This window comes from Marinoscillum sp., from assembly GCF_965229915.1.
GTDB lineage: Bacteria > Bacteroidota > Bacteroidia > Cytophagales > Cyclobacteriaceae > Marinoscillum.
Genome location: NZ_CBDDJZ010000002.1, coordinates 1 through 57,264 on the forward strand (window position 1 = coordinate 1; position 57,264 = coordinate 57,264).

The 57,264-nt window shown below is 42.9% G+C and carries 60 protein-coding genes, 1 tRNA gene and 1 pseudogene; 40 read left to right on the top strand and 22 right to left on the bottom strand.

From position 1 onward, the window contains the following. The 16 genes from ACO067_RS21995 to rplT all read left to right on the top strand — a co-directional run. Nucleotides 1-376, top strand: a 376-nt coding sequence (locus ACO067_RS21995) for a DUF1501 domain-containing protein (RefSeq protein WP_421878358.1), incomplete at its 5' end; no start/stop codon positions are given. Between the two features lie 45 nt (nt 377-421). Beyond that, nucleotides 422-1,498 carry a 6-bladed beta-propeller gene (locus ACO067_RS22000; RefSeq protein WP_421878360.1) on the top strand — a complete coding sequence of 359 codons (1,077 nt, stop codon included), beginning with the start codon at nt 422-424 and terminating at the stop codon, nt 1,496-1,498. A 37-nt stretch (nt 1,499-1,535) separates the two neighbouring features. After that, nucleotides 1,536-2,285 carry an SGNH/GDSL hydrolase family protein gene (locus ACO067_RS22005; protein ID WP_421878362.1) on the top strand — a complete coding sequence of 250 codons (750 nt, stop codon included), beginning with the start codon at nt 1,536-1,538 and terminating at the stop codon, nt 2,283-2,285. A 126-nt stretch (nt 2,286-2,411) separates the two neighbouring features. Beyond that, nucleotides 2,412-2,906: a methylated-DNA--[protein]-cysteine S-methyltransferase gene (locus tag ACO067_RS22010; protein ID WP_421879940.1), complete on the top strand. Its 495-nt coding sequence runs from the start codon at nt 2,412-2,414 to the stop codon at nt 2,904-2,906. A 418-nt stretch (nt 2,907-3,324) separates the two neighbouring features. After that, a complete protein-coding gene (locus ACO067_RS22015) occupies nt 3,325-5,088 on the top strand; it encodes a M14 family metallopeptidase (RefSeq protein WP_421878364.1) in 1,764 nt (587 codons plus the stop codon). Further along, nucleotides 5,088-6,494 (top strand): DUF5687 family protein, encoded by a 1,407-nt coding sequence (locus ACO067_RS22020; RefSeq protein WP_421878366.1) that lies wholly within the window; start codon nt 5,088-5,090, stop codon nt 6,492-6,494. Before ACO067_RS22015 ends, ACO067_RS22020 begins: the two co-directional genes overlap by 1 nt. Further along, nucleotides 6,495-7,196 (top strand): ABC transporter ATP-binding protein, encoded by a 702-nt coding sequence (locus ACO067_RS22025; RefSeq protein WP_421878368.1) that lies wholly within the window; start codon nt 6,495-6,497, stop codon nt 7,194-7,196. Further along, nucleotides 7,193-7,948, top strand: a complete 756-nt coding sequence (locus ACO067_RS22030) for a sulfotransferase family protein (RefSeq protein WP_421878370.1) — start codon at nt 7,193-7,195, stop codon at nt 7,946-7,948. The genes ACO067_RS22025 and ACO067_RS22030 overlap by 4 nt, the downstream gene beginning before the upstream one ends. An 88-nt stretch (nt 7,949-8,036) precedes the next feature. Continuing rightward, nucleotides 8,037-8,366 carry a hypothetical protein gene (locus ACO067_RS22035; RefSeq protein ID WP_421878373.1) on the top strand — a complete coding sequence of 110 codons (330 nt, stop codon included), beginning with the start codon at nt 8,037-8,039 and terminating at the stop codon, nt 8,364-8,366. Nucleotides 8,367-8,383: 17 nt separating this feature from the next. Next, entirely contained in the window at nt 8,384-9,160 is a 777-nt protein-coding gene (locus tag ACO067_RS22040; RefSeq protein ID WP_421878376.1) for an XRE family transcriptional regulator, read from the top strand. Nucleotides 9,161-9,281: 121 nt separating this feature from the next. Continuing rightward, nucleotides 9,282-11,723 carry a DUF5686 family protein gene (locus tag ACO067_RS22045; protein ID WP_421878379.1) on the top strand — a complete coding sequence of 814 codons (2,442 nt, stop codon included), beginning with the start codon at nt 9,282-9,284 and terminating at the stop codon, nt 11,721-11,723. Then, complete coding sequence (locus ACO067_RS22050) at nt 11,723-12,805, top strand: tetratricopeptide repeat protein (protein ID WP_421878381.1); 1,083 nt, start codon at nt 11,723-11,725, stop codon at nt 12,803-12,805. The genes ACO067_RS22045 and ACO067_RS22050 overlap by 1 nt, the downstream gene beginning before the upstream one ends. After that, nucleotides 12,798-14,747: a threonine--tRNA ligase gene (thrS, locus tag ACO067_RS22055; RefSeq protein ID WP_421878383.1), complete on the top strand. Its 1,950-nt coding sequence runs from the start codon at nt 12,798-12,800 to the stop codon at nt 14,745-14,747. The genes ACO067_RS22050 and thrS overlap by 8 nt, the downstream gene beginning before the upstream one ends. 71 nt (nt 14,748-14,818) lie before the next feature. Then, nucleotides 14,819-15,373, top strand: coding sequence for a translation initiation factor IF-3 (infC, locus tag ACO067_RS22060; protein ID WP_421879943.1), 555 nt, complete (start codon nt 14,819-14,821; stop codon nt 15,371-15,373). 11 nt (nt 15,374-15,384) lie between these two features. Then, nucleotides 15,385-15,579 (top strand): 50S ribosomal protein L35, encoded by a 195-nt coding sequence (gene rpmI, locus ACO067_RS22065; RefSeq protein ID WP_421878387.1) that lies wholly within the window; start codon nt 15,385-15,387, stop codon nt 15,577-15,579. 93 nt (nt 15,580-15,672) lie between these two features. Next, nucleotides 15,673-16,017, top strand: a complete 345-nt coding sequence (gene rplT, locus ACO067_RS22070; protein WP_421878390.1) for a 50S ribosomal protein L20 — start codon at nt 15,673-15,675, stop codon at nt 16,015-16,017. Between the two features lie 80 nt (nt 16,018-16,097). On the opposite strand, the gene ACO067_RS22075 is transcribed toward rplT, so the two are convergent. The 3 genes and pseudogenes from ACO067_RS22075 to ACO067_RS22085 form a co-directional block, all read right to left on the bottom strand. Then, nucleotides 16,098-16,844, bottom strand: coding sequence for an HD domain-containing protein (locus ACO067_RS22075; protein ID WP_421878393.1), 747 nt, complete (start codon nt 16,842-16,844; stop codon nt 16,098-16,100). Between the two features lie 39 nt (nt 16,845-16,883). Beyond that, nucleotides 16,884-17,114: pseudogene (locus ACO067_RS22080) on the bottom strand (GIY-YIG nuclease family protein); the annotation flags it as partial. 84 nt (nt 17,115-17,198) lie between these two features. Beyond that, nucleotides 17,199-17,272: transfer RNA gene (locus ACO067_RS22085), tRNA-Asp, on the bottom strand. Nucleotides 17,273-17,459: 187 nt separating this feature from the next. Here ACO067_RS22085 and ACO067_RS22090 point away from each other — a divergent pair. Genes ACO067_RS22090 through ACO067_RS22100 form a run of 3 tightly spaced genes read left to right on the top strand, consistent with a single transcriptional unit; the run spans nt 17,460 to nt 19,718 of the window. Then, a complete protein-coding gene (locus ACO067_RS22090) occupies nt 17,460-18,404 on the top strand; it encodes an acetyl-CoA carboxylase carboxyltransferase subunit alpha (protein ID WP_421878397.1) in 945 nt (314 codons plus the stop codon). Between the two features lie 4 nt (nt 18,405-18,408). Then, nucleotides 18,409-19,173, top strand: a complete 765-nt coding sequence (locus ACO067_RS22095) for a patatin-like phospholipase family protein (RefSeq protein ID WP_421878401.1) — start codon at nt 18,409-18,411, stop codon at nt 19,171-19,173. Further along, nucleotides 19,173-19,718 (top strand): lysophospholipid acyltransferase family protein, encoded by a 546-nt coding sequence (locus tag ACO067_RS22100; RefSeq protein WP_421878405.1) that lies wholly within the window; start codon nt 19,173-19,175, stop codon nt 19,716-19,718. The genes ACO067_RS22095 and ACO067_RS22100 overlap by 1 nt, the downstream gene beginning before the upstream one ends. Here the strand turns inward: ACO067_RS22100 and ACO067_RS22105 are convergent, their stop codons facing one another. From ACO067_RS22105 to ACO067_RS22115, 3 genes are read right to left on the bottom strand one after another with little or no spacing between them, the layout of a single operon-like run. Then, entirely contained in the window at nt 19,719-20,588 is an 870-nt protein-coding gene (locus tag ACO067_RS22105) for a cation diffusion facilitator family transporter (RefSeq protein WP_421878409.1), read from the bottom strand. A 47-nt stretch (nt 20,589-20,635) separates the two neighbouring features. Further along, nucleotides 20,636-21,412: a zinc ribbon domain-containing protein gene (locus tag ACO067_RS22110; protein ID WP_421878413.1), complete on the bottom strand. Its 777-nt coding sequence runs from the start codon at nt 21,410-21,412 to the stop codon at nt 20,636-20,638. Nucleotides 21,413-21,418: 6 nt separating this feature from the next. Then, nucleotides 21,419-22,513, bottom strand: coding sequence for a Nif3-like dinuclear metal center hexameric protein (locus ACO067_RS22115; RefSeq protein ID WP_421878417.1), 1,095 nt, complete (start codon nt 22,511-22,513; stop codon nt 21,419-21,421). Here ACO067_RS22115 and lpxK point away from each other — a divergent pair. From lpxK to ACO067_RS22135, 4 genes are read left to right on the top strand one after another with little or no spacing between them, the layout of a single operon-like run. Continuing rightward, the gene (lpxK, locus tag ACO067_RS22120; RefSeq protein ID WP_421878420.1) at nt 22,512-23,549 is read left to right on the top strand and encodes a tetraacyldisaccharide 4'-kinase; all 1,038 of its coding nucleotides are present in this window, start codon (nt 22,512-22,514) and stop codon (nt 23,547-23,549) included. The two genes, ACO067_RS22115 and lpxK, sit on opposite strands and share 2 nt — an antisense overlap. Before the next feature lie 24 nt (nt 23,550-23,573). After that, entirely contained in the window at nt 23,574-25,442 is a 1,869-nt protein-coding gene (locus ACO067_RS22125; protein WP_421878422.1) for a putative porin, read from the top strand. Between the two features lie 2 nt (nt 25,443-25,444). Further along, on the top strand, nt 25,445-26,044 hold the full coding sequence (locus ACO067_RS22130; protein ID WP_421878426.1) for a tRNA-(ms[2]io[6]A)-hydroxylase: 600 nt from the start codon (nt 25,445-25,447) through the stop codon (nt 26,042-26,044). Between the two features lie 52 nt (nt 26,045-26,096). Beyond that, complete coding sequence (locus tag ACO067_RS22135) at nt 26,097-26,306, top strand: hypothetical protein (RefSeq protein ID WP_421878429.1); 210 nt, start codon at nt 26,097-26,099, stop codon at nt 26,304-26,306. 74 nt (nt 26,307-26,380) lie between these two features. Here the strand turns inward: ACO067_RS22135 and ACO067_RS22140 are convergent, their stop codons facing one another. After that, a complete protein-coding gene (locus ACO067_RS22140; RefSeq protein WP_421878433.1) occupies nt 26,381-27,637 on the bottom strand; it encodes an asparagine synthetase B in 1,257 nt (418 codons plus the stop codon). A gap of 83 nt (nt 27,638-27,720) precedes the next feature. Between ACO067_RS22140 and ACO067_RS22145 the strand changes: the two genes are divergently transcribed. Continuing rightward, entirely contained in the window at nt 27,721-28,956 is a 1,236-nt protein-coding gene (locus ACO067_RS22145; RefSeq protein WP_421878436.1) for an ABC transporter permease, read from the top strand. Then, complete coding sequence (locus ACO067_RS22150; RefSeq protein WP_421878439.1) at nt 28,957-29,481, top strand: adenine phosphoribosyltransferase; 525 nt, start codon at nt 28,957-28,959, stop codon at nt 29,479-29,481. 186 nt (nt 29,482-29,667) lie between these two features. Here the strand turns inward: ACO067_RS22150 and ACO067_RS22155 are convergent, their stop codons facing one another. The 6 genes from ACO067_RS22155 to ACO067_RS22180 form a co-directional block, all read right to left on the bottom strand. Next, a complete protein-coding gene (locus tag ACO067_RS22155) occupies nt 29,668-29,970 on the bottom strand; it encodes a GIY-YIG nuclease family protein (protein WP_421878442.1) in 303 nt (100 codons plus the stop codon). 266 nt (nt 29,971-30,236) lie between these two features. Continuing rightward, on the bottom strand, nt 30,237-30,359 hold the full coding sequence (locus ACO067_RS22160) for a hypothetical protein (protein ID WP_421878445.1): 123 nt from the start codon (nt 30,357-30,359) through the stop codon (nt 30,237-30,239). A gap of 287 nt (nt 30,360-30,646) precedes the next feature. After that, entirely contained in the window at nt 30,647-31,009 is a 363-nt protein-coding gene (locus ACO067_RS22165; RefSeq protein WP_421878448.1) for a hypothetical protein, read from the bottom strand. Between the two features lie 18 nt (nt 31,010-31,027). After that, complete coding sequence (locus ACO067_RS22170) at nt 31,028-32,254, bottom strand: sterol desaturase family protein (RefSeq protein WP_421878452.1); 1,227 nt, start codon at nt 32,252-32,254, stop codon at nt 31,028-31,030. Nucleotides 32,255-32,313: 59 nt separating this feature from the next. Beyond that, nucleotides 32,314-32,922: a hypothetical protein gene (locus ACO067_RS22175; RefSeq protein ID WP_421878455.1), complete on the bottom strand. Its 609-nt coding sequence runs from the start codon at nt 32,920-32,922 to the stop codon at nt 32,314-32,316. Then, nucleotides 32,915-33,397 (bottom strand): RNA polymerase sigma factor, encoded by a 483-nt coding sequence (locus ACO067_RS22180; protein WP_421878458.1) that lies wholly within the window; start codon nt 33,395-33,397, stop codon nt 32,915-32,917. Before ACO067_RS22180 ends, ACO067_RS22175 begins: the two co-directional genes overlap by 8 nt. Nucleotides 33,398-33,806: 409 nt before the next feature. Here ACO067_RS22180 and ACO067_RS22185 point away from each other — a divergent pair, with 409 nt between their 5' ends. The 7 genes from ACO067_RS22185 (at nt 33,807) to ACO067_RS22215 (ending at nt 42,277) form a co-directional block, all read left to right on the top strand. Beyond that, on the top strand, nt 33,807-34,229 hold the full coding sequence (locus ACO067_RS22185; protein ID WP_421878461.1) for a hypothetical protein: 423 nt from the start codon (nt 33,807-33,809) through the stop codon (nt 34,227-34,229). 151 nt (nt 34,230-34,380) lie between these two features. Next, nucleotides 34,381-36,261: a DNA topoisomerase IV subunit B gene (locus tag ACO067_RS22190; protein ID WP_421878464.1), complete on the top strand. Its 1,881-nt coding sequence runs from the start codon at nt 34,381-34,383 to the stop codon at nt 36,259-36,261. A 17-nt stretch (nt 36,262-36,278) separates the two neighbouring features. Then, complete coding sequence (locus tag ACO067_RS22195) at nt 36,279-37,496, top strand: alpha/beta hydrolase family protein (protein ID WP_421878467.1); 1,218 nt, start codon at nt 36,279-36,281, stop codon at nt 37,494-37,496. Beyond that, nucleotides 37,496-38,479, top strand: a complete 984-nt coding sequence (locus tag ACO067_RS22200) for a DUF1028 domain-containing protein (RefSeq protein ID WP_421878470.1) — start codon at nt 37,496-37,498, stop codon at nt 38,477-38,479. Before ACO067_RS22195 ends, ACO067_RS22200 begins: the two co-directional genes overlap by 1 nt. After that, nucleotides 38,476-38,973 (top strand): hypothetical protein, encoded by a 498-nt coding sequence (locus tag ACO067_RS22205; protein WP_421878473.1) that lies wholly within the window; start codon nt 38,476-38,478, stop codon nt 38,971-38,973. The genes ACO067_RS22200 and ACO067_RS22205 overlap by 4 nt, the downstream gene beginning before the upstream one ends. Before the next feature lie 7 nt (nt 38,974-38,980). Further along, nucleotides 38,981-41,620 (top strand): DNA gyrase/topoisomerase IV subunit A, encoded by a 2,640-nt coding sequence (locus ACO067_RS22210; RefSeq protein WP_421878476.1) that lies wholly within the window; start codon nt 38,981-38,983, stop codon nt 41,618-41,620. Nucleotides 41,621-41,647: 27 nt separating this feature from the next. Beyond that, complete coding sequence (locus tag ACO067_RS22215; protein ID WP_421878478.1) at nt 41,648-42,277, top strand: SanA/YdcF family protein; 630 nt, start codon at nt 41,648-41,650, stop codon at nt 42,275-42,277. Here ACO067_RS22215 and ACO067_RS22220 read toward each other — a convergent pair. Next, on the bottom strand, nt 42,274-42,588 hold the full coding sequence (locus ACO067_RS22220) for an Hpt domain-containing protein (RefSeq protein ID WP_421878481.1): 315 nt from the start codon (nt 42,586-42,588) through the stop codon (nt 42,274-42,276). The genes ACO067_RS22215 and ACO067_RS22220 overlap by 4 nt on opposite strands. 54 nt (nt 42,589-42,642) lie before the next feature. On the opposite strand from ACO067_RS22220, the gene ACO067_RS22225 reads away from it, so the two are divergent. The 4 genes from ACO067_RS22225 (at nt 42,643) to ACO067_RS22240 (ending at nt 45,871) form a co-directional block, all read left to right on the top strand. Then, a complete protein-coding gene (locus ACO067_RS22225; RefSeq protein WP_421878485.1) occupies nt 42,643-43,620 on the top strand; it encodes an endonuclease/exonuclease/phosphatase family protein in 978 nt (325 codons plus the stop codon). Between the two features lie 75 nt (nt 43,621-43,695). Continuing rightward, complete coding sequence (locus ACO067_RS22230; protein WP_421878488.1) at nt 43,696-44,160, top strand: hypothetical protein; 465 nt, start codon at nt 43,696-43,698, stop codon at nt 44,158-44,160. A 70-nt stretch (nt 44,161-44,230) separates the two neighbouring features. Then, a complete protein-coding gene (locus ACO067_RS22235) occupies nt 44,231-44,785 on the top strand; it encodes a rhomboid family intramembrane serine protease (RefSeq protein WP_421878491.1) in 555 nt (184 codons plus the stop codon). Between the two features lie 39 nt (nt 44,786-44,824). Continuing rightward, a complete protein-coding gene (locus ACO067_RS22240; protein WP_421878495.1) occupies nt 44,825-45,871 on the top strand; it encodes a PA0069 family radical SAM protein in 1,047 nt (348 codons plus the stop codon). A gap of 1 nt (nt 45,872) precedes the next feature. Here ACO067_RS22240 and ACO067_RS22245 read toward each other — a convergent pair whose 3' ends face one another. From ACO067_RS22245 to ACO067_RS22255, 3 genes are all read right to left on the bottom strand, one after another. Next, nucleotides 45,873-46,229, bottom strand: coding sequence for a DoxX family protein (locus ACO067_RS22245; protein ID WP_421878498.1), 357 nt, complete (start codon nt 46,227-46,229; stop codon nt 45,873-45,875). A gap of 75 nt (nt 46,230-46,304) precedes the next feature. Further along, complete coding sequence (locus ACO067_RS22250) at nt 46,305-47,000, bottom strand: hypothetical protein (protein ID WP_421878501.1); 696 nt, start codon at nt 46,998-47,000, stop codon at nt 46,305-46,307. Beyond that, complete coding sequence (locus ACO067_RS22255; RefSeq protein ID WP_421878504.1) at nt 46,990-48,033, bottom strand: AMP-binding protein; 1,044 nt, start codon at nt 48,031-48,033, stop codon at nt 46,990-46,992. Before ACO067_RS22255 ends, ACO067_RS22250 begins: the two co-directional genes overlap by 11 nt. 15 nt (nt 48,034-48,048) lie before the next feature. Here ACO067_RS22255 and ACO067_RS22260 point away from each other — a divergent pair, with 15 nt between their 5' ends. The 3 genes from ACO067_RS22260 to ACO067_RS22270 are packed head-to-tail and all read left to right on the top strand — an operon-like array spanning nt 48,049 to nt 51,020. After that, on the top strand, nt 48,049-48,597 hold the full coding sequence (locus ACO067_RS22260) for an RNA polymerase sigma-70 factor (RefSeq protein ID WP_421878507.1): 549 nt from the start codon (nt 48,049-48,051) through the stop codon (nt 48,595-48,597). Continuing rightward, nucleotides 48,594-50,000, top strand: a complete 1,407-nt coding sequence (locus ACO067_RS22265) for a carboxypeptidase-like regulatory domain-containing protein (protein WP_421878510.1) — start codon at nt 48,594-48,596, stop codon at nt 49,998-50,000. Before ACO067_RS22260 ends, ACO067_RS22265 begins: the two co-directional genes overlap by 4 nt. Nucleotides 50,001-50,051: 51 nt before the next feature. Beyond that, nucleotides 50,052-51,020 (top strand): FecR family protein, encoded by a 969-nt coding sequence (locus ACO067_RS22270; RefSeq protein ID WP_421878512.1) that lies wholly within the window; start codon nt 50,052-50,054, stop codon nt 51,018-51,020. Between the two features lie 52 nt (nt 51,021-51,072). Here ACO067_RS22270 and menD read toward each other — a convergent pair whose 3' ends face one another. The 3 genes from menD to ACO067_RS22285 are packed head-to-tail and all read right to left on the bottom strand — an operon-like array spanning nt 51,073 to nt 54,367. Beyond that, entirely contained in the window at nt 51,073-52,764 is a 1,692-nt protein-coding gene (gene menD / locus ACO067_RS22275; protein ID WP_421878515.1) for a 2-succinyl-5-enolpyruvyl-6-hydroxy-3-cyclohexene-1-carboxylic-acid synthase, read from the bottom strand. Then, nucleotides 52,761-53,945, bottom strand: a complete 1,185-nt coding sequence (locus ACO067_RS22280; RefSeq protein WP_421878519.1) for an isochorismate synthase — start codon at nt 53,943-53,945, stop codon at nt 52,761-52,763. The genes menD and ACO067_RS22280 overlap by 4 nt, the downstream gene beginning before the upstream one ends. A gap of 2 nt (nt 53,946-53,947) precedes the next feature. Beyond that, nucleotides 53,948-54,367, bottom strand: a complete 420-nt coding sequence (locus ACO067_RS22285) for a hotdog fold thioesterase (protein ID WP_421878522.1) — start codon at nt 54,365-54,367, stop codon at nt 53,948-53,950. Between the two features lie 302 nt (nt 54,368-54,669). On the opposite strand from ACO067_RS22285, the gene ACO067_RS22290 reads away from it, so the two are divergent. Beyond that, nucleotides 54,670-55,287: a histidine phosphatase family protein gene (locus tag ACO067_RS22290; RefSeq protein ID WP_421878525.1), complete on the top strand. Its 618-nt coding sequence runs from the start codon at nt 54,670-54,672 to the stop codon at nt 55,285-55,287. Nucleotides 55,288-55,770: 483 nt separating this feature from the next. Here the strand turns inward: ACO067_RS22290 and ACO067_RS22295 are convergent, their stop codons facing one another. After that, complete coding sequence (locus ACO067_RS22295; RefSeq protein ID WP_421879946.1) at nt 55,771-56,688, bottom strand: IS3 family transposase; 918 nt, start codon at nt 56,686-56,688, stop codon at nt 55,771-55,773. After that, nucleotides 56,688-57,095 (bottom strand): hypothetical protein, encoded by a 408-nt coding sequence (locus ACO067_RS22300; RefSeq protein WP_421878528.1) that lies wholly within the window; start codon nt 57,093-57,095, stop codon nt 56,688-56,690. The genes ACO067_RS22295 and ACO067_RS22300 overlap by 1 nt, the downstream gene beginning before the upstream one ends. Nucleotides 57,096-57,264: the final 169 nt, after the last annotated feature.

Sequence of the window (57,264 nt, forward strand, 5' to 3'; positions counted from 1 at the left end):
GGCCTCAGCTGCACTGGTGACCGACCTGAAAAGAAGAGGCCTGCTTGACGACACGCTGGTTATCTGGGGTGGCGAGTTTGGCAGAACCAACTACAGTCAGGGAAAATTAACAGCTACTAATTATGGCCGCGACCATCATCCAAGGTGCTTTACCGTATGGCTGGCGGGCGGTGGAGTCAAGCCGGGATTTACCTACGGTGAAACGGATGACTTTAGCTACAATATCATCAAGGATCCCGTACACGTACATGACTTTCAGGCAACCCTGCTGCATCAGCTGGGTGTCGACCACGAACAGCTGACATTCAAACACCAGGGAAGAAGATACCGACTTACCGACGTGCATGGGGAAGTGGTAAAATCCATCATAGCCTAAACTAAATAGCAATTCAGACTAATAAGTTAACTACAATACGATCAAATGAACACTGAAAAAAACAACTCCAGAAGAGAATTTATCAAAGCAGGTGCCATGGCAGGCGCCGCCCTGAGCATTCCTTCTCTTGGTTTTAACATTATCAACAAACCCGTACTTAACGATGAAATAATTGGTCACGGCAAATTCAGATATCGTGTACACAAAGCATGGGGAGATTTAGATCCTGCTACCACACCGGTAAAAAACTGCCATGAAATGGTGATGGACTCAAAGGGTAGGTTGATTATGGTGACGGACGAAACTAAAAATAACATTATCATTTACGATAAATCGGGCAAAATGCTAAGCACGTGGGGAAGTGAATATAAAAGCGGCCATGGTCTTAGCCTTTTTAATGAAGGTGGAGAAGACGTTTTGTTTATCTGTAATCCCGATGGTGAGAATCCGCAGGTGGTGAAAACCACGGTAGATGGCAAAAAGCTTCTGACGCTTCCGGATCCGAGAAAAATCAGTGTTTACGAAGCAAAAGACAGGTATCTGCCCACCGAGACAGCCATTGCTCCCAATGGAGACATCTATGTAGCCGATGGCTATGGATCGCAATGGATATTGCAATTTAATAAGGAGGGGGAATTCGTCAGAAAATTTGGCGGTCCCGGAAACAACGATGATCAGTTCAGCACAGCCCATGGTGTGGCCATCGACGACCGGGATCCGAATAACATTACCCTGTTGTGCACTTCCAGGGCCCACAACTCTTTTAAAAGATTTAGCCTGGATGGAAAATACCTGTCAACGATCTTTCTCCCCGGAGCCTTTGTTTGTCGCGCGGTCATTGATGATGAGAATATTTATAGTGGGGTATGCTGGTCTCGCTTAAAATATTTAAACCAAACCAGCGACTCAGGTTTTGTGACCATTTTAGATAAAGAGAATAAAGTTATCTCCAATCCAGGTGGTACGAAGCCGGTTTATAAAAAAGGAGAGCTGCAACTGATGATTCAGGAGACACCTATCTTTAACCACTGCCATGATGTTTGTATCGACGAAGACAAAAACCTTTACATCTGCCAATGGAATGCCAACAAGACCTACCCTATCAAACTTGAACGTGTCTAGAAGCTAACACTTATCACAAAAAACCTTTATTTGTTTCATGCAGAAAAACCGAAGAACCTTCATAAAGAATGGGGCACTGGCCTCCCTTGCCATGACCGCCGCCCCAGCTGCGGCAAATGGCCTGTCAATCTCAAACCTGTCGATACCTGATGGTCTTACCATCTTATTTCAGGGGGACTCCATTACCGACGCAGGCCGTGCCAGGGATCAGTATTATGCCAACTCGACAAGGGGCCTCGGCATTGGATATACCTACCTGGCGACTTCGCAATTGCTGGCCAATAACCCCAATGGTGACTTCTCCATATACAATCGCGGTGTAAGTGGTAACAAAGTTTATCAACTGGCCAACCGTTGGAAAGATGATACCCTGAACCTCAGGCCGGACGTGCTGAGCATTCTCATTGGTGTGAACGATTTTTGGCATATGGTCAATGGCCGTTACGATGGAACTGTTGAAAGGTACGAAAGCGATTACCGGGATTTGCTGAATCGAACCATAAAGGAAGTTCCCGGTGTAAAGCTGATCATCTGTGAACCTTTCGTGGTATGGGGGGGATCGGCTATTACGGAACGGTGGAAAGCGGAATTCCCGGCATATCAAAAATCAGCCGCAAAAATAGCGGAAGCATTCAAGGCGGCATTTGTACCATTTCAAAAAGTTTTCGATGAGGCATTGAAAAAGGCACCGGCCAAGGTCTGGTGCCCCGACGGGGTTCATCCCTCTCCTGCCGGGGCACATCTGATGGCTAAGGCATGGCTGGAGGCATTCAATAAATTATACTGACTTAAACCATCATTCTTCTCTGTGCGTTTATAAAAGCTTTGAGTGAACATTAACTTGAGAAAAGAAAAAGGAGATAATGGCTGATAGCGCAAATAATTTCATTCAGGTAGCATATTTCAAATCTCCATTGGTGAGCTTATTTTGGGCGCTTATGAAGAAAAACTATGCCTGTGCGACTGGCGTTATCGCAAGATGAGGGATGCCGTAGATACCAGAATAAAAACAAGGTTAAATGCCACATATGTCCCTGGCTCCTCTGCGGTTATTGAAAAGACGATAGCGCAACTGCAAGAATATTTTCAAGGTGCCCGCTGTGAATTTTCCATTCCCATCCGATTGGCAGGTTCTGATTTTCAAAAACAGGTGTGGCAGGCGCTAATACAGGTACCTTTTGGCAAAACCGAGACCTACCTGGGCCTGTCAAAAAAATTAGGCAATCAAAAAGCAATCAGAGCGGTAGCAGCGGCAAACGGCGCCAATGCCATATCAATTATTATTCCCTGCCACAGGATAATCGGTACGGATGGAAACCTGGTGGGATATGCCGGTGGCTTGCCCGCCAAGAAAAAACTACTAGGCCTGGAAAATCCGCTGCTGGAACGCCAACTGAGTATTTTCTAAGGCATATGAGGCGCTTGCCGGATTACATTTGGGAAGTGAAGTGATCCCAACGAAATTCAATCGCGTGCAAATCATCATTGCGTCCTTATCATTGCCAATACATATCATTAACTAATTCATGTAATTTAATACACAAATTGTCATAACTTTTCCGATGTACATTACCTAATTTCAATCAAGTGTAATGCAAAAATATCACTTTGGCAGATCACATTTTAGGGTAGGAACTGTACGGGAGGTTCGGAAAAATTATATGGATCGTTTTGCTATCAATCAGCTATAACTCCTCTTTCTGCATACTTAATAGTTAATAATTTCCACGTGACCTATTCCAAATCCGCGTACTCATTTCTGTGATGTTGATTTTCATGAGCAAGGTGTAAACTCGCCTTATTATTTTGCTCCGGCTGCTGAGCCTTTGCATGAGGTGATTACCGACTGGCAGGTAGACTTTCAAACACAAATTGGTAAAAATCACGCCAAGTACTTTGATGAGAATAATTGGTTTTACTTCACCAAACAACGATTCGATCTTCTTTACCCAAGTTATGGAGATACCTATCCAACCTACAATGGGAGTATTGGGATGACCTATGAGCAAGGTGGATCCGGAAGAGCCGGACTTGGAGTGATCAAACAAGAAGGAGATACACTTACTTTGAAGGATCGTATAGCGCACCATTACACAACCGGATTGTCTACAGTGGAGATTTCCAGCCAAAACACCGATAAGCTTATCCAGCAGTTTGAGGCATTCTACAGCAAACCGATTAATGCCAAATACAAGACTTATGTATTGAAAAATGATGGTAATGCGGATAAAATGAAAGACTTAATGCAATGGCTGGATGTACAGGGTATTACCTACGGTACTGCTTCATATGGCAAAAGCCTTTCTGGATACCACTATGGTTCAGGTCAGACCCGATCATTTTCTGTTGGTAGTAATGATTTGGTGGTGAATGTGAATCAACCTAAATCAGTTTTGACTACTGTATTGTTTGAACCAAAAACCAAACTGAACGACTCTCTTACCTATGATATTACGGCCTGGGCTGTGCCTTATGCGTTTGGTCTGGAGGCTTATGCCACCACTGCTGATGTGAGGCCATCTGGTTCTTTAACAATGGAGAAGTTTTCTCCAAATAAGCTGTCACCTGCGTATGGTTATATCTTCAACTGGCAGAGCCTGAAAGATGCGCAATTGCTGGCGGAGCTACTTAAAAATGAGATGAAAGTACGGTACACTACCCAGCCAGTAACCATAGGAGGTAATCAGTTTGACCGAGGAGCAGTCATCGTCACACAAAGAGATAATGGTCAGGGCTATCACGAGTTATTGGAAAAACTAGCTAATAAGCATATGCGCGAGCTGTTCGTCATAGAAACAGGGTTCGTCATGGACGGGCCAGATATTGGTTCTTCTGATATTGCTTATCTAAAAGCTCCTAAGGTGGCACTGATAGGTGGTGAAGGAACATCTTCACTGGATTTTGGAGCCACCTGGCATTTCATGGAGCAAAACCTTGGCTACCCCGTTACCACCATAGGAGCGGATTACTTCAGTTATGTTGATTTAGCGGATTATGATGTATTGATCATGCCTAATGGCTGGTATAGTGACTTCAATGACCGGACTACTGCCAAGGTAAAAGAATGGGTGCAATCAGGAGGTACGTTGATTGCAGTGCAGGGTGCCATCAGGAAACTGAAGGGAGCAGAGATTGGATCACTTGATTCATTTAACTCCGATAAAGAGAAGTCTGACTTTGAAAAGATCGACGAACAAGTGGAAGAGGAGATGAAACTAATACCCAACTCAGAGCAAGAACGCTACGAGATACGTGAGTATGTAGCTGGAGCAGTGTTTCATGTAGCTATGGACAACACGCACCCTTTGGCTTATGGGTATTCTAAAGATTACTACTCTTTAAAGACCTCACGTGACCGATATGGCTATTTGGATGGTGGCAATGTTGGTGTTATTAAGTCAGCAAATGATCATTTGAGCGGGTTTGCTGGAGAGATAGTAAAAAAGAAGGTAGGGACTTCCATGGTATTCGGTCAGGAGCGCGTAGGCAGTGGTCAGATCATTTATATGGTAGATAATCCTTTGTTCAGATCTTTTTGGTACGACGGTAAGCTTTTGTTCGCCAATGCTATTTTCTTTGCAGGTAATTAATGATTGACCTGTTTTACTTAAAGCATCGCTGGAAAGCATTCGTACGAAATCCCGGAAGCATGAATTCCCTTTGGGTGGGATTGCTGTTTGGTCTGATGGTACTATTGATCGATATAGGGGTCTCCAATAACTGGCCTCTTCTCCTCGAATCCATCAGCACTGAACTCGGGATAGCTATTGATAAAGCCCCTTATGTGATATTGTGGGGGCTTTTTCTTACCGACTTACTCACCAAAGTACTCCTGCCAAAATCCATCCCCAAAGTTTACTACTACCATACCCTGAATGTAAACCCACGTGACCTGAAGGTAGGGTATCTTATAGAGGCTCTTTGTAATCTATGGTTTTTACTGATGCTAGGAGTGGAGGCACTGGTGATTACTCTGTGTGTGGGAGATCTTGGCATTGGACTGGAGGGTGTATTAGGTATGGCATTTCTTTGGTTGCTTAATTCACTCATCAGCATTCTGATTCACTCCAGTGATCAAAGATCATTTATCTTTTCATTGTTGGGACTATTAGTGATCCTGCAGGTCATTGTTTTTAAATTTCCTGCTTATTTACCTACCATTGATGGGCTGACTTTTTTAATTCTGGTTTCAGCTTCTATCATTCCTATTGTTTGGTTGGTCTATAGAAAATTGGATTCACTTTTTGATAGAGCTCTGAAGGCAAGCGATACCTCTACAAACTATTTTGTAACTGGTTTGGACCTATTCAAGGATCCATTGATGCAGCTGGAAGTGGCCACTATCATGCGAAATAAACGTGCCAGAGGTACCGCTATTACGGGTATTCTGATGATTCCGTATTTTTTCATCATAGGTAGTAAGTCAATGGACAGCCCGATCTTTCAGATGATGATTAGTCTTCTCATTTCTGGGTTGTTTATATTCCAAATGGGCACCTACATATTCGCCTGGGAAGGTAGTTTTTTTGATTTGCTCTTGACTCGGTTTAGTACACGCCAGATTATTGAGCACAAGTATCGATTCTTTACTTACACCAGCTTGTTTTTTGCTCTGGTGATGGCGGCTAGTTTGGCCATCGTCTATCGAGGTTCTTTGTTTCTACCTTTAGCCTGCTTTCTTTACAATATTGGATGGAATGTACCTATCATTATCAACAATGGATTCCGAAACACTGAGAAGATTGATTTGACCAGGGGAATATTCATGAATTACCAGGGTTTTAATGGAATGGTGATTGTGACCATGTTTACCACACTCTTGCCACCTATTGTGATTTATGGAGTTCTCAATAATTTGGTCGGCAGCTTAGAAGCGATCATGACTTTGACCTTACTTGGAGTTATTGGTATTACTTTAAGGAGGGTATTTATCAACTCATTGAGTAAGAAATTAGAACTTAAGAAATACTATTTATCATCTTGTTACCGCAGTTAAATGAGCATCGTCAGTGTTAGAAATGTGAAGAAAAGCTACAAGAAGAAAGTAGCCCTAAACATCGATCGATTAGATATTGAACCAGGAGAACTCGTTGGGATTGTTGGTAATAATGGAGCAGGTAAGACCACATTGTTTCGATCCATTTTGGATTTGATCAAACCGGATTCAGGAGTCGTATTTATCGGTGAGGATGTAGTGGCAAACTCTAACCATTGGAAGACTCTTTTGCATGCATTTTTGGATGAGAGTTTTTTAATAGAGTTTTTAAAGCCGCAAGAGTATTTTGATTTCATCGGAAAAACCCTGGGCTTAACCAAGGCTGAGACGAAAACACAAATAAGTAAATACCCAGAGCTTCACAATGATGACATCATTACCAGTAGCAAGTTGATCAGAGAATTGTCTACCGGGTCCAAGGTCAGGGTAGGGTTACTTGCAACGCTTCTTGGGGATCCAAAGATCATTTTACTGGATGAACCGTACGCTCATCTGGATCCAAGCTCACAAGCCAAACTCAGTAAACTCATCAAACAGCTCAATGAAAAAGGCGTGACAGTCATCCTGTCGAGTCATAACTTACACAATATGGCTCAAATCTGCACCAGGATTATTCTGATAGAAAGTGGAGAAGTCATCAAAGATCAGCAGACCTCTGACAAAGTAGTTCAGGAAATAAATGCCTATTTTGAGGGTGCATGAACACATGGTGGAAAAAGTACGTCACCAGTCCTGTTATTAACACAATTGGGAAAGCCAGAGAGCGATACCTCTTTGATGATCCACCTGTATTGATAGGAGGGTGTGCACGATCCGGTACTTCACTTCTCCTTTCTATTCTTTCAGCTCATCCAAACATTCATGCTATTCCCGTAGAATCAGACGCTTTTACAGAATGGGACGAATCAGGAAAGCCCGTTCGTCTGGACCGCTTCTACAGGCAGCTGCTTTCTGGTCCGGTCAAAAAAGGAGCAGGTAGGTGGTGTGAAAAGCGACCATACAATGTCCGATACATCTCTGAAATTTTCACCTATTTCGAATCTAAGGTAAAGTTCATTCATATTATCCGTGACCCTCGGGCTGTTTGTACCTCAGTTCACCCTCAGAAGCCCAACCAATACTGGGTGTCACCAGATCGATACATTCATGATGTAACGATCGGGTTGGCTTATGAGAGTCACCCAAATCTGCTTTCCATTAAGTTTGAGGACCTTATTACCAAACAGGAAGATACCCTGCAAGCTATCTGTCATTTCCTGAAAGAGCCGTATACCGAAGAACTTAAAAACTGGCTGAATCACGCCACCATCAAGACCAACAGAGCGTGGTTTGATGGGTTAAATGATATCAAAGAGTTGAGATCATGGGACCAACCAATCCATCATGTTCGTGTACAAGAGATCCTATCAAATACAGCCATGCTCAATCTGATGGCAAAACTGGGTTATAGCTAATTATTTTAGTTTAATAAGCAATTAATTTTAGTAATTACTTGGTAAATGCTAATATAGTTGTCATATTTATCTTGAAATTCTTAGAGATATGATGACTGATACTAATAATATTAGAGTGATGGACCTTCGAGGAATGGACGCAGACGTCACATTTGATGATGACTACAGTTTGAAGCTTACCAGCAAGAAGTTACAATCAGGCAAGTGTCAGGTGAAGTTTTATGCCAATGTACATGACCGAAGAGATATGTACGGTTATGTATTAGTAGACTCTGATAAAACGTTGAAAGACGTGGTGATTAAGATCAAAGAGAAGCTTAGGACAATCCGTCAGACAAGAGAATTTCATCATTTGCATTTATATTCCATTGGAAAAATGGGGAAGGATGATATGAATTTCATCATCTTTGATAGTTAACTATAAAGTATGAAAAAGTGAGTGTCATAGCTGAAAATATCAAGTATCTGCGGAAGCAAAAAGGGCTCACCCAGGAGCAATTTGCTCAGGAAGTCGGAATCAAAAGATCAGTGGTTGGGGCTTATGAGGAAGCCAGGGCAGAGCCCAGACTACAAACGCTGATTAGTATTGCCAGTGTGCTCAATGTGGTCGCGGATGATTTAATCTCCAAGGACTTGACTAGTGGAACGGATGGTCAGCCAAGACAAAAGGTGAAAATCCTATCCATTACTGTAGATAAGGAGGATAACGAAAACGTAGAGCTAATACCGCAGAAGGCAGCAGCTGGTTATCTTAATGGTTATTCCGATCCTGAATACTTGTCTGAATTGCCGCGGTTTCATCTGCCGATGTTGCCTAAAAATGCTACCTACAGAGCTTTTGAGATTTCCGGAGATTCGATGTTGCCCATTCCTTCTGGCTCTATCGTCATTGGTAAATATCTCGATGGGTTTGATGATATCAAAAATGGGAAAACCTATGTGTTACTCACAGAGAAAGAGGGAGTAGTGTACAAGCGAGTATTCAATTATATCAGTGAGAAAGGATGCCTCTACCTTGTTTCTGATAACAAATCTTATTCTGCTTATGAGATAGCCGCCAAGGATGTATTGGAAATCTGGGAGGCTAAAGCTTATATAAGCATTGAATTTCCAGATCCTGAGTCAAAAAATGAACTAAGTCTTGATAAAATAGCCGGAATGGTGATGGATTTGCAAAATGAAGTCAAAGACATTAAGAAAAACATAAAATAGCCGAATCTTATTTTTTCGTTTATCGTACAATTAGCTTTGTTTTGTATCATACAAAATCAGCTATTCCTTGTTTGTTAAGACTGCCGCAAGATTAACGTTACTTTTTATTTCACTTACCCCGGTGCTACTATCTGCCCAGACTGTAGTCACTGGTAAGGTCACTGAGTCGGCTACAGGAACACCCATTCCTTTTGCTAATGTCATTTTTACTGGTACCCAAGATGGAGCAATCACAGACTTTGAAGGGAACTTTACTGCTAAGACTAATGCTCCGGTAGACTCCATTGAGGTGCGCTACATTGGTTTTATCAAACGAATAAAGCCAGTCATGAGAGGTAGTAGTCAGACGATTAATTTCCAACTGGATGAAGACGTTCAAACTTTGGGTGAAGTGGTCGTTTATGCCGGGGAGAACCCTGCTTGGCCAATTATGAGAAAGGTAATTGAGCATAAGAAAGCCAACGACAAAAGATCCTTGAGTGCTTATGACTATGAAAGCTACACCAAGGTAGAGTTTGATGTTGATAACATTTCGGATTTTATTCAAAAATGGAAACTGGTCAAAAAGGTGCAAGGAGTTCTGGACAGCATACAGACGATTGCTGGTGAAGATGGAAAACCCGTGTTACCGATCTTTCTTTCTGAAGCGATCTCTAGATATTACTACCGTACCGACCCAACACTTAAGAAGGAAAATATTATTAAAACCAAGGTAAGTGGAGTTGGTATCACTGATGGTACTTTAACCTCACAGGTCATAGGGTCCACCTTTCAGGAGTATAACTTTTACCAAAACTGGTTAAACATCATTACCAAAGAGTTCGTCTCTCCAATTGCCGACGGATGGAAACTTTACTACGAGGTTTATTTAGAGGATAGTCTCTACATAGGAGATGACTATTGTTATCGAATTGATTTTTACCCAAAGCGCGAGCAGGATCTAGCCTTTACAGGGACCATGTGGATCACTCAGAAGGAGCATGCCTTACGTAGAATCGATGCTACAGTGCCTAGAGAAGTAAATCTCAACTATATTGAAAAAATCAAAATACAACAAGATCTAACCCCAACTTCAGCAGGGCCGTGGCTCCCTGAGAAAACTCGTGTGGTAGTTGATGTTAGCCAGATTACGAAACAGACAGCTGGTATGTTGGCCAAATTTTATGTGTCCACAAAAGATCATCATGTAAATAATCCCATGCCAAATGATTTCTACCTGAATCCTGTGACGATGGAGGAGAGCGTGAGGGATTTTGACGAAGAGTATTGGGATGAAATGAGACATGATTCGCTATCGAGTACCGAGCAAAACGTCTTCATGATGATCGATACCCTAAAAAAAATCCCAGCGGTAAAAACCTATATGGACATGGCTAAGTTTTTAGTCACCGGATATTACAAAATAGGAGCCATCGATTTAGGGCCTTATCCGACGTTCTTTGGTAAAAATAATATTGAAGGAGTGCGGATAGGTTTTGGTGCCAGAACAAACATTGACTTCAGCCGGAAATGGACGTTTGGCGGATATCTTGGCTATGGATTTCAAGATGAGAAATACAAGTATAAGCTTTTTGTAGATCGGATAATTGACCGGCAACCCTGGACGAATATCAAGGCTGAGTATCAACAGGAACTAGAGCAGGTATGGCTCCTCAATGACCAAATAGAGCCCAATAGTTTGTTTTACTCATTGAGTAGATTCGGCACTCTTACTCAGCCTTTTCTGATCAATAAATACCGTCTGAGTGTGTTCAGGCAGTTGAGTAGAGGGCTTGGAGTTACCGGTGCCTACAAATACGAATCATTTGCCCCCCAGTTTGATTTTGACTATTATGTAGATGGATCTACCACGGAGACTGCATCTGCATATGAAGTAAGCGAAGCGTCCATTACTTTGAGGTATGCCAAAGATGAGGTTTTTGTCATCAATGATAATGAGCGTCTTTCACTTGGCACAGTGCGATGGCCGGCATTTAATCTTGACTATACCTACGGCATGTCAGGAGTACTCGGTAGTGATTTTGAATATCACAAGCTAAAATTGGGAGTGGAGAAACGGCAGAAAATGGGCATTCTGGGTGTAACTGACATCAGACTGACAGGAGGTTACATATTTGGCGAAGTTCCCTATCCATTACTCTACAACACCATTGGTAACCAGACGAATTTCTACGTTGATTTTGCTTATAATCTCATGAACTACTTTGAATTCAGCACGGACAAGTATTTGGATTTCAGGTATCGCCACCAGTTTGAAGGATTTATTCTAAATACCATTCCACTAATGAAAAAACTGAAATGGCGATTGATAGGTAGTGCAAATGTTTTGTACGGTGGGTTGGATCAAAAGAACATTGATATGGTACAGTATCCACAAGATGAGAACGGAGATGATATTTTACCATTTTATCAGCTAGACAGCAGGCCTTATGTAGAACTGGGTTATGGAGTGGAAAATATTCTGAAAATATTTTCTATTGAAGCATTTCACCGCTTAACCTACCTCGATCATCAGGATGTTAGTAAATTTGGTCTGAAGTTCAGTATCAAAGTCATACTTTAGTGATTTTTAGACCAGCAATAATTCTTTTACTTGTAGTACTATCTTTTGGCTGCTCTGACTCCAAAAAATACCCCATTGAATCTGCGCGTATTGATGTGAACTATTACTTACAGGCGCTCAGTGAAGTCAAAACTCAGATACAGGCCAATTCGAAAAACACCAACTTGCGAAAACGAAAGCTACTGGTGAGTCGTGAGCTCAAGTGGCCAGAAGATGTGAGTGAAGATATTGAGTTTTTGAAGAAAGAAGAGGGCCTTAGTTACGAGCTCATGCAGTATGCTGCTGATTTCTATCGCACCTACAATTATCATGAAAAACTTCTCGGTATTTTGGAGGAGTGGGAGTCTTTACATCAAAGGTTGCCTGAAAGCAATCGTTGGAAAATTTCCTCGCTTTTTGGTCTGGGTAGATACGATGAAGCCAAATACCTATTGTGGGATTATGTACAAGAGAACAAGGATCATCTTGAGGCAATGATCTATGCTGCTGATAACTACCTCAAACTACAAGATAGCGTGCGCGCTATCTATGCATACAGTAGAATCGCCGATTTAAGACCGGAGCACCCATCGTTGCTGAAAGTTTATGTGCCTGTCTTGGTGAAAATGGGATATCCAGAAAGAGCCAGTGCTGTGTTGAGTAAACAGAGCTTTGATAGTGGATCAACAGATAAAAAAATACTCATAGGAGAAGTCTACTTTCAAATGGGTAAAATCAGTGAAGCGCAGGAGCTGTTGCGAGGTGACACTTCGTCGAGCGCACTGAACAAAAGAATAGACTGGTATGAACAAACACTCCAGTGGGACAGTGCGATGGTTTATGCCAATGAACTGGTCTGGAAAGATAGCGCCAACAAGTCATTACTTAGAAAAGCCCGGCTACTTGAAAACCGAGGTTGGCTGAATAGTTCATACAGTTTGTACGGCTTAGTTTTGAACAGAGATTCTACAAATGCAATTGCCAGAGAAGGGGCTCAGAATGTTGGTCGAAAAATTGCATATTTGCGGAGTTTAAGAGAGGCAGAGGAAAAAATACCTGTGCTGGAAGTATCACCTAAGAAAGCAACGGAAGATAATGAGTGAAATAAAAATCACTTTACCTGATGGTAGTGTAAGAGCATATCCAAAGGGCTCATCGGCCTTGGATGTGGCAATGAGTATTAGTGAAGGTCTTGCCAGGAATGTACTGGCAGCCAAAGTGAATGGAGAAGTATGGGACGCAACACGTCCGATTAATCAGGATGCTAGCTTACACTTGCTGACGTGGAATGATAAGGAGGGGAAATCTACCATGTGGCACTCTTCCGCACACTTGATGGCTGAGGCATTAGAAGCGATTTATCCCGGAGTAAAACTAGGTATTGGTCCTCCGGTTGATGGTGGATTTTACTACGATGTAGACTTTGGTGATCAGGAGTTTGATTCTGAGAATCTGAAAGTGATCGAAGACAAAATGCTTGAATTGGCTCGTCAGAAAAATGAGTACGTTCGCAAAGAGATAAGTAAGGACGATGCAGTAGCCTTTTACAAAGAAAAAGGTGATGAGTATAAGTTAGAGCTTTTAGAAGATCTGGAAGATGGTAAAATTACCTTTTACACTCAGGGTAACTTTACTGACCTTTGTCGTGGCCCACATATCCCGAATACCGGATTTATTAAGGCCGCCAAGATATTAAATGTGGCCGGAGCTTACTGGAGAGGTGATGAGAAAAGAAAGCAGCTCACCAGACTATATGGAATCACATTCCCTAAGCAAAAGGAATTGAAGGAGCACCTTGAGCTTTTAGAAGAGGCCAAGAAAAGAGATCACCGAAAAATCGGTAAAGAGTTGGGCCTATTTACCTTCTCTGATAAGGTAGGTAAAGGATTGCCGCTTTGGTTGCCAAAAGGTGCCATTCTTAGAGAGCGATTAGAAAACTTCCTGAAGAAAGCTCAGGTAAAGGCTGGTTATGATCAGGTGGTAACCCCACACATCGGAGGAAAAGAACTTTACATCACGTCTGGACACTACGCCAAGTATGGAGAGGACTCCTTCCAACCGATCAATACACCTGCAGAGGGAGAAGAATTCTTACTGAAACCGATGAACTGTCCGCATCATTGTGAGATATTCAAGTCCAGTCCAAAATCTTACAAAGATTTGCCAGTAAGATATGCTGAGTTTGGAACAGTCTATCGCTATGAGCAAAGCGGAGAACTTCATGGCTTGACCAGGGTTCGTGGATTTACACAGGATGATGCTCATATATTCTGTAGACCAGATCAAGTAAAAGATGAGTTCGCTAAAGTAATAGACCTGGTGCTTTATGTATTTTCGGCTTTGGGCTTTGAGGATTTTACAGCTCAAATCTCGCTGAGAGATCCTGAAAACCCAGACAAGTACATAGGAAGTGATGAAAACTGGGAGATTGCAGAAAAAGCAATTACCGAGGTGGCAGAGTCAAAAGGACTCAATACGGTTGTGGAGCTAGGCGAAGCAGCGTTTTATGGTCCAAAACTAGACTTCATGGTGAAAGACGCCTTGGGTAGAAGCTGGCAGTTGGGGACTATACAAGTGGATTACACGCTACCAGAGCGTTTCGAACTGGAATACACCGGATCTGACAATCAAAAACACAGACCAGTGATGATCCACAGGGCACCATTCGGGTCTATGGAGCGTTTCGTGGCAATTCTGATAGAAAGCACAGCAGGTGATTTCCCATTGTGGTTGGCTCCAGAGCAAATTGCTATACTGCCGATCTCTGAGAAGTATCACAAATATGCCAAATCGCTATACACTCAGCTGCAGGAAAGAGACATCAGAGGAATTCTCGATGAACGAGATGAAAAAATTGGCAAGAAGATTAGAGATGCTGAGGTTAAGAAGATACCTTTCATGTTGATAGTAGGAGAGCAGGAAGCATCAGATGGGACCGTTTCGGTGAGAGCACATGGAAAAGGTGACCAGGGAAGCATGAAAGTGGACGATTTCGTAGAATTCTTTAACAAGACAATCAATAAACTGTTAAATAAAACAGAGTAGATTTTAATAAAGCGAAATAAATACGATATTTGCGTTTTATTTTGCTATGGTAGAACCAAAAACAAACAACTATTAGCAGACCATACAGAAAACCGAATAGGGGCCGTGTTGAGGAACCCTATAGAGTAAATGACAAAATCAGAGCTCGTCAAGTACGGGTAGTTGGTGACAATGTCAACGTGGATGTATACTCCATCGACAAGGCACTTGAAATTGCCAAATCACAGGGACTGGATCTTGTGGAGATTTCGCCGAAGGCGGACCCTCCAGTGTGTAAGGTGATTGACTACTCGAAGTTCAAATACGAGCAGAAGAAGAAACAGAAGGAAATCAAAGCGAAAGCTCAGAAGACGGTTGTCAAAGAGATTCGATTTGGTCCTAATACCGATGATCATGATTTTAACTTCAAGTTGAACCATGCCATCAAGTTTCTTAAGGAAGGAGCAAAGGTGAAAGCCTATGTTCACTTTGTAGGTCGTACGATAGTGTTTAAAGAAAGAGGAGAGATACTTCTTTTGAAATTCGCTCAGGCTCTCGAAGAATATGGCAAAGTAGAGTTACTGCCAAAACTAGAGGGCAAGCGTATGTCTATCATTGTGGCGCCGAAATCAGTGAGTAAGAAATAAATAATTAGGAAATGCCTAAAGTAAAAACAAATTCAAGTGCAAAAAAGAGATTTAAACTGACTGGATCAGGTAAAATCAAAAGAAAGCACGCTTTTAAAAGTCACATCTTGACCAAAAAAGAAACCAAGCAGAAGCGTAATTTGACGCACGCTACTTTGGTTCACAAGAGTGATGAGAAGAATGTTAAAGCAATGCTTAACATCTAATCACCAATTGGTTTAATTGTTTAACCCGATGATTTGGCTTCCAAGTTGCTGTTTACAGAACGGTGCGCCAATTGTCAAAAAAATTAAAATTAAATGAGATCAGTAAATCATGTAGCTTCAAGAGCACGTCGTAAGAAGACGATGAAGCAGGCCAAAGGATACTGGGGCCGAAGAAAGAATGTATGGACGGTAGCTAAGAATGCTATCGAAAAAGGTATGCAGTATGCATACCGTGATAGAAAGGCAAAGAAAAGAGAGTTTAGAGCTCTTTGGATTCAAAGAATCAATGCTGCTGTGCGTGAGCACGAAATGTCTTACTCCCAGTTTATGGGTGGTTTGAAAGCTGCTAACATCGAAATCAACCGTAAGGTTTTGGCCGATTTGGCAATGAATCATCCTAAGGCTTTCAAAGCAGTAATTGACAAAGTGAAGAAATAAATTATTAACCAACTCACTGGTTTCGAAAACCCTGACGATCTGCTTGCTGCAGATGTCAGGGTTTTTTTATTACCCATCCTTTAATGATTCCCATTCCATTCGTGATAGAATTCTTCCAGGAACTGTTCCATAAATTGATGCCGCTGTGCTGCCAGTCTTTTACCTGTAGAAGTATTCATACGGTCCTTAAGAAGTAATAATTTCTCATAGAAGTGATTGATCGTAGGGGCAGTGCTTTTCTTGTATTCCTCCTTGGTCATGTGAAGGTTAGGAGGGATGGAGGGATTGTATAGCTCTCGATTCTTAAACCCACCATAATTAAACGCTCGAGCGATCCCGACAGCTCCAATGGCGTCCAATCGGTCTGCGTCCTGGACCACATCGAGCTCAAGTGATTTGAATCCCTGAGGTTGATGACCACCTTTAAAAGAGATATGACGAATGATTTGCTCTATGTGTGTATTGACAGGCTCATCAACCTTCTGCGATTCTAGGAATGCTCTAGCCTTTTTAGGGCCAATCGATTCGTCACCGTTATGGAATTTGGAATCAGCAATGTCGTGGAGCAAGGCGCCTAGTTCTACTGTTAGTAGGTCAACATCCTCCGTTTCAGCGATTTTCTTTGACAGCTTCCAGACACGCTCTATGTGCCACCAATCATGTCCACCTTCAGCATTTTCTAGTTGCTCTTTTACAAATGCGATAGTGGTTTCAATTAACTCCTGATCATTCATGAAGCGAAATACCAGATTGAAGAAGAAATAAACAAAAAAAGCTCTGGAATTTTTCAGAGCTTTTAGCGGTATGGACGGGATGCTGACGATCATAGCAGCTGTGCTGTCTATGTCAGCATCATGACTGAAACGTCATGGCTCAAACTTCTTTAAAAATTCTATTCCTTTGTTGGACAAGTCACTTTTGTATTTCAACATGAACTGAATAAGCCTTGGTCTGGTGAGGTTTTTTAGTTTTCTCTCTAATTTGATTGATTCCGACTTAGTTGGCTTTACAGTAGACCAACACAGCATCCAGGGGATTCCATTTTTAGTGAACTTTTCAAAACCATGATTGAGATAAACTATTCTTTGCTCAATGTCTGAAGTACATCCTTGTTGAGCGTATGTAAACCTGGAATGATGCCATCAAACAAAAAAAGCTCTGGAATTTTCCAGAGCTTTTAGCGGTATGGACGGGACTCGAACCCGCGACCTCCTGCGTGACAGGCAGGCATTCTAACCAACTGAACTACCACACCATTTGTATTTTAAGGACTTTAAGGCCTGTTTTGTACGCCTGTTTCCCTCAAATGCGATGCAAAACTATACCCTTACTTTTTTAAATCCAACACATCAATTCAATTAATTTTAGAAGATTTTTCAATTGCCATAAAACATACCAGAAGAGTAAATCTTAATACATTTGTAGCAGCAAAAAAAAAGCGGATGCATTTAGAATTCGAAAAACCAATCATAGAGTTAGAAAGCAAGCTTTCGGATATGAAGGACCTTGCACAGCAAAGTGAAGTCGACGTATCTGATGCGATCACTAAGTTGGAAAACAAGATCTTGAAATTGAAAAAAGACACCTTCGAAAACCTTACCAGGTGGCAGAGGGTACAGCTCTCCAGACACCCGGAGCGTCCATATACTTTAGACTATATTTATGAAATGTCTGATGAGTTCGTAGAACTGCATGGAGACAGAACGGTCAAAGACGACAAAGCGATGGTCGGTGGTTTTGCCGAGATAGACGGACAAGCTGTTATGATCATTGGCCAGCAAAAAGGTAGGAATACCAAGCAGCGTCAGGAGCGTAATTTTGGGATGGCCAATCCTGAAGGCTATCGTAAGGCACTCCGATTGATGAAGTTGGCTGAGAAGTTCAATAGACCAATCATTACATTGATAGACACACCGGGAGCTTTTCCTGGACTGGAAGCAGAAGAGAGAGGACAGGGAGAGGCTATCGCTCGAAATCTCAAAGAAATGATGATGCTCAAAGTACCAGTGGTGAGTGTGATCATTGGTGAAGGTGCATCTGGTGGTGCTTTGGGGATTGCTATTGCTGATAAAGTGCTGATGATGGAAAATACCTGGTATTCAGTCATCTCTCCAGAGTCTTGTTCATCGATTCTTTGGAGAAGCTGGGATTATAAAGAACAGGCTGCCGAGGCCTTGAAGCTAACGGCCAAAGACATGCTGGAAAATAAGCTTATTGATGGTGTGATCAAAGAACCTCTGGGTGGTGCACATACCAACATGAAGTCTAGTGCTGCGGAGCTGCGTAAAGAGATCATGAAGCACATCAAAGCATTGAGCAAGCAGTCTGTAGACAAACGAATCGAAAATAGAATCGAGAAGTTCTCTGGAATGGGAGCTTACCAATAAAGCAATGAAAATAGGACTAGTGCTTTCAGGAGGTGGCGCCAGAGGTGTAGCACATCTTGGTATCATGGAAGCATTACTGGAAGCAGGGATCTCCTTTAGTGTGGTGTCTGGTTCCAGTGCCGGTGCTTTGGCCGGCTCGTTGTATTGCGCTGGTTATACTCCAAAGGAAATCGCTGGGTTTATCCAGAAGACCAATTTCATTACCGCTTTTAGACCTTCTTTTAACTCCAGAAGTCTTCTAAACATAGAGCGGGCCCACAGTGAGTTAATCAAGTATTTTAAAGAGGACTCATTCGAATCACTCCAAATACCACTCAGAGTGACAACCACCGATATCAGCAAGGGAAAGGTGAAGGTGTACAAGAAAGGCCAACTGATACGACCTGTATTAGCTTCTTGCTGTGTCCCAGTGGTATTTGATCCAGTCAAGATTGGGCGCCGAACCCTCGTTGATGGTGGTATCCTGGATAATCTGCCTTATAAACCCATTAAGAAAGAATGTGATAAGATCATTGCACTTCATTGCAATCCGATAGACAAGGGTTATCGGATTAGCAACTGGAGGGATCTGATGGAGCGATCTATGATGCTCACAGTTACCCAGTACGTCCATAGTAAGAAGAAAAACTATGACTTATTTTTGGAACCTCCTGGGGTCAGCAAGTATAAGGTGTTCGACTTTAAAAGAGCCCCTGAAATCTTTGAACATGGATATTCCTATGCCAAGGAGCAGATTGCCTCAGGGGTGCTAGATAAACTTGAGAATTGATGGGAAGAGCATTTTTTAGATTTTGTTTTTGGATCACAGGCTGGAAAGTCGTAGGGAAGAAACCAGATCTACCTAAGTATGTACTCATTGTGGCTCCACACACGAGTAATTGGGATTTCTTTGTAGGAGTCGCAGCTAGAAGTATTTCCTACTTGAAGAGTGACTTTCTGGCAAAAGACTCGCTGTTTAAAATCCCGGTCGTAGGTTGGTTTTTGCGAAAGATTGGTGGTCATCCTGTCAATAGATCTAAGAAAACCAACATGGTGGATCAGGTGGTGGAATTGTATCACCAACATGACGAGTTCGTGGTGACCATTACCCCGGAAGGAACCCGATCGTATGTGCCCAAATGGAAAACTGGGTTCTACCGCATTGCTGACAAGGCAAATGTGCCTATTGTTATGGTCGGATTTGACTTTGCCAACAAACAAGTAATTTATCGAGAGCCATTCTATCCTACAGGTGATATCGATGCTGATCTAGAGCTAATACTTAGCTTTTACCGAAAAATCAAAGGCAAATATCCCGAGAAAGGAGTGAGGTAGTCACTTAGGTGTTGGCTCTATGTGTATCAGCACTTGTCCTGCCTCTGGGATCTTTTCTCGAATGGCATCTTGTAACTTGTGAGCCAACATATGCCCCTCTTTAACTGATAAATCTCCATTAACGAACGCATGCAGGTCTATGTGATAAGTCATGCCTGATTTCCTTACATAACACTTTTCAGTTCCTTCAATACCTTCCACTTCTAGCGAGGTGGATCGAATGATTTCAATAGTTGCCTCATGAAGGTGTTCGTCCATGATTTCTCCTAAGGCTGGGCGTAGGATTCGGTAACAGTTAAATAAGATGAATACTGCGGCGAATAGAGCAGCCCAATCATCAGCGGCGGCATATCCATGCCCCAGAAAAACGGCAAGCGAGATACCGATGAAAGCGGCAATGGAAGTAATCGCATCACTGCGGTGGTGCCAGGCATCGGCAAGGAGTGTTGAGCTGTTCACTTTCAAAGCCTTTCTTTTCACCACATGAAAAGATGCTTCTTTCCAGATAATTATAACGGCTAGCACATAGAGAGTCCATGTTCTGGGAAGGGGGTGTGGCGTGTAAATATTAACGATGCTTTGGTAAGCGATAATCGTGGCGGAAACAATTAGAAATGCAACTACTATGAAGGTGATCAGCGGTTCGATTCTTCCATGTCCATAAGGATGGTTCTGATCAGGTGGTTTTTGAGAATACTTAAGACCAACCAATACTATAATGGAACTGAAAACATCAGCAGTTGATTCTATTGCATCGGCAATCAAGGCGTGAGAGTGACCAAAAATGCCTGCTAAACCCTTGATGATTGCTAGACCAATGTTACCCAACAATCCAAAAAATGAGGCATTGATCGCTGTATTGTTGCTCATTAGTGAATGGAAACAAAAAACCCTGACTCGAGAGCCAGGGTTCGTATTTATTTCTTAGTTGTTCGTTTGGTTCGTCGTTTCGGTTTCACTTCCTCCACGATTTCATCCTCTACATCTGCTAGAATTCTTCCGCAGTGTTCACAAACGATAATTTTCTTCTTTTCTCTGATTTCAGCTTGTTGCTGAGGTGGAACCACGTTAAAACAACCGCCACATGCGCCACGTTTCACAGGAACAACAGCAAGTCCGTTTCTCATGTTCTTTCTCACCTTATCGTAAGACTTCAACAGACGATCTTCTACTTGCTTGGCAGCTTTCTCACGGTCTTTCATCAGCTTTTCTTCATCAGCTTCCGATTCTTTTGTGATGGTGTCCAGCTCTTCTTTTTTGGTGTCGAGATCCTTTTCTCTTTCAGAAAGCGTATTCTGAGTTTCAGCGATCTCTTCCTTTTTAGCATCGATCTTTGCGTAAGATTCCTTGATGCGTTTTTCAAGAATCTGAATTTCGAGTTGTTGCAGTTCTACCTCTTTGGTGATGGCATCATACTCTCTATTGTTACGGACGTTCATCTGCTGCTCTTCATATTTTTTGATGAGCTTCTCAGCGTCCTTGATTGCTGCTTTATTATTCGTGATGTTTTCCTCCAAATCAGCAAGCTCCTGATTCTGTTTTTCTACCCTCGTTTGATAGCCAGCGATCTCATCTTCCAAATCCATTACCTCATCAGGTAATGCTCCCCTCACTTTCACAAGTTCGTCGCGTTCAGAATCGATGGATTGTAATTTTACGAGGCTGTCGAGCTTTTTTGCTACGGTATTTTCCATGCAGTATTACAAATAATTGATTGGATTAGTCTGTACCTCCGATAAACGGAGTGCAATATTAGTGAATTTTTCGCTCAATATGTCAAAAAGCAAATCCTTTGTGTATTGTTCACTTTCGAAGTGTCCAATATCAGCTACAATGACCCGCTCATCGGCTTCAAAAAAGTCATGGTACTTGAAGTCTCCGGTGATAAACACATCCGCTTTTGCACGAATAGCCTTTTGGAGCAAAAAGCTACCAGCACCTCCACAGACAGCAATTTTTCTAACTTTTTCTTGATGAACGTTCGTGTGGCGAACACATCCAGACTTAAAGGTTTCTTTTAATTTCAAAAGAAAATCTCTAGTGTCCATTTCCTGGCTGAGTTCTCCGATCATTCCACTTCCTACCTCTTGATTTTTGTTAGCTAGTGCTGTCAGGTAATAGGCAACTTCTTCATACGGGTGAGCCTCTTGAAGTGCATTTAGAATTTTTCCAGATAAGAAAGATGGGAAGATCACTTCTACACGTTTCTCGACTACAGTTTCGTCCGTGTTTTGCGTGCCAATATGCGGATTCGTACCTTCACCGGGTCTAAATGTTCCAGTGCCATCTACCTGAAAGCTGCAGTGATTATAGTTTCCTACTTCACCCGCGCCAGCCTGATACAGTGCTTCTAAAACTCTTGGTGAGTCTGTAGGTGGAATAAAAGTTGTGAGTTTGGTAAGCACCTCAGATTTTGGACTTAATGTTTGAACATTCGATAAGCCAATTTTGTCGCAAATGCGTTTGTTAACACCAAGATGTACATTGTCCAGATTGGTGTGGATAGCGTAAATAGCAATGTCATGCTTGATGGCTTTAATGACACATCGCTCTACCCAGTGCTTTCCGGTAAGGCTTTTCAACCCTTTGAAAATCAATGGATGATGTGCGATGATCAGGTTGCATTTGCTAGCTATTGCTTCATCTATCACAGACTCAGTCACATCTAGTGTGAGTAAGGCCTTGCTCAATTCTGCTGACGAGTCACCAACTAAAAGTCCTGAGTTGTCATAGGATTCCTGATAAGGAAGCGGAGCAAAATGCTCCAAAAACTGAATGATATCTTTAATTTGCATGATGTCTTTACTAATGATTTGGCGAATTCTGTTTCTACCACTCACACTGCTTTATGCAGGAGTCGTACGGCTGAGAAACTGGATGTATGATCGCAATTACAGACGAACCACCCGCTTTGATGCAAATGTAATTGGTGTGGGCAATCTCGCCATAGGTGGAACGGGTAAAACACCAATGATTGATTATTTGATTCGCTATTACAAAGCTAAAGACTTTAGAGTCAGCACATTGAGTAGAGGGTATGGCCGGCAGACCAATGGTTTCAGAGTGGCTACTATACAGGACACACCGGATACCATAGGTGATGAGCCTTACATGTACTGGACCAAATACTTACCAGAAGTTCATGTGGCGGTAGCTGAGGAAAGAGACTTGGCCATTCCACAGCTCCTGGGCTTTCGGGATCATGAGGTGGTTTTGCTAGATGATTCCTTTCAGCACCGGAGAGTAACTCCCAATTTCAATTTGTTGCTAACTACCTATGAAGCCCCATTTTATGAGGATTACATGCTTCCGTCTGGTCGCTTGAGAGAGCCAAGGCATGAGGCTAAAAGAGCAGACGCACTATTGGTAACCAAGTGTCCGGGTTTTCTAGCTGAGAGTGATCAGGTCAGGATCAAACATGAGATGAGTGTGTATTCTTCTGCCCCGGTTTATTTTCTTACTACAGAATATTTAGCCCCTAAGCCTTGCTTTAGTAATGACATGCCGCTACAGTCTCGAGTGGTGTTGATTTCAGGGATGGCCAATCCAGCGCCATTCGAAAAAGAAATACGCTCCAGGTATCAGGTGAAGCTCTCGCATAATTATCGGGATCACTACCGATATAAATCACGAGATATCAAGGACATTGTCATGGAATTGGATGATCAGACCTCACTCATTACCACCGAAAAAGACATGGTCAAACTGAGACAATTTCCTGAATTGAGTAAGTTCTCCTGTTATTTTGTGCCTATTCAAATGAAATTTTTAAAAGATGAGTCGTTATTTCAATCACAATTAGACTCAGTTTTGAAAAACTATGTCCAGTAGGGGAATTGATTATACTTTTGCCGCGTGAAGAGAATTATCCTTTTGTTGACTTTAGGAGTGATGGGGTGGACAGTCGCAGCCCAAATTACCGACGATTCCACTCAGCTGGTATATAATGCCGGTACCACCGAGATAATTCTGCAAGAAGACATTAAAAACAATGTAGAAAAAGAACGTCATCCGGACACTACACTTTACAACCTGGAAAAGTATTCAGAACTGGATCTTCAAGATCGTAATTTTCAGAACCTGGGTAACAATGGAACGGCGATGTTCCCTATTTTTTATCCCGTACCATCTCAGATAGGGCGTACTTCTGGATTATCGGCCTATGACAATTACCTCACCAGCCCGTCTCAGCTCCAATACTTTGATACTAAGTCTCCTTATATGGACCTGAAAGTGGTATTTGCAGGAAATGGTCGCTCGGTGGTGGATTTTAAATTTAGTCGAAACATCAACCCAAACTGGAATTTTGGATTTGACATCTATCGGATTACTTCAGATAAGCAAATAGGTAAAAGCGGAGCTCAAGACAGAAATGTGGTGGGCACCGTGGTGGACTTGTATACCTATTACCAGCATCCTGAGAAGCCGTATTCTGCGATGTTTAATCTGGTGAATATGGGGTTTGATATCGAAGAGACTGGTGGTATCTATGTGGAAGATCTGCCTAACGCTACCGCTGACCAACTATTCCTATATGCAGATGCGGATATACAACTGCGAGATGCGATCTCCAATGACAAGCGGCTCAATCTCCACTTATACCATCAGTATGCCTGGCAAAAGCAGTTGCAGTTTTATCACGAGGCTGACTTCATTTCGCACAATGCTTCCTACAAAGATTTCGCTGTTGGAGCCACTGGTTCATACAATTCTTACACTGATTTTTATAACCAGTTTTTGATCGCTCCGGACAGTACTTACGAGCGGTTTAACTGGACCGAAATTCGCAATGAAATAGGAATCAAAGGAGATTTGGCTAATTTGTTTTATCGGCTTTACCTAAAGCGGCGGGATATTGATTTTGACAATTTATATCATGACCCAACAGACCAATTTGGCGAGATGTTTTTAGGAGGTTACACCCGGTTCGATTGGCGTGATAAGTTCAATGTAGAAGCCAAAGCAGAGTTTTTGCAAAGCGGTGAGTATTTACTCCACGGACAGCTCAACTCAGACTTGATCTTTGCTTCTTATAAGTCGATCAGATCCAAACCATCATTCATCACGGAGTCTTATTTTGGCAATCACCATGAGTGGTATCAGAGCTTTAACTCAATGTTTGCCAATGAGATACAGGGTGGTATTAAACTCGATTTAGGTTTTTTGAAGGTTCGTCCACAGGGACGCATCATGACCATGGATCAATTTACCTATTTTGATCAGACGCAGACTGCAAGACAAAGTTCAGACATTGCCGTGTTGACTTCATTAGGTGGAGATTTTGATCTGAAACTCACTACCAATAAGGAATTCAATGAGGCGTTTCTGTTTGAAAATGAAGTGTATTATACGACACTCGCAGGTGATGGAGCGGACTATGTGCGCATTCCCGACCTGTTCTACAATGGGAAGCTTTACTGGAGAGGGTTATGGTTTAAAAATACCATGGGCGTGCAGATAGGATTTGATATCCATGCCAAAACACGTTATTACGGCTTGGGTTATGCGCCTGAAATCCAACAGTTTTACATACAGGACGAATTCCCAATTGATGAGTTTTACACGATTGACTTCTTTGTTAACATGCAGGTGAATAACCTGTCTGCTTTCGTAAAGATGACCAATATCAACCAGCAGCAGGATAGTGGCTATTTTGTAACACCTTACTATCCAGGAATTCGTCAGACCATCGATTTTGGAGCTCGTTGGTTATTTTATGATTGATTATGGATGAGCAAAAGACAACTTTAGGTCTCAATTTACCCACCGATCCGCGATGGATCAATGTCGCAGAGATGAACATTGAAGATATCCTGGTAGATCATGCTTATTGCGAACAGAAAGCTGCTTCTTCATGCATCTCATTGATCGTGTCTTATCCAGAGCGGAAAGAGCTGGTAGACATGTTAACACCCGTAGTTGCTGAAGAGTGGGCTCATTTTGAGCGTGTCATAGAGCAGCTGAACAAGCGCGGTTATGCTCTAGGCAAGAAGCGCAAGGATGAATATGTAAGCGCGCTCAATGGCATTTTGAAAAAGGGTGGAAGCCGCGAGCAGCAACTCGTGGAGAAGTTGCTTATGAATGCGTTAATCGAGGCAAGAAGCTGTGAGCGGTTCAAAATTCTCTGGAAAAACATCGAAGATGAGGAGTTATCTACTTTCTACTATGAGCTTATGGTCTCAGAAGCAGGACACTACCACAACTTCCTCGACCTGGCCAAATCTTACATGGGTGAGGAATACGTGCGGGATCGATGGGCCGAATTTCTGAAAGCTGAAGCCGAAATCATCAAAAATCTGGAGGTTAGGGGTGACCGAATGCATTGACCTGTTAGAGGTCAGAAACTAGAAGCTAGATAAAAATGATAATCTACATAAAATGAAAAATAAAGTAAAGGCAATTATTCTGACCATACTTGGTTTGGTTGCATTTTTTTTCGTTGTACTAGCACAAATTCGCTCGGCAGAATCTGAGAGGCAAGTGACCGTAGTTAATCAAATGTATCAATTAAAAGTTGATCAATTGGCCAATGCCCTTAGTGAAGTGGCTCAGCTTCGTCAACAATTGGATTCTTGTGAAAGTAAATAACAGTAAGCATATGCAAGCATATGCAATACGTCAATTACCAATTGCCTATTGCCGTTTGCCAACTGCCTATTGAATCAAGTTTTCTGTTTCTTCTTCTTAGCTGCAGGGAAAAGAATGTTGTTCAAAATCAACCGATAACCCGGTGAGTTTGGATGTAGGTTGAGATCTGTAGGCTGTTCGTTCACAAAGTGCTGGTAATCTTCTGGATCATGACCGCCATAGAATGTCCAAAACCCCTTACCCAAAACTCCGTGAATGTAACGTGCTTCACCGATGGATCGGTTTTCTCCCATGATGACCACATCCGATTTGATCAACGACTTTCTGAAAGAAGTCGTTTGACCCATAAATCCTTTAATGGTGGTTTGATGATTCTGTGTGAGCATGGTTGGGATGGGATCCCATTTGGCTGAAAACTGAAACAAGGAGAAAAAGTCATTTTCCTGTCTCAAACCTCTTTCTCTTGCTTGCATGTCAATGTTGGAATACTCGTATTCGAATGGATTTCTCTCAATGGTGAAGTTCTCAAAAGCGAACGTTTCACTGTAATCTAATTTTGATTGAGCATTGGGATCGGCTGGGTCACCATCATACATCGATTCAACTATGTCGAGACCTTCCGCAGATAGTGCAATGTCATAAGTGTCTGTAGCCGAGCACATGGCAAACAAAAATCCACCACTGGCTACATAGGATTTTATCTTTTTGACTACTGCCAGCTTGAGGTGTGAGACTTTGGAGAAACCATGTTTTTTGGCAGATTCTTCGTATTCGCGTTGCTGCTGCTGATACCAGGGAAAGTGCTGGTAGGTTCGATAAAACTTGCCGTACTGACCTGTGAAATCCTCATGATGGAGGTGTAGCCAGTCGTACTTTGGTAGTTCATTGTACATGATTTCATCATCGAAAATCACATCGTAGGGAATCTCTGCATAGGTAAGTACCAATGTCACCGCATCATCCCATGGTTGCTTGCTTTTAGGTGAGTACACGGCAATTTTCGGATACTTTTCCAATTTCATTACGTCCATATTGGAGGCTGGACTGGCAATTTCGTTGAGAATTCCATTGGCCTGAGCATCTGATATTACCTCATAAGAAACATTGCGAATCACACATTCATTTTCTATCCGTTGAAGGTATTTGACCATAAAACTTCCGCCACGATAATTCAATAACCAATCGGCAGGAACATCCTGGGTCAACATCCAGTACGTAATTCCGTATGCTTTAAGGTGGTTGGTTTGAGTTTCATCCATCGGTATCAGCAAATAAGCTGAATGCGCCTTCAATGAAATGAATATGATTAGTATCAAAAAGAGTTTTCGCATATTTGAATGTCTAATTTTATTAACCCAACGCATTAGCTAAACGCATAGTTCTACTTAACTTCACCAACAACAAAGGCAACCTAATGAATCTTAGAGAAAACATCAAAGAAGGAATCAACTCAGTGAAAGCTAACAAGCTGCGAACCATTCTTACGGCGGCCATTATAGCGATCGGTATCACCTCTTTGGTTGGAATCCTGACGGCCATAGAAGGCATTCAAACGTCTATTAACGACAGTTTTTCAAATCTTGGTGCCAATACCTTTGATGTGGAGAGTAAACGAAGCAACAGAGGAAGTAGAGATGGTCGCAGTGCAAAGGTGTTTCCCCCACTAAAATATGATGACCTGGTAAGGTTTAAGGATAAGTTCGACGCGGGTACTGTGGCAGTTAATGCCTGGGTGACAGGTATTGCCGAGGCTAAGCGTGGATCTAAAAAGACCAACCCTAATACCAGAGTGCAGGGAGGAGATTATGATTACCTGTTGGTGGAAGGATATGATGTGAAAGAAGGTAGGTCTTTTTCCAGGACAGAGGTAGACAATGGTGCGATGGTGGTGATCATTGGTCGGGAGATCAAAGATGCACTATTTGAAAAGGGCGAAGATCCGATCAATAAGAACATCAAGTTCATGGGGTCTAAGTTTAAAGTAATTGGTGTGTTGGAACCTCAAGGTGGAGCTAGTGGAAATGGTAGTGCAGATCGAATGTGTCTGGTGCCGATGGTCACGGCGCGTAAACTGGCAGCTGGCAGACAGCTTAACTATGAGGCAACAGTCGCTGTAAATGACCCCAATAATATGGATGCTGCTGTAGGTCTGGCTACAGGCCTGATGCGTGCGATAAGAAGAGATCCTGTAAAAGAAGAAGATTCTTTTGAAATACAGGTCAATCAATCGCTGGCTGAACGACTAGGTGAGATTACCGGATATCTTCGGATTGGTGGATTCACCATCGGATTTATCACACTTTTGGGAGCGTCTATTGGTTTGATGAATATCATGCTGGTGTCAGTAACCGAACGTACGCGTGAAATAGGTGTGCGAAAAGCATTGGGAGCCACCCCATTGAAAATCAGACAGCAGTTTTTGATTGAAGCCATTGTGATCACCCAAATGGGTGGTTTTGGTGGGATCATACTAGGAATCGGCATAGGCAACCTCACGTCAATTGCTATTTCAGATTCAGGTTTTGTGATTCCCTGGGTTTGGATATTGTTTGGAGTTACTGTGGGTATGATTGTTGGGTTGGTTTCTGGATATTTACCAGCTTACAAAGCTTCCAAACTGGATCCTATTGACTCGTTACGATTTGAATAAATGAATATTGCAGAGAAATTAACCAAAACGATACGCGATGTGCCTGACTTCCCCAAGCCAGGCATTTTGTTTAAAGACATTACACCAGTGCTAGCTGATCCAGAACTTAGTCTGGAGGTCAGCAAAGCCTTTTACGATTATTGGTCTGCCAAAGGTGTTCAAGCTGTAATAGGTATTGAGTCCAGGGGATTTATCTATGGTTTACAACTGGCTCAGCAGTTGCATGTGCCTTTTATTCCAGTAAGAAAAGCTGGTAAGTTGCCGTACAAGACCATTAAGCATTCATATGATTTGGAGTATGGTTCTGCAGAGATTGAAATCCATACCGATGCGATCAAGCAAGGACAAAAGGTGTTGATCCATGATGACTTGTTGGCGACTGGAGGCACAGCTAAGGCTGCCTGTGAGCTAATCGAGAAGATAGGTGGAGAGGTAGTCGGTTATTCTTTTCTGGTAGAACTTGGTTTCCTGAATGGATCGGGGAAACTGGATGGGAAGGATGTGCACTCATTGGTGAGGTTTTGAATGGTATCGCTATGACCGCCGAATGACGGTTTTTCATTGTGCTGTCCAAATCCTTATCTCAATGTGACCTCTGCCTTCGCCGAGGTGACGGCTGGTTTGCTGATTTTTTTTGTGTTTCGTCATTCCTGTGAAGGCAGGAATCGCATGAAGTGTAAAATGACCGACAGAAAAAATTGGAAAGAGCTACTATTGGAGCTCTGAAACACTTTCAAACAAGTCCTTCCAAGTCGGGTTGAATTCAATTATCAAACGATCTTTCCAAGCTCTTTTCCATTTTTTGAGCTGTTTTTCCCGGATAATAGCAGATTCTATGTGATTATGGAATTCAAAATATACTAGATCGTGACATTGATATTTTTGTGTAAATCCGGATCCTTCTCTGATTTTATGCTCATAGGCACGTGTATATAAATTTGCGGTTACACCTATGTAAAGAGTTGTTCGATATTTGTTGGTAACTATGTAAACGTACCCGCCTTTACCTGTCATTTAATGAATTTAAAGTTATTTGGCCAAATAATCTAATCGTATTTCTTATGTATTCAGGCATCACATGGCAAGAGAAAGATATATTTTACCGATGTGATCTGCCTTCGCAGAGGTGACGGCTGGTTTGCTGATGTTTTTTTTGTGTTTCGTCATTCCTGCGAAGGCAGGAATCGCATGAAGTGTAAAATGACCGACGTAAAAAATTGGAAAGAGATCCAATTGGAGCTCCGAAACACTATCAAACAAAAGTTATTTGGCCACATAATCTAATCTTCATACTTACGAATGCAGGCATCACATGGCAAGAGAAAGACATATTTTAATGATGTGACCTCTGCCTTCGCAGAGGTGACGGCTGGTTTGCTGATGTTTTTTTTGTGTTTCTTCATTCCTGCGAAGGCAGGAATCGCATGAAGTGTAAAATGACCGACGTAAAAAATTGGAAAGAGATCCAATTGGAGCTCTGAAACACTATCAAACAAAAGTCATTTGGCCAAATAATCTAATCGTATTTCTTATGTATTCAGGCATCACATGGCAAGAGAAAAACGTATTTTACTGATGTGACCTCTGCCTTCGCAGACGTGACGATTGATGGATTAAATATGTCTCGTCATGCTGAGCTTAGTCGAAGCATAGACAAAACGATGAGGAAATCAGCAAACCCGAATTTCTTCTACTCAATGATCATTACTTCCTTCGCTCGATCCAGCGCATCAAACCGGATGCTCAGTCGTTTGGGGGTTGGCACATTCGTGCAGGTGTCACCAGGAGTGAGGTTGTAGTAAAAGAACTTCTCTGTTCTGCGGTATAGCTCGTGCTCGCTAGGCTGACCCAATAACTTTTTGATTTGAGTTTGGCCTTCTCCTAATAGCTTGTCTTTGTTATCCACCAGAACATTTGCCAGGTTAATTTTATCCTGATCACAATATGAAATTGGAGTTTTCCAAAGCTCTTTATCAAAGCCTTCGATGGTAGGCGTAGAATAGCAGCCCCATAAGGCGACACACAAAATGGAAGCAACAGCAAGAATTCTCATGCCTACAAAAGTATTACATCAGGCCTTTACGGCTTCCACTTTTTGATCTTCTTTCCGCACATAGAAAAACCAACCGGTCGAGATCAATGCATAAGCTCCACAGATCATACTTATCCAGTTGGTGTCAAAAAGGAGCGTTACTGTAATGGCAGCCACTATAATCCGAATATATTCCAGATTGACCCAGCGTGTTTGATTGTCAAACAGAACACCAAACTGGGCAACTGACCAGATGATCAGGGTAGAAAAAGCAAGCTTTTGATTCATCAGCAAATCATCAGCCGTAAACAAGAACAAGCTGGTAATACCTAAGACAGCAATGAACTGTACCAACACGTACAGACTAAGTTTGAAAGCGGGAGTGGTATTGTATTTAGCATAAGTGGACTTGTCGACTTCTGGAGCAGCCTGGTAGCCACCAAGTTCCTGTGGGCGCCAGCCGGGTTTATTCCAAACGACCCCCATTTTATTCATGAATCCCGGGGTTTCTCTTAACTGTCCAGCCATGTCCACATAGTGCTGTAGGTTGGCCCAAACGGGATTCCAGGTATTAATCGGTTTGGTGATGCCGTAGGTCGGGCGCTCTTCTTCTTCCTGAAAGGTGCCAAACATTCTATCCCAGATAATCAAGGAGCCTGCGTGGTTCTTGTCAATGTATTTGGGGTCCCGACCATGATGTACTCGGTGATGGGAGGGTGTGTTGAAAATGAATTCAATGGGTTTAGGCAGTTTACCAATGGTTTCTGTATGGATCCAAAACTGATACACTGTGTTTAACGCACTGATAAGCAGAAACATCGTCGGGTCAAACCCTAAAAAAGCCAAAGGCATGTAAAACCAAAACGTCCAGATGCCCTGAAATGATCCCTGTCTCAATGCAACAGAGAAGTTGTAATCTTCACTCTGGTGGTGTACTACATGACCACCCCAAAAGAGATTGATTTCATGCGACATCCGGTGCGCCCAGTAATAACAGAAATCTACACCGAGTACTAATAAGATCACACTCCACCAGGTGACAGGGATGTCCATGATGGCCCAGCTTTCAGATACAAATAGGAAAGCTGCTATGGTAAAAACTTTAATAAAAGCTCCGGTTACCTGCTGGGTAATACCACAAGAGATGTTAGTCACAGCATCATTTAGCCGGTAAATGTGCTTCTTGGAGAAGAACTGAATCATCAGTTCGATCCCAATCAACAGGAAATAAATGGGGATGGATAAAATGACAGGGTTAATGTTCATGTGTCAAATATACTCGTTATGCAGAGTATTTTGAAATAACCATTAGATTCCCATGGGTTTTAGCCTTCCAACATCTCAATATTATCCTCTAACTGAGCCAGGTACTTCCCAAAAGCCTTTTCATTCATCTTCTTAGCGGCAAAGTGACCAATCACCGTAAAAAGCAACACCGTAATGATTAAGGTAACCCAATGCCAGGCCTTATCCATAATCACTGCTTCACGATCAACTAATTGCATGCCCAGAAAAAATCCACCAGATGTGGAAATCGGGTACATCGTAAGGCCCACAATCTCTTCGTATCGGATCACTCGTTTGATTCGGTCCCGGTATTGTTTGAGACCTGTGAGAATGTCATTGTCCATGTTGACTCCTTTGTTCAAAATCTGAAGCTCTTGATAGAGCAGGATACCACCAATCGCATACGCCATCAGTAGAATGCACAGCAAGATCTGTGAGGCCAGCGGAAAAGCAAATGGAATAATGATGGCAAAGGCAATGGTGAAGAAGATGGCATAGCCCAGTTTGTACTTCACACCACGTCGCAGTTTGGCGATGATGCCTTTGGATTTGGTGTTGACCGTGAACTTGATTTCATCCTCGGTGAGGTTGGTAAAACCCTCGGTTTTACGCTTGAGAGAACCCCATGCTTCTTTCAATTCATCCATTGGGTCTATCGTTTATTTTCTTTTTCAATTGTTCCTTTATTCGGTGCAGCTTCACGCCTACATTATTTTTGGTCAAGCCAGTGATGTCACCGATCTCACTGTTGTCATAATCCTCCAGATGCAGGGTGATGATGGTCTTATCGATATCATTCAATCCTTTGATTGCTCTGAGTAGGAGGTCGGCTTGTTCGGAAGTGTCTTTGGGGAGCTCCTTCACAAAATCAGTGTCCTTGATTTCTGTGGTTTCCACTTTCTTCTTCCGTTTGTATGTCAGTACGGTATTCAGCGCCACTCGGTAAAGCCAGGTGCTGAACTGACTATCGCCCCGAAACCGGTCTTTCGCTTTCCAGGCTTGCAGCTGGATTTCTTGCTTCAGATCACGGCTTTCCTCCGGATCGTCCACATACAGATAAAGGATCTTGTGAATGATTCCCGAGTGATTTTGAATCTTACTGATAAAGTCTTTTTCAGTCAAGGTATTTGTTGTTGATGCCTTTCGGTGACGTTAGTGTCATGTGAGGTCGGGGAAATTACAGGGGGTGAAAATAATCTTATTTCCACCTCACCCCAATATTTAATATGTTAAAGATCATTAATGCTATCAAGCCCCTCTCTTGCGAAGAGGTGCACGATTAGTGGGAGGTATGGGGAAAGTTGGAGGATGAACATAAACCAAGGCTTCAAATAATTACTTCAGTGTTCGGTTATTCGGTACTGACATACTGATCACCGATCTTCCGATAATATTATCAATTCACCGACAAAACACCTTTCATCAAGCATCACATTTTTATCACTTCAACTATCATAATTCACCCTTCATCGCCTACTTTTGCCACCGCTAATCGAGGTATCACTCAAAATCAATTCTGCACCCAACAAATATGCTTAGAGTCGTTAATTTCCTGAAAGTCCTATCAATGGTTTTGTTTTTGGCTATTCTATTGCTGGTTTATGCCTACCTACCAGTAATGGCCGATCTAACACTTGACAATGGAGACTTTCAGGTTCGAAAAGAAGACTTCTTTTATTTTGGAATTGGCGTGTTTGTGGTGGTCAACCTGTTTTTCCTAGGTTTTCAAAAACTGTTTGAACAGTTCATTGCCAAGGTAGAGGTGAAAGCCTGGGTGAGAGGTCTCAGTTTTGTGATCAATATTTATCTGACGCTTATCGTTGGCTTCATAGGAGTGATCAACAATACTAACCACCTCAATCCATCAGGATTTGCTTACCTCAACTATTTAGGGCCTTTTTTGATTTTTTCTTGGATAGTTGGGTTGATCTATGTGGTCAAGCAGAAGTCGTAAAACTGATTGACTTGCAACATTTTATGGCTTATTAATTCAACAATAGGCTCAAGGGAGCGTGATTTTATGCTCCTTTTTTAATCTGATTTTTTGTCTAAATTTCGATTTGAGTTTATTCAAATCAACCAATTTATTGATTCGTTAGAAGCGTATGGCAGATGTACAATACACGGAAGATAGTATTAAATCGCTGGACTGGAAAGAGCACATCAGGTTGCGGCCTGGTATGTATATCGGTAAGCTCGGTGACGGTTCCGCTCATGATGATGGTATCTATGTTCTGGTAAAAGAAGTAATCGATAATAGTATAGATGAGCACATGATGGGGCATGGTAAAACCATCAACATCAAAGTGACGGACCATCGGGTGGAAGTGCGTGATTATGGACGAGGTATACCTTTAGGTAAGGTCGTGGATTGTGTGAGTAAAATAAACACTGGTGGTAAATACGACTCGGGTGCTTTTCAGAAATCCGTTGGTTTGAATGGTGTCGGTACCAAGGCAGTAAATGCGCTTAGTACTTATTTTAAGGTACAGTCTTTCCGTGATGGAGAAACCAAAGTAGCGGAATTTGAAAGAGGTGTGATCACTAACGACGCGAAGATTGCGAAGACTACTGAGCGCAATGGTACAGCCATTTCATTTGAGCCGGATGATACGGTATTTAAGAACTATCACTTTATCCCTGAGTATTTAGATAATCTACTTTGGAATTATGCTTTCCTCAATGCTGGACTAACCATCAATTTCAATGGCAACAAGTACCATTCGGAAAATGGTTTACTTGATCTGCTGAAGCGAAAGACCGATGAAGAAGCGATAAGATATCCTATCATCCATCTAAAGGGAGAAGATATCGAGGTAGCACTTACTCACGCTAACCAGTATGGTGAGGAGTATTATTCCTTCGTCAATGGTCAGCACACCACTCAGGGAGGTACACACCTGGCAGCATTGAGAGAATCCATCGTGCGAACGCTCAGAGATTTCTATGGTAAGAATTTTGATGCGGCGGATGTGCGCGCATCCATTGTTGGAGCCATTGCTGTGAGAGTACAAGAGCCTGTATTTGAAAGTCAGACCAAAACCAAGCTAGGTTCACAAAACGTAGCTCCAGAGGGGCCAACCATGCGAACGTTTGTCAATGATTTCATTAAGACGGATCTTGATAATTTCCTTCACCGGAATAGTGAAGTGGCAGATGCACTTCTGAAAAGAATTTTACAGTCGGAGCGAGAGCGTAAGGAAATCGCCGGGATCAAAAAGCTTGCAAACGAACGAGCTAAAAAAGCCAATCTGCACAATAAGAAACTAAGGGACTGCCGCATTCACCTGGATGACAAGAAAGGTGATGATGAAGTGAAGGAGCGTACCATGATTTTCATCACAGAGGGTGATAGTGCCAGCGGTTCGATCACCAAGTCACGTGATGTGCAGACTCAGGCAGTTTTCAGTTTGCGTGGAAAGCCGTTCAACTGTTTTGGCCAGACCAAGAAGGTGGTTTACGAAAACGAAGAATTTAACCTGCTTCAGCATGCTTTGAATATAGAAGATGGACTGGAAGGATTGCGTTACAGCAAAATAGTCATCGCCACGGATGCCGATGTAGATGGTATGCACATTCGATTGCTCATGCTGACTTATTTTCTGCAGTTCTTTCCTGAGCTCGTGAGAAACAACCATGTGTATATCCTGGATACTCCACTATTCCGAGTGAGAAACAAGAAAGAAACCATTTACTGCTATTCGGATGAAGAGCGTGTCAACGCCATTCAGAAGCTCGGCAACAAGCCTGAGATCACCCGATTCAAAGGTTTGGGTGAGATATCTCCAGAGGAGTTTGGAGGGTTCATCGGTGAGAACATCCGACTGGAGCCAGTGATATTACAGCCAGAGACTAAAATCAAGGATTTGTTGCGGTTTTACATGGGCAAAAACACTCCAGACAGACAAGAGTTTATTATCGATAAGCTGCGTGTAGAGAAGGATCTCATCAAAGAGGGTGAGAAGTCTGAATTAGCAGAGATCTAACATTAACCCAATACCCTATGAAAAATTACTATTCAACCCTGTTACTACTTGCCGGGGTTTTATGCTTTAGTTCATGTAGTACGGATGATCCAGGACCAGAAAAGCCCATCGCTAGTCCAAGTACACTAGTAAGTGTAGAGCCCATCGTCACTTGGTCTCCTGGTGATATCAAAGGCTTTTTAAGTGGTACGCCAGTTGGTACTTTCATCGATTTGGACGCCTCTCAATACAGCGTAGAAGTCAGCAGAATCACTTACATGACGGACTATCAGGGCGATTCTATCGAAGCTTCAGCAATGGTGATGGTGCCAATCGCTGATAAGCCGGTACCAACTGTCAGCTTTCAGCATGGAACGATTGCATCGGATGCGGAGGCTCCTACCAATCTGGCTCAGACCAATGTGCAGATCGTACTCCTCAATCTGTTGGCGACTACAGGTGTTACAGTAGTAGTTCCAGATTTCATCGGATTTGGCTCATCGGTTGACGTGATGCATCCATATTATGTGGAAGACCTCACAGCCACCTCCATTGTGAATGCTATCTATGCCTCGAGAGAAGTAGCCGAAGAGGCGGAAGCTGAGTTGAATAATGAACTGTACCTGGCGGGATATTCCCAGGGAGGATATGCGACCATGACGGCACATAAGTATTATGAAGTGTCAGGGATGGACTTTTATGAACTACAGGCTTCCTTCCCGTCTTCTGGAGGTTATGACATCAAGTCATTTCAGGAATACTTCTGGGGTTTGGAAACCTATGATAACCCGTTTTTCCTGGCTTTTGTAGCCAATGCTTACAAAGTGACTTATGATTGGGAGCAATCACTAGACATCATGTTTCAGGAGCCGTATGCGACCAATATCCCGTCATATTTTGATGGGTCGAAATCAGGTGGTCAGATCAATTCCTTACTGACGACCAATATTGCTGATTTGTTACAAGCAGATATTTTGGCCAATGTAGATGATGAACAGTACAGTTTTCTTGTAGATGCTTTGGTGGATAATAGCCCTATTGATTTCGTGCCTCAAATCCCAATGCATATGTTTCATGGTGATGCGGATGTTACCGTTCCATACCAGAATTCTGTAGAAGTGTACGACCATTTCATTGCCAATGGAGCTTCGGCCGATGTAGTAACATTCACGACGTTAGAGGGTGGAACGCATTACACAGGGTTTGCACCTTATGTTTTCACTCTGTACACAGAACTTCAAACCTTGAAAGAATAATGCGAAAAGCACTATTTACAGGATGCCTGGTCATATTCAGTATTGCAGCGCTAGCTCAGTACAATAGAGAAAATCCGTTAGTTCATACTTATTCCATTGTAGCCATGGATACGGCTACTGGAGATATCGGTGTAGCCGTGCAGTCTCATTGGTTCTCAGTAGGTACTGTAGTAGCCTGGGCAGAATCAGGAGTAGGCGCAGTAGCCACTCAGTCATTCTCCAATCCGGCGTTTGGTCCCCAGGGACTGCAACTCATGAAAACGGGGTTGGATGCAGAGGCCACACTCCAGGCATTGCTAGCAAGCGATGAGGGAAGAGAATACCGACAAGTAGGCGTAATTGATGTGTCTGGCAAGACAGCCTCTCACACAGGAGCGAAGAACATCAAAGAAGCAGGCCATGTGGTGGGTGACTACTATGCGGTGCAAGCCAATCTAATGGAAAACAACACCGTCTGGCAAGCTATGGCCGATTCCTTTGAAGGGTCGGCGGGAGAGCCTCTGGCGGAGCGAATGCTTAAAGCGCTGGAGGCAGCGCAGACTGAAGGTGGAGATATCAGAGGAAAGCAGTCTGCAGCCTTAGTAGTGGTGTCTGGTACACCGACTGGTAAAAGTTGGATTGACCGAAAGGTGGATTTACGTGTAGATGATCATGAAAATCCATTGCAGGAGCTTCGTAGGCTGTGGAAAGTACATCAAGCATATGAATATATGAATGCCGGCGATGTGGCGGTGGAAGCCGGTGATTTTGAAAGGGCCGGTGAACTATACCAGTCAGCTGAGACCATGTTTCCCAATAACCTGGAGATGCAATACTGGCATGCCATTAATCTGGCAAATGTTGGTAATCTGAAAGAAGCACTGCCCATGTTCAAAAGTGTTTTTAGTAAGAATCCAAAGTGGAAAAAACTTACTCCACGATTGATTGATAACGGAATGCTGAGCGTCTCAGAAGGGGACTTGAAGCAGATAATGAAACAATGAAGCGGAGAGAAAAGACCTTATCGACCAAATGGTTCAAGTCGTATCGCGTGTTTGTCATAGCGATGGCTGGCGCATTTGTGTTGATGCAGGCTTTGGTTCATTTACGGAATTCCAGTATCTGGATTGCGATACCATTTACCCTTCTTTATGTATTCTTCATATGGAAGTATTGGTATCCATCGTTTATGGATTTCGTCCGCAATTTTTATCAGATCAGTTACGATCATGAAAACCTCTACATCGACGAGGGGAGCAATGAGCTGGTTATTTCCTTTGATCGAATCAAGCATGTGGAGTTGGTCTCATTTGATGGCATTTATAAGTTTGAGACATTTGATAACAGTGTTTATTACTGTAAACCATCGGCCTGGTACCCATTCAATTATTCAAAAGTGGATGGGGAGTTAGACAAGATTAGAGTATTGATTAAGAAATATAAACAGAAGTTTTGGGCAGAGCAGGAGCAAACCAATGCTTTGCCAAGCAACAATTGAGTTTTAAATGAGCGAGGAGAATAACATCAGCCAAGAAGAAGAATTGCATGGTTCCACGCCAGTGTCAGGAATGTATGAAAACTGGTTTCTGGACTATGCCTCTTATGTGATTTTAGAACGTGCCGTCCCGGCAGTGGGTGACGGGTTCAAGCCTGTACAGCGAAGAATCCTGCATGCCATGAAGGAAATGGATGATGGCCGATTCAACAAGGTAGCTAACATTATTGGTAGCACGATGCAATATCACCCACACGGTGATGCTTCCATTGGAGATGCCATTGTCAATCTTGGGCAAAAAGATCTTTTGATCGAGACCCAGGGAAACTGGGGAGATGTGCGGACCGGCGACAGTGCAGCAGCATCAAGATATATCGAGGCACGTCTATCCAAGTTTGCCCTGGATGTGGTGTACAACCCACAAACCACCGAATGGCAGCTTTCATATGATGGACGAAAAAAAGAACCGGTTACATTCCCGGTTAAATTTCCACTCTTGCTTGCTCAGGGAGTGGAAGGTATCGCGGTGGGGCTGTCTACGAAAGTGCTCCCGCACAACTTCTGTGAGATCATTGAGGGAGCCATCAATATCCTAAAAGGTAAGAAAGTAAAGCTTTATCCCGACTTCCTGACTGGTGGCAAGGTGGATGTTAGCGATTACAATGATGGCAAGCGTGGTGGTAAAGTGCGTGTTCGTGCGGTGATCGAGGAGCTTGATTCGAAGACGCTCGTGATCAAAGATATTCCCTATGGGACCACCACTACGTCGGTTATAGAGTCCATCATCAAAGCCAATGATAAGGGCAAGATCAAGATCAAGAAGGTAATTGATAATACCGCTAAGGACATTGAGATCCAGGTACAATTAGCCCCCAATACCTCACCAGATATAACGATTGATGCGCTATATGCTTTCACAGACTGTGAAGTGTCCATTTCGCCCAATGCGTGCATCATCAAGGATGACAAACCACAGTTTTTAGGAGTTTCAGAGATCCTCCATCACTCTGTAGAGCAGACGGTTGATCTGCTCAAGCAAGAGTTGGAGATCAAGAAGGCCGAGCTGATGGAGAAGATCCTTTTCTCTTCTTTGGAGAAGATTTTCATTGAAAACCGAATCTATCGGGACATTGAAGAATGTGAAACCTGGGAAGCGGTGTTGGAAACAATCGATAAAGGCCTGGATCCTTACAAACCCGACTTTTACAGGGAAATCACTACGGATGACATAGTACGACTAACTGAGATTCGGATTAAGCGTATTTCGAAGTTTGATGCATTCAAGGCGGACGAGTTGATGCGCAAGCTGGAAGAGGAACTTAAAGAGACTGAACACAACCTGGCGAATCTCACTGAGTTTGCCATAGCCTACTATCAAAAGCTCCTTGATAAATACGGAAAAGGCAAGGAGCGCAAAACGGAAATTGCCAACTTTGAGACGATCGCAGCAACTGTGGTGGCAGCTAACAATGCTAAGCTCTACGTGAATCGGGAAGATGGCTTCATTGGGTATGGCATCAAGAAGGATGAGTTTGTCTGCGACTGCTCAGATATCGACGATATTATTGTTTTCAGAAGGGATGGTATCTGTCAGGTGACCCGGATTCAAGACAAAGTGTTTGTAGGCAAGAATATCATCCATGTTGGGGTCTTTAACAAAGGAGATGAACGCATGGTCTACAACATGGCTTATGTAGATGCTAAAAGTGGGCGAAGCATGGTCAAGCGTTTTCAGGTACTGTCTGTGACAAGAGACCGGGAGTATGACCTGACCAAAGGAGCGAAAGGCTCTAAAGTGCTTTACTTCACTGCCAATCCAAACGGTGAGGCAGAGACCTGTACGGTTTATCTGACGGCATCCTCTAAAGCGCGTAAAAAAGTATTCGATTTTGACTTTTCTGAGATCGAGATCAAAGGCCGTGGAGCTGGAGGAAACATCCTCACGAAGTATCCTGTCCGCAAAATTCAACTTAAATCTGCCGGGGTGTCAACACTTGGTGGTGTGGATATCTGGTACGATGAGATCGTAGGTCGATTGAACCGTGATGAACGGGGCACCTATCTTGGTAACTTCAATGCAGAAGATCAGGTCATCGTGTTTTACAAAGAAGGCAGCTACGAGCTGACCAGTTTTGAACTGACCAATCGATACGAGCAGAATCAGATTCTATCATTGACTAAGTTTGAAGCCAGCAAGCCAATCAATGCCATTCACTATGATGGGGAGAATAAAACCTACTATGTAAAACGATTCATGGTGGAAACAACTACTGCCAATAAGCGATTTGGGTTTATCTCAGAGGCGAAAGGCTCCAAACTCATTTATGCATCCAACTCTGACCATACTACAGTGGAAGTGGTCTATAAAGACGGCCGCAAAAAAGAAACGAAAGAAATGGACCTGGCCGAAGTGATCGATGTGAAAGGCTGGAAGGCTATTGGCAATAAGTGTCCAGTTCAGAATGTACAAGAAGCATCTATGGTGAAGTCTGACAGTGATGAATCTGATCCTGAACCGAAAGAATCTTCAGATGTGAGTGACAAAAAGATTGACATTACCAGTCTGAAAGAGTCCATTAAGCATGAGGTGGAAGAGGAAGACAATCAGATGGATTTGTTTGGTAGAGGTAAGAAGAAAGAAGAAGACTAATGCAGCGATCTTTCCGTTGACTTAGAAATGATTCGAATCATCAAGATAGTAGGAATAGTCATCACCGCTGTAGGTTTGTTAGTGCTAGGGCTGAACTTCTGGATCGTCTCTTCCACGCAGGATCAGATCTATTATAGCCTAAACGATGTGCCACCAAAGCGGGTGGCACTTTTGTTGGGTACGAGCAAGCGAACTGTGGAAGGAGGGACTAACAAATACTTCAAGGAAAGAATGGAGGCGGCTGCTGAGCTTTTTCACCGTGGAGTGATCAAGCATATCATAGTGAGTGGAGATAACCGCACGGTTTACTACAATGAACCTCGTGACATGCTCAACGCCCTGAAAGAATTAGGTGTGCCAGAAGGTGCTATTACATTGGATTACGCGGGGTTTAGGACACTGGACAGTGTGGTTCGAGCCAAAGAGGTCTTTGGACAGGATGACCTAATGATCATTACCCAGGATTTTCACTGCTACCGCGCTCTTTTCATTGCCAACTATCACGGACTAAATGCAGTGGCCTACTCAGCAGACAACAAGGATGAGCTGCCTTACATGCTAGCAATCAGAGAAATACTGGCCAGATCCAAAGCTGTTTTTGATCTGTATGTATTTGACGAAAAACCCAAATTTCTGGGAGAGGAAGAAGGAATTTAAAGCCCGTATTCTTTCTTCATGGCTACCACAGCTTCCAGGCATTCTTTTTCTATCGCCTCAATTTGTTCCATAGTGGCAGAGCTTCCATTATCCTGTATATCAATGGCTGTCTGAAGTGTTTGCATTTCCAGCATTTGCAAGGAAGGCTTCAGTTGATGTGCAAGCTTTTGCAAACCATCAGAATCATCCTTTTCGTAGGCATTTTTAAGGTTGGTGACGATATTTGCTGTGTTGTTTTCAAAAGTTGATATGAACTGTTGCACAAAGTCCATATCTCCATCGCTGATTGAATTCAAATAAGAAAAATCCATAAGATTGTTCGAATTGTCTAGTTAAAATTAACTTAGTCCATCATTAATCATAGCATGAAGCGAATTTTTATTTACCTCCCCATTATCCTTTTGGTTGCTTTCATCGGATTTTTCTTTTGGGGATCGGCCGGATCGCTAGATTCTGATCAATTGGATTCGAAGATAGTGTATCATCCCAACTATAAGAAATCAAAAGATACACTTCGTGTCATGACTTTTAATCTGGGCTACTTGTCGGGGATGACCAATAACTTACCCATTGATCGGGACGAGCAATTATTTGAAGATAATCTCCAAAAAACTCAGTCGCTTTTAAACACCTACTCACCAGATGTGATCGGATTTCAGGAAATCGATTTTGCAGCAGATCGATCATTTGGCTATAATCAACTAGATAGTTTGGCTCAGGGGTATGCGACTGCTTACCGATCTGTCAACTGGGACAAAACCTATGTTCCATTTCCGTATTGGCCGTTTTCAAGGCATTTTGGCAGAATGTTGTCAGGTCAGGCGATATTATCAAAATATGAGTTGACGGAGATCGAAACGATCACTTTGGAGAAACCACTGAACGCCAGTTTCCTCTACAATCGCTTTTATCTGGATCGGTTGATACAGATCGTTAAGTTACGCTTAGATAGTACTGAAGTGATCCTTATGAATGTGCATCTGGAAGCTTTTGACAAGGAGACAAGATTGCTGCATGGGAAAGTAGTGGTTGATTTGTTTGAAAAATATGCTGACCGATATCCTGTGTTGATTATCGGTGACTTCAATAGTGAACCTGACTACCTGGATGATAGTGACGTGATGGAAATGATCCTTTCGGCGAATGGGATAGCTTCGGCCATTTCTCAGGAGAATTATGAGGCTAAATCGACTACTACCTTTCCTAGTAGCGAACCATCCAAAATGATCGATTACCTTCTTTACAACCCCAAATACCTTCAGGTGGTTGAGTCCAATGTCATTCAGGAGGCAGGAGAAATATCAGATCACCTGCCGGTCTTATCTAAGTTTGTACTTAGATAGTATTTTGATGTAAAATCAATTGTCTAAAACCCCGAATATTTACTAATTTCGAGCCACTTTCCAAAATCAATAACAATGATTAAAGAATTCGAAAATCTCAGAGAGGATGAGGTAGAGGTGTTGATCAACGCACCCGTTCATGTAGCTATATTGATCGCTGGTGCCGATGGAAACATCGATAAGACAGAGAGAAAAGAGGCTGTAGAAGTAGCTCATAGTAAGCAAGGAAGAGCTCGTGAACAGCTAGTAGATTATTACAAGTTGGTAGGACAGTCATTTGAAGAGAAATTCAATAAAATGATCGATGAATTGCCGCAAGATGCTGAAGAGCGTAATAAAGTAATCACATCGGAATTGCGTAAGCTCAACTTTATCTTACCTAAAGTGGATAAGAACTTTGCTGCCAAGCTTTACGCATCTTTAAAAGACCTGGCTAAGAAAATAGCTGAAGCTTCTGGAGGGATTTTGGGTTACTTATCTGTAAGCTACGAAGAATCCAAGCTGATAGAGCTGCGCATGATCAATGATCCTGACAAGTAAAAAGCACTAAAGAAGAATTTATATAGACAAAACCCTGACCTAAAGTGTCAGGGTTTTTTATTTTACACCGATGTATCGAAGTAGCATTATACCTCCATTGAGACTGGTATTTCTCATGTGGTTGTTTTACAGCATCCACCTTTACATGCATGTGGATTTGGGTTTTTTAGGGATCAAGCCACTTTCATTAAAGGGAGCAATTGGTATACTAACCGCACCTTTGATCCATGGAACCATCCCGCATTTGGTATCCAACACTTTTCCTGTGATGTTCTTAGGAGCTGCTATTTACTTGTTTTATGATCGGATTGCACCGCAGGTATTTCTACAATGCTATTTTCTTACTAACCTGCTTGTCTGGTTTTTTGGCCGGCCGGACTTTTATCACATAGGGGCCAGTGGGTTGGTGTATGCATTGGCAAGCTTTCTCATATTTTTTGGCATCTTCAGACGACAGATACGTTCTATTATCATTTCGCTGATCGTACTTGTGGCTTATGGTGGGCTGATCTACGGCATCTTACCACAAGATGGCTATATCAGCTGGGAGTCACATCTGATGGGGTTTATAGTAGGAATGGGCGCCGCCTTTGGCATGAGTCGGGTGCGTAAAGTGTATAGCTAATATAATTAGTAATACTAAAAAATTTAGTATATTTACCTGATGAAAGGTAAAGGTGCTCAACACAACCCGGATAATCCATTTGTAAAAAACAGTATCGGGATCGTACATCAGGAGGGTATAGATGAGCACACTGGTGGTGAACGTCCGAACACACAGCTTTTTTATGAATCGCCCAAATCTGCTCTGAGTAAGAACAAGAGCCCCGACTTGAAATGGGACTATTCGATCAATCCCTATCAGGGGTGTGAACATGGCTGTTCGTACTGCTATGCGCGTAACTCACACACGTACTGGGGCTTCAGTGCTGGTTTGGATTTTGAGAGTAAGATCATCGTAAAAAAGGAGGTAGCCAGCCTTCTTGATAAGCAGTTGAGCAGTCCGAAGTGGAAGGTGCAACCCATCATGTTATCTGGAAATACGGATTGCTATCAGCCAATAGAGCGGAAATTCAAACTAACCCGTTCGCTTTTGAGTGTGGCTCTCAAGTACCGAAATCCCGTAAGCGTCATCACTAAAAATGCCTTAATACTGCGGGATTTGGACTTGTTATCTGAATTGGCCAAGCATGAATTGGTCCATGTTTATCTGAGTATTACCACCTTAAACGAAGAGCTGAGAGCACTGATGGAGCCTCGTACTAGTACAAGCATCAATCGACTCAGGGCAGTGACCGAGCTCACGAATGCGGGTGTTCCTGTTGGGGTTATGATGGCACCCATCATCCCCGGATTAAATCACAGCGAAATCCCAGAAGTACTCAAGTCAAGTGCTGAGGCTGGTGCCGTGGATGCGGGCTTTACCGTGGTTCGTCTCAATGGTCAGATTGCCGAAATATTCGAAAAATGGCTCGGACATGCCTATCCTGAGCGAGCCAGCAAAGTCATGAACCAGGTACGAGATCTTCATGGAGGAAAACCAAATGATACGAACTGGCAAAGGAGACTCAAAGGAGAGGGACATTTGGCAGAGATCATTACCCAGCTTTTTGCTAAATCGAAAAAGCGACACTTTGCCTCAACCCGACAAATGCCTCCCTATAATCTAAAAGCCTTTCGCAGAGGCGGTAATCCCACGTTGTTTGATTGAATCAGTTTTTCAGTTTAGAACTCATAAAGAATGCCGCTCCTGAAATGGCCAGGTCCTTTAAAAACATGGCAGAGGAAGAAGGGTCACCGTTGAGGAAACCACTCATATGGATCAATACAGCAAACGACAAGATCATCAGTCCCAGTAGTAAGCTTGCTAATTTGGCTTTCTTACCGGTCAAAATTGCCACCGCTGCTAAAATCAGAGCAAGTCCTGTGAGGTAAACCCATGCTTCCTGTACAGGCAAGTAGGAAGGTACCATGCCTGACATAGAAGAAGCATTGATAAAATGAAACACTCCAAAAAGTGCCATGGGAACGGCATAAAGCAGTTTGCCCATAAATTCGAATCCTTTCATATCTGTTAAAACTGGTTAAGTGTTTGTTTGGACATGAATTTATACATAAGCGCAATCAAAGACAACCGGATTGTGCTAACCGGCAAGACGCTCCAAAATACGGTTGATGATGGATTTGGCTTTAGGGCCGGCTTGCTGATCAAATAGCTGATAGTTGTCCGTGCCATCCGGGTCGATCCACAGGCCGTCCTTTTCGGGCTTGGTGACCGGTTCCTCATCAAAGTCTATCGTGTAGATGTCTTCCATGAGTAAATGTAATTCTTCCCAGTCGATGGGTTTTTTATTAACGGTGCCTGAGAGTTTTTCGAACGAACCTTCTATTTCAAAAAAGGCTCTTTTGTTACCCGCTATATGGAGCACTTTCATTTGGAGTTTGGCTTCCAGACCAGCTTTCTCATAAATGGCCTGAATGAGTTCCTGAAGCCGATAATCCCAGTCTTCTGCCAATACCGCCAGCCCTTGATTACCGTTATCAAACTCCACGTGCAGGTAAATGTTAAAATCTTCACTTTCATCTTCCAGCTCTATTTGTGCCAGATCCTCCTGAAGGTTATCTACCCACACTTTTTCAAGAGATCCCTTCCAGCTAAAATCGTCGTTTTGGCTGTATCCTTCTTCCTCGATTTCCTCCAGAGATATTTGATCACGATTTAGAAATTCCAACTCGTAGGATACTTGCAACTCCTCTTTTTGAAAGGTAAGGTCCAGTGTGTAAGCAAAGGCAAATGGAGGGGGCAATTGTAGGGTTTGATAGGATATTTTAACGTTCATGACTGATTAAGGCTAAAGTTTTCTTTCTGTTTATCTTTCCACTTTCCGTGTAAACAAACTTACGCAGGAAGTGGATTTTTTTTGGTTGATGGTATTTGTCGATATGCTCAAAACCGATGGTCAAGGGCTCGCTGGATTCAACAAAAAGCTCAACACGCTCACCCAAACGTTCATCAGGCATACCAGCCACAAAGTAAGGCAATTTGATCTGGTCACTTAGTTGCTCTTCCAATTTTTCAGAATGAATTTTTATTCCTCCAGAGTTGATTGCAAAATCTGCCCGGCCTAGCCATTCAAAGGCACTTGGCGAGACCAGACGCACCACATCATTGGTTTGAATCCATTGGTTGTTGGTAATGGTTCCTCTGATTTGGAGACAGTTCCGATCATCGGTGCTGATCTGTAGGTCACCCAGGGTGTGGTAGTGGTCCTCGCTGGCTGATAAACTTTTAAGCGCAACATGACTGGCTGTTTCGGTCATACCGTAGGTTTGGTACACTCGCAAATGTGAGAATTCTTGCAAACGATCCCGGTAATGCTTAGGCAGAGGAGCGCCACCGATCAGGATGGTACGAAATTGCTGAAGTTTGTGAGGGTGATGATCTAGCAATTCCTGTAGCTGAATGGGCACCAAAGAAGTGAGGTCATAGGTTTGGTTGGCAGGAAGGTTTTTTAAGCCGGAACTGGCAGGAATGAACGTCAAATCAAGAGATCGGATCAGTGCTCTAATGATGACCATCATGCCACCAATGAAATGAGGATTGATACAAAGCAAAGTAGATTCAAACTTTGCGTCGGGATCTAAGTAAGATAGAGACGTGCGTGCACTGTATGCCAGTTGCTCTCTGGTAAGTTCAATACTTGCTGGATTACCTGTTGATCCTGAGGTAGTTAATGGAAAAGATAGGGTTTTTCCTTCCCATGCTGTTATAACCTTGACAATCTTTTTTTCGTCATCAGTGATAAAATCATTTATATTTCTGCTCAATAGCTGACCGATGGTTAGCTTTTCTTTTTCAAAGTTGATCAACATATAATTCAATCTAGCTTGCAAGACCCTGACCATATACTAGTAGAGCGCCTGCGCAACAAAGATAAACGTGCTTTTGAACTTGTCTTCAATGATTTTTTTGGGCTGATGAAATCATACGCAATGCGATTTATGGACGAGGTGGAAGAAGCTGAGGAGATTGTTCAGGATGTATTCGTGAAGTTTTGGGAGAAGTGTGATACGCTGGCACCTGATTCTTCCGTTAAAAGCTACCTTTACCGATCAGTACACAATACCTGCCTGAATTACCTCAAGCATCAAAAAGTAAAAGACTCCTATCGACAGTATGTGATGGGATTTATGCAAGAAGCTGTTGAGTCTTCCTATGAACCAGAAAAGCCTGATCTGGAGAAAAGAATCATGGAGGAAATCAATGCATTGCCACCGAGGTGTTCAGAAATCTTTAAGTTGAGTAGATTTGAAGGTTTAAAGTACCAGGAAATAGCGGATCACCTGGAAATATCCATTAAAACTGTAGAAGTGCAAATGGGTAAAGCCCTGAAAGTGCTCCGTGATCGCCTGCACGATCTGAGAGTGGTAGAATGACCCAGAGACTTTTTTTTGTACTCATCATTTTTCTTTTAGCCTCGCAACTGCGTGCGCAGACACGTGATACTGTGTCCGTGGCATTCAAGGACAAACCTTTGGAGGTACTGTTGGATAGCATCTCAAGCCAGAGCGGTTACTTCTTCTCTTACAATGCCGATATCATGCCTCAGGGGAGTTTGTTCACCATCTATGAAGATAAGATGTATATTGATGAGCTACTTGAAAAACTATTCATAGGTACACATCTTGAGTTCACCAAGATTGAGGACCAGATCATTCTCAGGCGTGTGATTCGTGACAACCAGGGTAACAAACGGATCTACTCAAAGATTTCCGGATGGGTACATCATTCAAAAAGTGGGGAACCTATATTCGGAGCGCATGTATTCATCAACGGATCCACTATTGGGACCTATACTGATGTGGAGGGTAAGTATGAGTTAACTGACCTAAAACCAGGAAACTATCAGGTGGTGTTTTCTCATGTTGGATTCAAGCCTGCGGCTTATGAAATCAACTCCACAGAACCAGCAAACTACGCAATCAATGCAGAATTAAATGAGCAAGTCAATGTGCTGGCTGATGTACAAGTCACCTCTCTTCCATTAGTTTCTGAAGATAACTGGGTGAAGTATTACCGCAAGTTCAGCGAAGAGTTTATTGGCAGCTCCAACAATTCCAATAGGTGCTCTTTCGAAAATCCTGAGATCCTGGAATTCAGTTATTCAGATAGCCTCGATGCCTACGAGGCGATTGCAGCAGAGCCGTTGATCATGCTCAATACTGGATTGGGATACAGGGTTACTTTCGAGCTGGATTATTTTAGGAGCAGTCCGAAGGAAACCCGGTTTCATGTGCGGGCGTCATTTGAGCCATTAGAACCTGAAAATAGACGAATAAAAAAGCGATGGAAAAAGAACCGTGAGCGGAGTTATTACGGGTCTAGCTTTCATTTTTTTAGATCCCTGATGAATGACCAGCTAAAGTCCGAAGGTTATCAGATTTATCTCAGCAGTGATTTGGAGAAGCTTTCGGCTAGTGCATTTGATGTGACGAGAGAAGATATTATCTACATTGCGAATAGCAATTACTATTTGAAATTTGATGACTACCTGGTCGTGCGGTACACCAAAGAATTTCAGCATCCATCATATCAGGAAAACGTGCCAGGATCCAAAATGGAAAGTACGCCGACCTTGTATTATTCCAGTTCACCTAAAACAAACCTAACACAGCAAAGTGTAGTTTTGCTTAATGACGACAAAGTGAGAATATTGCGGAACGGACAGATTACCAAGCCTGAGCAGATGCAGGCACTCGGCTATTGGAGTTGGGAGCGAATGTCTGAATTAATGCCGATAGATTATGACCCAAAATCAGATAATATTTTACAGAAATGATAGGGGGTAAGCAGCAAATGATTGTTAACAAAGCATAGTTCAAAAAATTAGATGGAAGAATTATTAGCAAAGTATTTTTCAGGAGAAGCCTCCACCGAGGAGAAGGAAAAGGTAGACGCATGGAGAGGAGCATCTGAAGAGAATGCAAAATCCTTTCTAGACTCCAAAACAGCCTGGTTAGCGGCCACTCCTCATGAAGCACCTAATCCATTGATGCTTCAGTCGATCATAGGTGAACCGGTAGAAGAAGAGCGGGCACTGGCGGTGGTTCCACTCTGGCAGCAAAAGTCATTTCAATTGGCGGCTTCAGTTATTGTGATTTTAGGATTGGCTTTTTACTTGCTTAGACCAAACATCGAGGATCAACCTTTTGGAGAAGTTATGGCGAAGAAAACAGTGTTTGACTTGCCTGATGGAAGTGAAGTTACCGTCCAAAAAGGAAGTAGCATCACTATGGGTGATTTCAAAACTGTGCGTGAAGTGACGATTACTGGTAAGGCTTACTTCGATGTGGAGCGAGATGAAGACAAGCCGTTTATCATTCACACCAAAAGTGCGGATGTGAAAGTGCTTGGAACGTCGTTCGTTGTGAATACCAATGAAGATCGTCTGACTACCGAAGTGATGGTGGAATCAGGTTTGGTAGCACTGGCCCAGAACGAGCAGTATTTTGGCAAAAATGTGATGGAAATTCAGCTGAAAAAAGGAGAGATGGGAATGATTGCCGTTGGGGAGAAGGGAATCAAAAAGAAGAAAATATCTGACACTAACTATCTGGCGTGGCAAAATGAGATTCTCACTTTCCAGCGCACACGGATGAGCAACGTGGGATTGGTACTAGATGATGTTTATGATCTGGATGTCAGTTTTGAAAACCCTGTGCTGCAGGAGTGTTACCTGACAGCCAAGTTCAACAAGAAGTCTGCAAAAGAAGTAGTTGACCTGATTGCTGAAACGTTCAATATGACTTATGAAATGAATGGAGATCAAGTCATCTTCATGGGAGAAGGCTGTCAGTAAGAAACAAGACAATTTATATAGACAAAATCCTGACCTAAAGCGTCAGGGTTTTTTACTTTACCGCCACTTTCACGGCTTTGAACACGTCCAAGTTAGTGGCCGGATCGGTAAATACCTCGATGAGTTTCGGACTCTTATGATCCTTACTGATGGCAAGTAGGGCTTTTTCTAAGCCTTCTTTGTCTTTCACTCCATGGTAATCGAAATCGTACTCCAGTGCCGTAAACTTTGCTGTGTGGCTGTGTCTGATCTCGAAATGCTGCTCCAATTCGGGCAAGGAACCCGGCCCATTGATCAGACGGAATATTCCACCACCATAGTTATTGAAAACAATGATCTTTAAGTTGTCCAGCGGAAAGGGATGAAAGAACGCGTTGCGGTCATAGAAAAAGCTCAGATCTCCGGTAAGTAGGTAGGTAGGTCGATCCGTGCTGAGCGCATGACCAACGGCTGTTCCATTTGTGCCATCAATTCCACTCGTTCCGCGATTGCAGAAAACCTCACAGTTTGGTTTGAGCTGCTGGATGAAATTGGCAAATCGCACCGGCATGCTGTTAGCCAGGTGGATATCAGATCCCTCAGGAATGGCTTTAAGCACCTGATCAAACGCCGTAAACTCGGCCCAGTCCAGTACGCTGAGTGCTTTGTTTAGCTTTCGATTGGTAGTATCATCCGCCAACTTCCAGTTCTGAATGAAATTGCTGGCGATCTGCTGATCAAAATCAGATTTATCTGGTCGATCAATGACTTGCCTGAGGAATCCACGTGAGTCTGCGTTGATTACTCCAGTCAGTGCCTGGTAGGTATCCATCTGATCCCCATGACTGCACACGTGCCATAGTTCGGTTGCTGGGTTGTTACGCAGGAACAGCTTCAGGTTTTTGCTGATGACCGATTTGCCAATGGTCAACACCAGTTCCGGTCGAAGACTATCGGCTAATCGCTGATCGATACCTGCCAGAAACAAATCGTGGTGTCGGATAGCTGAACTGTAGGTGGAATTGGAAATCACATCCGTTACCACAACCGTCTGATCTCCAACTGCTTCCAATAGCTCATCCAATTCTTGGTCCAGATCATGTTGGCCGATCACAATCAACTTCCTACTGGCTTGATGCCACTTGGCGATAGTTTCTGGCTGCAGTTCTCGGGACGTTTTGGTCGCTATCGGTGCGATGATCTTTGGGTTGGAAGAGAACTCCAGTGATTGCTCCGGTAAAGGATAAAACGGCTCTTTGAATGGAATGTTGATATGCACAGGACCCACCTTTGGGAACCTCGCCAGGTTCACCGCATCATTAAGTTTGCGAATATACTCCCAGCGTTCATCTTGGTGTTCCGGACTGGAGGGCAACTGAAACGTTCCTTTTACGAAATTGCTCAGCGCTCCGAGCTGATCGATGGTTTGTCCATCACGCTGACCAATCCACTCCGGTGGACGATCGGCAGACATGACGATTAGGGGAATTTCCTGGTAATACGCTTCTGCCACAGCTGGCGCATAATTCAGTAAGGAAGTACCTGATGTACAGCAAATGACCACTGGTTCCTTGAGCTTTTGAGCCATTCCCAGAGCGATGAATCCAGCCGATCGCTCATCTACGATGTTGTAAGTTTTAATTTTAGAGTTGCGGGCAAAGCTGATCGTTAAAGGTGCATTTCGTGATCCGGGTGAGAGGACCACATGCCTGATTCCTTTCAAGGCAAGCACCTCTGAGGTGTCGTAGACCGTTTGGTTCATCATGCGTTTAGCACTTTTAAGAGGGTTTGCATTTTGTAACCGGTTTCTTCCAGTTCTTTCTGCGGGTTGGAGTTTTCCGTGATACCAGCACCAGCAAATAATCTTGCTTTGGATTCACTGACCTGCATACAGCGCAGGTTCACAAACAGGTTGGTATTTCCTTCAAACCCAACAGGACCTAAAAATCCTGCATACAATGATCGGTCATAGCCTTCATGGGCTTTGATAAACTCATCAGCAAGTTCTCTGGGCATGCCACAAACGGCAGAGGTAGGGTGGAGCAGTTCTAGCATGGTACTGCCAAGCATGGGACTGTTCGTTGCGTACATGTCTACCTTAAACTCGGTTTTCAAATGTGTTAAATTTCCAGCTTTGACCGTTTTAGGACCAATTTCATCAAACTCCCTCAAACGGATTTTTTTGAAACAATCGATGATGTACCTGCTCACCATCGCTTGTTCCTCAATTTCTTTTTGCGTCCAGGCCACATCACAGAGGTCCTTGTCTTCGGGCAATGTCTGAGTGCCAGCCAACGCATCAGTAGAAAAGAATTGATTGTCTTTGAGTGCAATCAGTTTCTCAGGTGTAGCTCCCATCCAGCATCCGTAGGTCTGTGTGTTGATCAGATAGCAAAAGGCATTTTCGTACCTGCTGGCGAGGTTTTGCAACGTTGTAAGTGCATCAAAGCTTTTTGGTAAGTCAAAGTCTTCAAACCGGGAAAGCACAACCTTGTGTAGGACACCTTCTTTGATCTTCTGAACCGCCTCTGAAACCATTCCGGGATAGTCCGGGTGCACGCTTTGAGTAAAATTGGTTGGTTGGATGTCATGAGTTGTTTCCAGCTTTTCTTGAAAGTGTTCAAACTGTTCTGCAGAAAGGGTAGGACTCACATCCATCAAAACCTTTGCATCATTCAAATGCAAGATGATATCTCCCTTCAGTACCAAAGGGTTGGTCGGGTGGGTGTCAGCATATCCGTTGATTATGAAGCACTTATCGAGGTTTTCTATTTCTCTATTTCGATCGCCTTCTGCTCCAGAAAGATCTATTAGCGCTCTGATGGACGAAGTGCCTGGTAGTCTCCATACTGCTACTGGAAAGTTGGTTTGGAGTACTTTCCTGAGAAAATCCAAAGCTGATTTTCTGGTCGATAACTGGTAGGTTTCTTTGAGCTGTTCCTGCATTTTTATTTTCTATCGAGAATGGACATGGTGATTTTACTCAAGCAAATCAGCTGTCCTTGTTCGTCTTCTATTTTAATCTCCCATAGGTGGGTGCTTCGTCCAATATGAACGGGTCTAGCTGTTCCGGTTACCATTCCGTCTTTTTTGCCTTTGATGTGGTTGGCCGAGATCTCCAGGCCAACTGCGAGTTTTCCCAAAGGAGTCACAATCACCCCTGCGGCGACACTACCCAGCGTTTCCGCCAATACCACTGAGGCTCCACCATGCAACAAACCAAATGGCTGCTTGGTTTTGTGAGAAACGGGCATTTCTGCTTTGATGTAATCTTTTCCCACTTCCGTAAACCGGATGTCTACATACTCGACCATGCAGCCTTTGGAAAATTCGTTTAGCCCTTCTACGGTTACACCTTCTGGAATCATGCGTTTGATTTTGCCTTAAATCTAATTGATAGACCCTAGATAATAGACTGAAGACTTTAGATTGTTAGAGGTTAGATGTGGTCATCTTCAAGATAACACAGCCCACCTTATGTTTAATCGTCATTCCCCGAATTCTTTGGATGCTCATTTTCTACCAATGTAATTAATTCAGAATTTCAGGGGTGCCCGACGAGGAAGTGACGTTGTTGATGGATCATGTGATGCCTGCCTGCGCAGGCATGACATAAGCATAAATACTACAAACCCATTAAGTTTGCCGACTGATTGAACGAGCAGAAGATTTGAAGAAGTTTTACATCGTCCGACATGGCGAAACCGAATACAACAAAAAAGGAATGGTGCAGGGGAGCGGCATTGATGCGCCGCTCAACGAAACGGGTGAGCAGCAGGCGGAAGCCTTTTATCAAGCTTACCAGCACATTCCTTTTGATAAGATTTATGTTTCTAACCTAATGCGCACCGAGCAGTCAGTGAAACGATTCATTGAGGATGGAGTTCCTTTTGAAGCCTTGCCTGACCTACGGGAGATCAGCTGGGGGATCCAGGAGGGAGTGGCCTTCACGCCAGAAACGTCAACGGTCTATCAGCAAACAGCTCAGCGCTGGTCGGAAGGAGATATCGAAGCTCGCATAGAGGGTGGCGAAACTCCACAAGAAGTAGCTGAGCGCCAGCAGCATGCTTTTGATTACATCCTGAGCAAACCCGATGAAGAGGAGCAAACCATTCTGGTCTGCATTCATGGCCGGGCCATCCGTATTTTGCTTTGCTGGATGCTGAACTACCCACTATCCATGATGGACAACTTTCCCCACAAAAACCTGGGACTCTACATCGTCAATCGAACAGATGAACAATATGCGATAGAGGTGTTTAACGAGGTGGGGCATTTAATGGATTAGCAACTATCCAGATTCCGTTGGAGATGACGCTCCTTTTTTAGAAGATTCCCCTAGAATCCACCAGATCTGCTTACATGTTTCCTTGTTTGCATACTGATTCTGGGGCGCCCGGCAAGGGGTCCCGACAAGGGGCGCCCGGCAAGGGGTGCCCGACAAGGGGTGCCCGACAAGGGGTGTTTCGGGGAATGAGCTGTGTTCGTCACTCCCTGAATCGCTTGAATTGTTTACCAAACATTTGATACATAATTTGCGATTCTAAGAGATTCTTTTCCGTTGGAGAAGACGCTTCTTTCCACAAAGATTCCCTTAGAATTCCGCAGTGCACTCCTACAGGTTAATAGCTTTTGCACGAAATACAGGGAATGACGATTTCGATTATATGGCAGCCTCCCAGTCATTCTTACCTTACAATAAAAACTGACCCGTCCTAAAATAAGTTTACAAGTTAAAAGATACGTCCTATTATTTATTTACAATTTTTGGTTAATCCGATTCTAGGTTTACAGTTGTTGAATTCGGATAATAATTCTTCCATATTCTGGATACTTTCAAAGAATCCGAATTATGTACCTGAGAAGGTTTCTTATTTGAAATACTCATGTGAGGCCTCTGCTCATTATACAGCCGTACAACTTCTTCAAGTAGCTGTTGTGCTTCTTTCAAATTGTTAACCTCATAGCACTCGAGGTATTCATTTTTAATAATACCATTTACACGTTCAGCAACAGCATTTTCCAAAGGGTCACTGTTTTCGGTCATGCTGATCTGAATAACATTATCCTGCAATAGCTTTACATACTCACTACTGCAATATTGTATTCCTCTGTCAGAGTGATGGATAAGGTTTTCTGCAGGATTCTTTAGCGATGTTATAGCCATTTCAAGAGCCTTAATGGAGGCAATAGCTTCTAATGTTTCTGAGACAGAATAACCCACTATTTTATGGGAATACGCATCTGTAATAAAGCTGATGTATAAATATCCATTAAGCATTTTCCAATAGGTGATGTCGCTGACCCACAATTGATTAGAAGATGTTGGAACAAACTCCTTTATCAGGTTTGGATATTTTTTCAACCAATGAGATGAGTTTGTAGTATAAACCCTTCTTTTTCTTTTTTTGACTAGCAAATTATTGTCAGCTAAAAGATTAAAAAGAGCATCTCTACCCATTATTTGATGATCAAGCATGAACGGATCAAGTAATTCATACAATTTTCTAGTACCCATACGTGGATGGCTTTGACGAATATTTTTCACTTCATTAATAATCAAATGATGTTCAAACGTTGTTTCTTCAACATTCCAGTAATGTTGGTAATATGATTGTCTGGTAATACCAAATAATAGGCATAAACGTCCCAGGGCAACTCGTTGATGCCTTTCCTTTAAGGTGGTTATTACTTGGTATCGGACTTTTTTCGAATAGGTATTTTTAGCTCTTTTTCAGCAATGTCAATCATCAACTCATAGCCCTCTACTTTGAGCTGAGCTACTTCCAATTGCTTCTCTAGTTCCTTGATCTTCTTTTGAAGCTCTACCGGGTCTTTATCGTTTTCTGGTTTATCCAATATTGTAAACTGCTGTCGAGGTGAAGATACCAACTTCGTTTGTTTTAACTTAGGATCTCCCTGGATATAACCTAGTTTCCGCATCCAATTGAGGAGCTGACCGTGCTCTTCTGTCTGTCCAGTATATTTTTTCCAAAGCTCAATTTTGGAATAGCAGCCTGACAGATACTCCTTGATCATCTCTTCACGTTCAGCCCAGCTAATCGAGCCACCTGTCCTAATATTAGTTTTGTCCATTTTTTAGTTTACATTTTGTGTAAACTCATTTCAGGACAAGTCAGTTGGCAGCTCTGGTATCAGGGAGGGTTGGATAGAAGAAAACCTTTAATTAACTCATCCATCTTCCTTTAATCCTATTCAGCCTTATTATCCTACTAAACGGAGCTACCCACTTTTAGGGATTTTG

What these genes read in the sequence shown, in the direction of transcription:
- ACO067_RS22170 (WP_421878452.1), bottom strand. Translation starts at nt 32,254, where the DNA reads ATGAACATTAACCCTGTCATTTTATCCATCCCCATTTATTTCCTGTTG.
- ACO067_RS22190 (WP_421878464.1), top strand. Translation starts at nt 34,381, where the DNA reads ATGGCAGATGTACAATACACGGAAGATAGTATTAAATCGCTGGACTGG.
- ACO067_RS22140 (WP_421878433.1), bottom strand. Translation starts at nt 27,637, where the DNA reads ATGCGAAAACTCTTTTTGATACTAATCATATTCATTTCATTGAAGGCG.
- ACO067_RS22000 (WP_421878360.1), top strand. Translation starts at nt 422, where the DNA reads ATGAACACTGAAAAAAACAACTCCAGAAGAGAATTTATCAAAGCAGGT.
- ACO067_RS22165 (WP_421878448.1), bottom strand. Translation starts at nt 31,009, where the DNA reads ATGAGAATTCTTGCTGTTGCTTCCATTTTGTGTGTCGCCTTATGGGGC.
- ACO067_RS22095 (WP_421878401.1), top strand. Translation starts at nt 18,409, where the DNA reads ATGAAAATAGGACTAGTGCTTTCAGGAGGTGGCGCCAGAGGTGTAGCA.
- ACO067_RS22210 (WP_421878476.1), top strand. Translation starts at nt 38,981, where the DNA reads ATGAGCGAGGAGAATAACATCAGCCAAGAAGAAGAATTGCATGGTTCC.
- ACO067_RS22265 (WP_421878510.1), top strand. Translation starts at nt 48,594, where the DNA reads ATGACCCAGAGACTTTTTTTTGTACTCATCATTTTTCTTTTAGCCTCG.
- ACO067_RS22280 (WP_421878519.1), bottom strand. Translation starts at nt 53,945, where the DNA reads ATGCAGGAACAGCTCAAAGAAACCTACCAGTTATCGACCAGAAAATCA.
- ACO067_RS22090 (WP_421878397.1), top strand. Translation starts at nt 17,460, where the DNA reads ATGCATTTAGAATTCGAAAAACCAATCATAGAGTTAGAAAGCAAGCTT.
- ACO067_RS22195 (WP_421878467.1), top strand. Translation starts at nt 36,279, where the DNA reads ATGAAAAATTACTATTCAACCCTGTTACTACTTGCCGGGGTTTTATGC.
- ACO067_RS22215 (WP_421878478.1), top strand. Translation starts at nt 41,648, where the DNA reads ATGATTCGAATCATCAAGATAGTAGGAATAGTCATCACCGCTGTAGGT.
- ACO067_RS22075 (WP_421878393.1), bottom strand. Translation starts at nt 16,844, where the DNA reads ATGATCGTCAGCATCCCGTCCATACCGCTAAAAGCTCTGAAAAATTCC.
- ACO067_RS22230 (WP_421878488.1), top strand. Translation starts at nt 43,696, where the DNA reads ATGATTAAAGAATTCGAAAATCTCAGAGAGGATGAGGTAGAGGTGTTG.
- ACO067_RS22300 (WP_421878528.1), bottom strand. Translation starts at nt 57,095, where the DNA reads ATGGACAAAACTAATATTAGGACAGGTGGCTCGATTAGCTGGGCTGAA.
- ACO067_RS22185 (WP_421878461.1), top strand. Translation starts at nt 33,807, where the DNA reads ATGCTTAGAGTCGTTAATTTCCTGAAAGTCCTATCAATGGTTTTGTTT.
- ACO067_RS22200 (WP_421878470.1), top strand. Translation starts at nt 37,496, where the DNA reads ATGCGAAAAGCACTATTTACAGGATGCCTGGTCATATTCAGTATTGCA.
- rpmI (WP_421878387.1), top strand. Translation starts at nt 15,385, where the DNA reads ATGCCTAAAGTAAAAACAAATTCAAGTGCAAAAAAGAGATTTAAACTG.
- ACO067_RS22250 (WP_421878501.1), bottom strand. Translation starts at nt 47,000, where the DNA reads ATGAACGTTAAAATATCCTATCAAACCCTACAATTGCCCCCTCCATTT.
- ACO067_RS22255 (WP_421878504.1), bottom strand. Translation starts at nt 48,033, where the DNA reads ATGTTGATCAACTTTGAAAAAGAAAAGCTAACCATCGGTCAGCTATTG.
- lpxK (WP_421878420.1), top strand. Translation starts at nt 22,512, where the DNA reads ATGATGTCTTTACTAATGATTTGGCGAATTCTGTTTCTACCACTCACA.
- ACO067_RS22175 (WP_421878455.1), bottom strand. Translation starts at nt 32,922, where the DNA reads ATGGATGAATTGAAAGAAGCATGGGGTTCTCTCAAGCGTAAAACCGAG.
- ACO067_RS22130 (WP_421878426.1), top strand. Translation starts at nt 25,445, where the DNA reads ATGGATGAGCAAAAGACAACTTTAGGTCTCAATTTACCCACCGATCCG.
- ACO067_RS22135 (WP_421878429.1), top strand. Translation starts at nt 26,097, where the DNA reads ATGAAAAATAAAGTAAAGGCAATTATTCTGACCATACTTGGTTTGGTT.
- rplT (WP_421878390.1), top strand. Translation starts at nt 15,673, where the DNA reads ATGAGATCAGTAAATCATGTAGCTTCAAGAGCACGTCGTAAGAAGACG.
- ACO067_RS22145 (WP_421878436.1), top strand. Translation starts at nt 27,721, where the DNA reads ATGAATCTTAGAGAAAACATCAAAGAAGGAATCAACTCAGTGAAAGCT.
- ACO067_RS22025 (WP_421878368.1), top strand. Translation starts at nt 6,495, where the DNA reads ATGAGCATCGTCAGTGTTAGAAATGTGAAGAAAAGCTACAAGAAGAAA.
- ACO067_RS22005 (WP_421878362.1), top strand. Translation starts at nt 1,536, where the DNA reads ATGCAGAAAAACCGAAGAACCTTCATAAAGAATGGGGCACTGGCCTCC.
- ACO067_RS22270 (WP_421878512.1), top strand. Translation starts at nt 50,052, where the DNA reads ATGGAAGAATTATTAGCAAAGTATTTTTCAGGAGAAGCCTCCACCGAG.
- ACO067_RS22035 (WP_421878373.1), top strand. Translation starts at nt 8,037, where the DNA reads ATGATGACTGATACTAATAATATTAGAGTGATGGACCTTCGAGGAATG.
- ACO067_RS22245 (WP_421878498.1), bottom strand. Translation starts at nt 46,229, where the DNA reads ATGAAAGGATTCGAATTTATGGGCAAACTGCTTTATGCCGTTCCCATG.
- ACO067_RS22220 (WP_421878481.1), bottom strand. Translation starts at nt 42,588, where the DNA reads ATGGATTTTTCTTATTTGAATTCAATCAGCGATGGAGATATGGACTTT.
- ACO067_RS22240 (WP_421878495.1), top strand. Translation starts at nt 44,825, where the DNA reads ATGAAAGGTAAAGGTGCTCAACACAACCCGGATAATCCATTTGTAAAA.
- ACO067_RS22030 (WP_421878370.1), top strand. Translation starts at nt 7,193, where the DNA reads ATGAACACATGGTGGAAAAAGTACGTCACCAGTCCTGTTATTAACACA.
- ACO067_RS22110 (WP_421878413.1), bottom strand. Translation starts at nt 21,412, where the DNA reads ATGGAAAATACCGTAGCAAAAAAGCTCGACAGCCTCGTAAAATTACAA.
- ACO067_RS22160 (WP_421878445.1), bottom strand. Translation starts at nt 30,359, where the DNA reads ATGAAGAAACACAAAAAAAACATCAGCAAACCAGCCGTCACCTCTGCG.
- ACO067_RS22235 (WP_421878491.1), top strand. Translation starts at nt 44,231, where the DNA reads ATGTATCGAAGTAGCATTATACCTCCATTGAGACTGGTATTTCTCATG.
- ACO067_RS22100 (WP_421878405.1), top strand. Translation starts at nt 19,173, where the DNA reads ATGGGAAGAGCATTTTTTAGATTTTGTTTTTGGATCACAGGCTGGAAA.
- ACO067_RS22105 (WP_421878409.1), bottom strand. Translation starts at nt 20,588, where the DNA reads ATGAGCAACAATACAGCGATCAATGCCTCATTTTTTGGATTGTTGGGT.
- ACO067_RS22115 (WP_421878417.1), bottom strand. Translation starts at nt 22,513, where the DNA reads ATGCAAATTAAAGATATCATTCAGTTTTTGGAGCATTTTGCTCCGCTT.
- ACO067_RS22150 (WP_421878439.1), top strand. Translation starts at nt 28,957, where the DNA reads ATGAATATTGCAGAGAAATTAACCAAAACGATACGCGATGTGCCTGAC.
- ACO067_RS22225 (WP_421878485.1), top strand. Translation starts at nt 42,643, where the DNA reads ATGAAGCGAATTTTTATTTACCTCCCCATTATCCTTTTGGTTGCTTTC.
- thrS (WP_421878383.1), top strand. Translation starts at nt 12,798, where the DNA reads ATGAGTGAAATAAAAATCACTTTACCTGATGGTAGTGTAAGAGCATAT.
- ACO067_RS22205 (WP_421878473.1), top strand. Translation starts at nt 38,476, where the DNA reads ATGAAGCGGAGAGAAAAGACCTTATCGACCAAATGGTTCAAGTCGTAT.
- ACO067_RS22020 (WP_421878366.1), top strand. Translation starts at nt 5,088, where the DNA reads ATGATTGACCTGTTTTACTTAAAGCATCGCTGGAAAGCATTCGTACGA.
- menD (WP_421878515.1), bottom strand. Translation starts at nt 52,764, where the DNA reads ATGATGAACCAAACGGTCTACGACACCTCAGAGGTGCTTGCCTTGAAA.
- ACO067_RS22155 (WP_421878442.1), bottom strand. Translation starts at nt 29,970, where the DNA reads ATGACAGGTAAAGGCGGGTACGTTTACATAGTTACCAACAAATATCGA.
- ACO067_RS22285 (WP_421878522.1), bottom strand. Translation starts at nt 54,367, where the DNA reads ATGATTCCAGAAGGTGTAACCGTAGAAGGGCTAAACGAATTTTCCAAA.